Here is a 43,628-nt window from a genome sequence, read left to right as displayed (position 1 = left end):
GGTGCCGTTGCGTAGGCGACGAAGGAGCAAGCAACGGTGCCTGATCGTCGGGACGGCCGCCAACCGCCGCTTCGCGGCGTCCCCTCCTCGAGGTCGGGGAGGGGTGGGTGCGTTGAATGCAGAACACCCGATGTGGCTTGTGCCGCATCGGGTGTTTCTGTGTTTCGGGCCGTTTGTCAGCGGCGGAAGAGTTTGACCAGGACCAGGCCCGCTACGAGGGCACCCGCGCCGATCAGCGTGTATTTGACCTTGGGCTCGTTGAACTTGGCGACCACGATCGCCTTCGTGTCGTCGGCGATCCGCTGCGGATCGGCGCGCACCGCCAGTTCGTCGAGCGTGGTCGCCAACCGGGCGCGCGCGATCTCGATCTCGCGTTCGATCCGGTCGGTGTCGTCCTTGGCCACCGTCACCTCCAGGTATGTGTCTGTGCTCGCCCGAGTCTATCCATGCCGTCAGCGGACCCGGTCGGTTACCGTGCGGTGGTGACCGACAACCATCGCCTCTCCCCCGGAGACACCGCACCCGATTTCACGCTGCCCGACGCCGACGGCAAGGACGTGTCACTGTCGGACTACCGTGGCCGCAAGGTGATCGTCTACTTCTACCCGGCCGCCTCGACCCCGGGCTGCACCAAGCAGGCCTGCGATTTCCGCGACAATCTCGCCGAACTGAACGAGGCCGGGATCGCCGTCCTCGGTATCTCCCCGGACAAGCCGGCCAAACTGGCCAAGTTCCGCGACGCCGAGGGCCTCACCTTCCCGCTGCTGTCCGACCCCGAGCGCACCGTGCTGCAGCAGTGGGGCGCGTTCGGCGAGAAGAAGATGTACGGCAAGACCGTCACCGGCGTGATCCGCTCGACCTTCCTCGTCGACGAGCAGGGTGCGATCGAGGTGGCTCAGTACAACGTGCGCGCCACCGGCCACGTGGCGAAACTGCGCCGCGACCTGTCGGTGTAGCTACTCGGCGAAGGTGCGGATGAATACCTCGAAACCGTCGAGCATCCGCGCCAGCCCGAATTCGAAATCCGCTCTGGCCCAGTCGAAATGGACGTCGCTCTCGCCGTCGAACGCCGCACCCGACATGGCCGCCGTGACCGCCGGGAACCGCTGTGGGTCGAGCACGCGCGCCATCACCGACGCGAAATCGGCACCTTCGACGGTCTGCAGATCACGCAGCATGCGGCATTTGCCGATGACGTAGACCGACACGTTCATCACCAGCTCGAGCTTCGTCGGCTCCGGCACGCCGGTCCCGGCGAGCGCGCCGAGCGCCACCTCGAGCCAGGCCATATTGTTCGGGCCCATCGGCGGCCGGGCCAGCGGGATGTCGATCCACCACGGATGCCTGCCGATCCGGTCGAACTCGGCGAAAGCCCATTGTTCGAGACCTGCGCGCCAGGAGGTTCCGGCGGGGATGTCCGGTGGCGCGCCGACCACGCGATCCATCAGCAGGTCGAGCAGGGTGTCCTTGCTGTCGACGTAGCGGTACAGCGACATGGCGGTGAAGCCGAGCTGCTTGGCCACCCTGCTCATCGACAGCGCGGCGACGCCTTCCGCGTCGGCGACCTCGATCGCGGCATCGACGATCTGGTCGATGGTGAGCGCCCGTTTCGGTCCGCGACCGGCCGGCTGGGCCAGTCCCCACATCAGTTCCACCGCTCTGGGTAACGCCGCTTCGCCGGTCGTCATCGACTCGTCCGCCTCCTTCGCTCCGCCACGACTGTAACCGGCGGCCCCCTTGTGCCGGTCAACTGTTTAGCCTATAAACAATATAGGCCATAAACAGTGGCATCGATCGGAGAAACCATGGCACCCGAACCACCCGCACTCTCGGTGCGGCAGCTGCACAAGTCATTCGGCACCCACGTCGTCCTCGACGACCTCGACCTCGAAGTCCGCGCGGGCACCGTCTTCGCCCTGCTCGGCCCCAACGGCGCGGGCAAGACCACCCTGGTTCGCATCCTCGCCACCCTCACCCGGCCGGATCGCGGCGAACTGCGCGTCCTCGGCCACGACCCGGTCACCGAGGCCGACGACGTGCGCTCGCTGATCGGCGTCACCGGCCAGTTCGCGGCCGTCGACGGAGTGCTCACCGGCCACGAGAACCTGCGCCTCACCGGCAAGCTGCTGCACCTGGACAAGCCTGAAATCGCCCGCCGCAGTGCCGCATTGCTCGACCGGTTCGATCTCGTCGACGCCGCGGCCAAACCGGTCGACACCTACTCGGGCGGCATGCGACGCCGACTCGATCTGGCCATGAGCCTGATGGGCCGCCCCCGGCTGGTCTTCCTCGACGAGCCGACCACCGGCCTGGACCCACGCAGCCGCCGTGATCTGTGGACCGCCATCCGCGAACTCGCCGCCGAGGGCACCACCGTCTTCCTCACCACGCAATACTTGGAGGAGGCCGACCAGCTCGCCGACCGCATCGCCGTCCTCGACGGCGGGCGCATCGTCGCCGACGGCACCCCGGAGGAACTCAAGCGGCTGGTCCCCGGCGGGCACCTCCGGTTCCGATTCGCCGATCACACCCTGCTCACCGCGGCGGCGAAGGCGGTGCCGAGCGCACACGTCGACGCCGAACAACTGAGCATGCAGGTGTCCTCGACAGGTAGCGCCGTGGAGATCAAACTGCTGCTCGACCGGTTCGCCGAACTCGGCATCGCCATCGAGCAGCTCACCGTGCACACTCCCGACCTCGACGATGTGTTCTTCGCGTTGACCGGCCGGACGGCGGTGGCGGCATGAGCGCCCTGACCACCGTGCAGGATTCGGTCACCATGCTCGACCGCAATATCCGTCACACCCTGCGCAGCCCGGACACCATGATCATGACCATCGCCCTGCCGGTGATGATCCTGCTGATGTTCGTCTACGTCTTCGGCGGCGCGATGCGCGTCGACGGCGCCTACATCGACTACGTGGTGCCCGGAATCATCCTGCTGTGCGCGGGTTTCGGCGCCTCGACCACGGCGGTGGCGCTGTCGACGGATCTGGCCGAGGGCATTGTCGACCGGTTCCGGGCGATGGCGATCGCCCGCTCGGCGGTCCTCACCGGACATGTCGTGGAGAGCGTGTTGCGCAATCTGGTCACCTCGGCCGTCGTGATCGGCGTGGCCGTGGTGCTGGGCTTTCGGCCGACGACCGATCCGGTGCGCTGGCTCGGCGTGGCGGGCGTGCTCGCGATGTTCGTGTTCGCGTTGTCGTGGTTGTCGGCGGCTCTGGGAATGGTGGCGCGCAATCCGGAGGCGGCCAACGGGTTCACGTTCTTCTTCATGTTCCTGCCGTATGTGAGCAGCGCGTTCGTGCCGACCTCGACCATGCCGACCTGGCTGCACACTTTCGCCGAGAATCAGCCGGTGACGCCGGTGATCGAGACGATGCGCGGGCTGCTGATGGGCACGCCCATCGGTGACAGCGCCCTGCTCGCGGTGCTGTGGTGCGGCGGCATCGCGGTGGTCGGGTATCTGGCCGCGCGGTGGATGTTCCAGCGCCGCACCAATTCCTGAGCGGAAACGACACGGGCCGCGCGATCGTCTCGCGCGGCCCGTGTGCGGCTCAGTCGGCCGACTGTGACATCCCGCCCGGCGGTGTCATCGCCTGAGCGGGTTGCATGCTGAGCGGGATGCCGGTGCCCGGCACGGTCTGCACGGCGACCGGGATCTCCGGGACGACCGGCTGTACCGGTTCCAGCGGGAGCGGCTCGTCCTCGGCCCCGTCGCCGTAGAGCTGGGTCGGGTAGTCCAGCGGGAACACCGCGGGATTCACCAGTTGCGGGTTCGGTGACACCTTCTCGTAGGGCCAGATGTCGGTGGGCGGTGTCGGGTCGACCGCGAGGCCGCTACCCGAGCCGATCCCACCGGCGGAACCGGAATCGGCGGCGTCCTGTGCGTGCGGCGCCGGGGCCGGATGTGCCGGTGCCCGGCCGGGTTCGGAGGACACGGCGGTGTTGTCGACCGCGGGCGTGCCGCCGTCCATCAGCGCGTAGGAACCACCGACCACGAGTCCACCCGCCAGCACACTGGCCGCCGCGGCGGCCACCGCGGTGCCGCGACGGGATCGCGCGGGCCCGGTGAGCGGCACCACCTTCGTGTCACCGAGCGCGACGAGTGCGGCACCGGCGGCGGGCGCGTAACCGGCCAGCCGACACGGCAGCACCGGCACCCCGAAGCCCGCGGCGGCCTCGCGCACGGCGGGCGCGTCGGCCGACGAGCCGATGAGCACCACCGCGCCCGGGCGCACCGATGCCGCGTCCAGCTGGTCGCCTGCCGCCGCCACCCCGGCACGCAGCGCCTCGGGTGTGGACGGACCGGTCTGCGAGCACGCGGCGAGCACGCGGTGCCTGCCCGGATCGAGCAGGGTCATCGCCTGGTAGCCCGGCACCGCCTCGTAGACGAGCAGGGTGTCGAATTCGTCGAGCCAGGTCATCACGCCGCCGACGAACAGGTGCGCCGACTTGGCCGACACCAGCGACGCCGTACTCCACGACGTGGTCGCCAGATGGGTGACGATGGCGCGGCGATCGGCGGCATCGCGGTATCCGACTGCCGCACCGGCGATCTCGTGGTCGTCACCGAGTTCGGAGGCGAGGGCGTCGAGCGCGACGCGTACCGCCTCGGCCATCTCCGGTCTGCTGTCACCGGCGGTGCGGACGGTGCGCCGCAGCACCATCCGATCGGTGAGGGTGCTGCCCGTCTCGGCGAGCGCGACCGCGTGCACGGCTCCACGCTCGGTGCTCACGCCGAGGGTTACCACTGATACTGCTGCCACCAGTCTTGCCTTCCCCTGTAGCGAAACGATGCCCCTTGTGCGACGCGGTGCGGTACCAACCGCGAATCAGCGTGCGGATGCACGCACGCTCATCTGATGATTCGTCACCGGTCACGGGGCGGATGGGTGGGAATCACACCGGTTCCTGACACGCTTCGGGTATGCGGATGTCGTATAGGTCCCTCTAGCGCTAGCCTGGATGGGTGGAAGTACATGCGCAGGCCCGGTCCAAGCAGCACCGCCCGGACCCCGCGCTGGAATTGCAGGACGATCCACAGGAATTGATGCCGCGCAAGCGACCCACCCAGGAGCGCAGCAAACGCAAGTTCGACGCATTGCTGCAGGCCTCGCGAGAACTGCTGGTCGAGGTGGGTTTCGAATCGTTCACCTGTGAAGAGGTCGCCCAGCGCGCCGAGGTGCCGATCGGCACGCTCTATCAGTTCTTCGCCAACAAGTACGTGATCGTCTGTGAGCTGAATCGGCAAGACCTCGTCGCGGTTTCGCGTGAGCTCGCCGATTTCCACGGCGAGGTGCCGTCGCTGGACTGGTTGCGGCACATGAACCAGTTCGTGGATCACCTGGCGAATCTGTGGACCACCGATCCGTCGCGGCGCGAGGTGTGGCTGGCGATGCAGTCCACCCCGTCCACCCGGGCGACGGGCGCGTTGCACGAGAAGGAGTTCGCCGAGGTCGTGTCGCAGATGCTGCGACCGCTCACCCCGCGCACTCCCCGCGCCCGGCGCACGATGATGGCCGAGGTGCTGGTGCACGTCGTCTATTCGATGCTCAACTTCTCGGTGCAGGACGAGCAGTCCAACGCCGACGCCGTCGCCGAACTCAAGCGGCTGATGGTGGCGTATCTGCTCGTCGCCGAGAAGGAGTCCAGGCACGTGAAAGGACCCGGGTCGGAGGAGTGACCTCGACCCGGGTCCGGAACGGCTGCGGCGCTAGGAGTTTCCTACCCGTCCTTCGATGAGGTCGGCTAGTTCACCTGGATCTTCGAGCACCACCATGGCCGCGGCGGTGTCGCCGTCGTGGGTCAGCGACAGGTGCACGCGCACGCGCGGCAGGAACTCTGCGGCCAGGCCGTGCAGTTTGATGCTCGGCCTGCCCCACGCGTCGTTGACCACCTCGATCAGCGGATACGGGTTGTCCCCGATCTGCGGGCTGCGCGCGAAGCGCGACGATGCCCAGGCTTTGAGCACCGCTTCCTTCGCGGCCCAGCGGGCGGCGAAGCTGCGGGCCGGGTCGGTCTGCTTGCTCTGGCAGTAGCGGCGTTCACCGGCGGTGAACGTCTCCCTGAGCATGGCCGACCCGGGCCGCTGCAGCTGTTCGGCGAACTCGGAAATGGTGACCAGGTCCAAGCCGATACCGAGAATCGTCACGAAGCGGCAGCCTACGACGCTTCGCTGGTCTGCGGAGCGGAACCGAGCAGCCCGGTCTCGCAACCGATTCCGTTGGCCCGGTACAGCCCCTGGTCGAGGCGGGCCGTCGGCGAGAGCAGCATGTCGGCCTCGAGCTGCCGGACCTGCTCGGCCGGGGTGCCGTCGGCGCCGAGGCGACGATCGGCCGGCTTCTCGTACAGTGCCGCGCCGCCGCACATGGCCTCGGCGAAACGCTGCCTGCCCGCCAGCTGACGCGCCTGCGCCCGCTCCTGGTACTCCGCGCGCGCACCCGGTTCGATCGCGGCGAGGAACGCCTGCGGATGCACCACCGCGAGCAGGCCCGACACGTGCCCGAAGCCGAGCGAGGTCACCAGACCCGCCTTGAGCGCGAACTTCTCGCCGAAGCGCAGCGGTTCGCGGGCCCACACCAGGTGCGGGTAGGCCTGCATCTTCTCGTCGACACAGTCCAGGCTCCGGTTCGGCGGCACCACACCGTTTTCCAGCACCTGGCACAGGCCGATGAGCTGGAAGGCCGCCGCGCCGCCCTTGGCGTGACCGGTGAGGCTCTTCTGCGACACCACGAACAGCGGTGCGCCCTCACTGCGGCCCAGTGCGCCCGCGAGCCGCTCGTGCAGCTCCGACTCGTTGGGATCGTTGGCGGCGGTGGAGGTGTCGTGCTTGGAGATCACCGCGATGTCGTCCGGGGTGACACCGAGCTTGCGCAACTCGGCGGCCAGCCGCGAACCACTGCCGCCACGCCCCGCACCCAGCGCACCGAGACCCGGTGCCGGGATGGACGTGTGCACACCATCGGCGAAGGACTGCGCGAAGGCGAGTACACCCAGCACCGGCAGACCCATCTCCACGGCCACGTCACCGCGGGCCAGCAGCACGGTGCCGCCACCCTGCGATTCCACGAAGCCGCCGCGCCTGCGGTCGTTGGCGCGGGAGAAGTAGCGGTCGCTGATGCCCTTGGCGCGCATGGCCGCCGAGTCGGCGGTGGCCGACATGTCACCGAAGCCGACGATGCCCTCGATGCCGAGATCGTCATAACCACCGGCGACCACGACCTCGGCCTTGCCGAGCCGGATCTTGTCGACGCCTTCCTCCACCGAGACCGCCGCCGTGGCGCACGCCGCGACCGGGTGCACCATGGCGCCGTAGCTGCCGACGTAGGACTGCACCACGTGCGCGAGTGCGACGTTGGGCAGTGCCTCCTGCAGGATGTCGTTCGGGCGCGGTTCGCCGAGCAGGTTGTCGACGTAGAGCGAACGCATCGAGGACATGCCGCCCATGCCGGTGCCCTGGGTGTTGGCCACCAGGCTCGGGTGCACCCAGCTCATCAGCTCGTCGGGGCTGAAGCCCGCTGAGACGAACGCGTCGACGGTGCAGACGATGTTCCACAGCGCCACCCGGTCGATCGAGGCCGCCATGTCGGCGGAGATGCCCCAGATGGTCGGGTCCCAGCCGGTGGGGATCTGACCGCCGACCACACGCGACAGCTTCGCCTTGCGCGGCACCCGGATCTCGGTGCCCGCTTTGCGGGTGACGGTCCAGTCGCCGGAATCGGCGACCGGCGTGATCACCGTGTGCTCGGGATCGGCGGTGTGGAACGCGCGGGCCTCGGCCTCGCTCGCCACCGTGAACGACAGGTCCTGATCGAGGAACACCGAGGTGAGCAGCGGCGCGGCATTGTCGAGCATGGCGCCGTCGTCTTCGTAGCGGCGCACACCGCAGCGTTCGACGACGGTGTCGTGGTAGCGCTCGGCCACCTCTTCCTCGGGCACGAAGTCCCCGGATTCGGTGTCGTACCAGCCCGGCTTCGGCTCGTTCTCCCAGCGGATCAGACCGGTGGTCCAAGCCAACTCGAGCACGCCGGCGGCCGAGAGCTCGTCCTCGACCTCCATCTCGAAACGGGTGCGCGCGGAGCCGTACGGGCCGAGCTCGCCCGCGCCGACGATGACGACCATCTCGCTGAGATCAGCGGTCACCTCGCCCCATTCGGGCACCGGCAGCGCCGAGCTCATGGTGGGCGGTGCGGGCAACGCGGCGATGGTCGCGGCGGTGGCCGCTTCCTCCTCGGCCGCGGCCGCGGCTTCCTGTGCCTGCTTGGCCAGCGCGGGCAGGTCGAGCTTGGCGCGGGCCAGGCCACCGGTCAGGTCGATCTGCTGCGGGCCGGTGACCGTCACCTGACGGGCACGCGAGCTGCACCACTTCAGCAGTTCGTCGGCCATCTCGATCGTCGACCAGGTGTGCACGCCCGCCGCCTCGACGGCCTCGACCATCGGGTCGTTGTGGCCCATCAGCCCGGTGCCGCGCACCCAGCCGATCAGCGCGTGCACCAGGGTGACCCGTGCGGCCCAGGACTTCTCGGCCCGCCACTTGGTGACCACCGCGTCGAGCGCGGCCTTGGACTCGCCGTAGGCGCCGTCGCCACCGAAGAGGCCACGGTTGGGCGAACCCGGAAGCACCACATGCAGTTTCGCGTCGACGTCGTGGTCGGCGCCGAGGGCGGACAGACCACCGATCAGCCGCTCCACCGACCACAGCAGTACGCGCATCTCCATTTCGGCGCGCGCACCGGCGTCGGCGAGATCGCCCGCGACACGCGGCGCCGCGAACGGCAGCAGCAGCGTCGGGGTCATGGCGTCCTTGACCTTGATCTTGGCGCCACCGGCGTTGTCCACCTGCTCGGACCCGACCCACTCGATGAGCGCGTCCAGGTCCTGGTAGGAGGCCATGTTCGCGGGCACCACCCACAGCGCCGCGCCGTGGCGGGCGTTGTCGCGGTACAGCGAACGGTAGAACCGCAGCCGTTCGTCGTTCAGGCTCGAGGTGGTCACCACCACGGTGGCACCGCCGCCGAGCAGTTTGCCGGTGACGGCGGCGGCGATGGAACCCTTGCTGGCACCGGTGATCACGGCGACGTCGTCGGACCACAGCCCCGGTTCGCTGGTGTCGAGGGCGGCCTGCGCGATCTGCGCGTACACCCCGGCCAGCACCGAGCGGGCCTCGTGCATGGCCCGCTGACGCCACCAGTTCGCCTGTGCGGCAACCGCTTCCCCGGCACCGTAGTAGCCGTTGATCGACAGCTGGGCGGTCTCGGCGTCGTTGCCGAGCCACATCCTGGCGAGGTCCTCGCGGGCGGTGGCCCAGCGGTCGTCGATGAGGACGGCCTTGCGGGCGTCGAACGCGGGAGCCACCAGACGCGGCCAGTCCGAACCCAGTTCGGCCGACACGAGGTCGACGAGGGTGTCGGGGGTGGCTTCGGGCGCGCTCACCTGCTCGCTGAGGCCGAGCTGCTCGAGCACCACCCGGGCCGCCGTGGCGAGCACGCCGTCACGACCGGTGATCTGCTCGGTGAACTCACCCAGCGCGGCCGCGTCGACGGTGCCGCCGGACGCGCCACCGGCCGAGGGCAGCGAGACCGCGACCCCGCGCCGGGCGGCGACGGCCTGCACGGCCGCGTCGATGGCGGCATCGACGGAGGCGGCGTCGGTGAGGGCGCCACCGACGAGTCCGCCGAGGTCCCCGCCGCGCACGCTGGCACCTTCGCGGGTGCCGAGGGAGACCTCGGCGGTGACGTGGCTGGCCCAGCCGTCACCCAGTTCCCAGACCTTCTTGACCCGGTCGGTGATGGCGGCGGGCCGCTTGCCCGACGGTCCGAAGACCTTGCGCAGGTGGTCGCCGATGGCGTCGGTGAGCACGGTGCCGAAGGGCTTGTAGGTGCGGGCCAGGCGTTCGACGGTGGCCGCGAGCGCGCCCATGTCGGCGTCGGCGGCACCGTCGATGGCACCGAGCGAGAGCTCCGCGCCGAGGTCGACCAGCAACTGGTTGCGTCGCGAGGACACACCGTCGCAGAGGCCCTCGATGGTGTCGACCGGACCGATCTGGTCAAGCCGCAGCTTGGTCCACAGCGCGATGAGCACGCGGGTGGCGTCGGCGGCGGTGAAGGCGATGTCGTCGGGGCGCGGCCCACCGGTCGCCACCGGTGCGGCGGCCACGGGAGCGGCTGCGGCGGCCGGGGTTTCGGCGGCCGGGGTCTCCTCGATGTCGTCCTCGACCGGCGCGGGATCGGTGTCGGTGGAGTAGACGACCGCGGCGTCGCGCTCGACATTGACCACCTCGACCGTCGCCCCACCGAACGCGGGCAGCTTCAGCGTCTGGCTCGCCAGGTTCGCCACGGTCGGGGTGGCACCCAGACCGATCTCGACGAAACGCTCCACGCCGAGACCACCGTGGGCGGTGTCGGTGAACAGCAGGTCCTGGGTCTCGATCCAGCGGACCGGGCTGGCGAACTGCCAGGCCAGCAGCTCGATCAGCACCACGCGGCACAGTTCGGCGTCGCGCTCGGCCCAGCTGTCGAAGTCGGCGAGCACCGCCTGCAGCGGCTCCGACGGCACGAGTTCGGCGATCTCGGCGAGGAATTCCCGCTCCAGCGAGAACGGCCGCGGCACCAGGTTCGGGATGTAGCGCCCGACGAGCACCTCCGGGTGCACCTCGGTGGGCAGCAGCTGTTCGAGCTTGTGCCGGAACTCCGGCACGCCGTCGCGCAGTACCGAGGAGTGGAACGGCACGTCGATACCGGGAACCAGGATGAACGCTCGCTTGCCACCGAACTCGGCGCGGCGACGGTCGATCTCGGTCTCCAGGGCCTCGAGCCCGGCCACGGTGCCCGCGATGGCGTACTGCGAGCCGCGCAGGTTCAGGTTCACGACCTCGAGGAACTCACCGGTCGCTTCGCCGATGCCGTTGACGAAGTCGATGACCTCGTCGTCGGGCAGGCCGATCTGCGACGGGCGGATGGCGGCCATCCGGTAGTCGCTGCGGCCCTGGGCGTCACGCGGGACCAGCTCGTGCATGGCCGAACCACGCTGGAACACCACCTCGAGCACGGCTTCCAGCGGCAGCACACCGGCGACGGCGGCCAGCGCGTTGTACTCACCGACCGAGTGCCCGGCCAGCATGGCGCCTTCGACGAAGGCACCGGCCTCGCGCAACTCGGCGACCTGGGCGACACCGAGGGTGGCCATGGCGACCTGGGTGAACTGGGTCAGGTGCAACACGCCGTCGGGGTGACGGTGTTCGACACCGCGCGCCTTGAGGTAGGTGGGGTTGTCGCGCACCACCGCCAGGATCGAGAAACCGAGTGCTTCGCGGGTGTGCGCGTCGGCACGCTCCCACACCCGCTTGGCCGCCTTCGAGCGGGTCAGTGCGTCCAGGCCCATCCCCTTGCGCTGGATGCCCTGCCCGGGGAAGGCGTACACGGTCTTCGGGGCGGCGGTGCGCCCGGTCGCGGTCATGACCAGGTCACCCTCGACGCGGCAGGAGACCTCGACGATCTCGGCGCCGGCGTCCACCGCGATCCGCTCCACCCGCACGTCCACGGTCGCGCCGGGGCGCACCATGCCGAGGAACCGGGTGGTCCATGCCGTGAGAGTGCGTGCGGGAACGGAGCTTTCGGGATCCACCGCAACCACGGCGTGCTGGGCGGCGGCCGAGAGCCACATGCCGTGCACGATCGGGCTGCCCAGGCCGGCCAGCTTGGCGGCGGCCTCACTGGTGTGGATCGGGTTGTGGTCGCCCGAGACGGCGGCGAAGGCGTGCATGGCGCGCGGCGCGGCCATGCTCACATCGCGACGGCGGCGACGCGGGGTGTCGGTGGCCGCGCCGGACACGGACCCGGCGGCCCGTGGCGGGTCGGTGAGCTCACCGGCGCCGTTGCGGCCACGGATGGCGAACCGTTCGACCAACCGGGCCAGCGGGGTGGCGTCGAGGCCCTGATCGAGGATGACGCCGATACTCACGGCCACCTCGACCACGCGGCCCATATCGGTGTCGACCACTTCGCCACCGTCGGCGCGAACGACGAGAATCGCTGTCTCCGAGGGAAGTTCGGCGAGCAGTTCGATCTGGTGATCCAGGTGGACCAGGTCGAGCATGCCCTCGATCACCGAACCGCCCGCGGGCGTGCGCGCCGCACCGAGCACCGCGAAGACGGCGGGCCAGCAGGCGCCGACGAGCACGTCGGGCGCGGTGCGGCCGAGGGTGCTGAGTGTCTCGGGCAGACCCGATCCGGTGACGCCCGCGTGGTCGGCGATCAGATCCGGCTGCCAGGCCAGGTTCAGATGCGCCACACCGGATTTCACCTCGGGCAGCGAAGCACCGGCGGCCACGCCGAGCAGTGCGGACATGGCGGCTTCGGCATCGGCTTCGGTGATGACCGGCGCCCCACCGGAGTACACGCTCGTCGGGACGGTGATCCGGATCCGCACCGCGTCCTTGCCGAGCAACGGAACGACCAGCTCGACGTAGCTGAATTCGGCTTCCGGACCGGTCGTTTCGGTCAGGGTGGCACCGGTACCGGTGTGCACCGCGCTGCCCTGCTCGACCACCCACTCCGACACCGCGCCGAGGCGATGCACCGGGTTGACGGTGGTGCGCCCGGCCCACTGCACATCGGGGGCCGCCAGCACCGTGTCGATCGGACCCGCGACCACACCGGCCACCCGGCGCGCGTCCACCGGCGCCGGGGTGACACCCGAACGGACCAGGCTGAACGCGGCGTCCTGTTCGAAGCGGTCGAGCAATTCGCCCACCGGCTCGTCGACCCGGGTGATGCCCGCGACGGCGACGGTGCCGGGGATCGCGCACACCTGATCGGCCGAGTAACGCGGATCATGAGCCTGCCACAGCGAATCCGAGCGCCACCAGCGGCGCACATCGGCGTCGATGACGGGCACGAAGTTCACCGGCTTGCCCGGCGTCTTGCACAGCGACACGAAGAACGGCACGTCGGCCGGGTGCAGCACGGTCTCGGCGACCGCCGGGTACTGCTTCTTCAGCGCGCACAGCGCCTGCACGGGGTGCTCGAAGTCGGTGTCGTCGGCGAAGAGGGTTTCGATCTCGCCACGGTCGGCCGGGTGCAGCCGGGCCTCGGTGCGGCGCATCATCTCCGCGAACCGGTCGCGCCAGCTGATGTCGAGCCATTCCGAGCGAGTGGCGTCGCGGATCGCGTCGCCGATATCGCTGCCGCAGTCGAAGGAGATCGGGACGTCGCTGGAAACGGCGAGGGAGACATAGCGTTCCAGCCACTGCTGGTACGTCATGGTCGCCACGTCACCGAAGTACGGCTTGGCGGTGGCATCGAGCGCGGCGATGATCTCGTCGCGGCGCGCGGCCACGGCGTCGGCGTCACCGGCGACCTCGTCGAGCAGGCGGCCGGTGCGCGAGGCGGCGTTGTCGATCTCGTGGATGTCGGCGCCGAGCTGGCTGCGGCCCGAGGCCATGCCGCCGCTCGCGGTGCCCGCGCCCACCCAGTCGGGGGTGCCGGGGGTGTCGACGAGCAGCTGCTTCACCTCGGGTGCGGTGGTCGCCTCGAGGGTGGCCATCGCCGCAGTGCCGACGAGCACACCGTCGAGCGGCATCACCGGGTAGCCGTGGTTGGTGGCCCAGGTGCCCGTGAGGTAGTCGGTGGCGCGCTCGGGGGTGCCGATGCCGCCGCCGACGCAGACGACCACGTTGGCGCGGGCGCGCAGCTCGGCGTAGGTGGCCAGCAGCAGGTCGTCCAGGTCTTCCCAGGAGTGGTGGCCACCCGCTTTGCCACCTTCGATGTGCATGATCACCGGGTAGTCCGGCACCTCGTCGGCGATCCGCAGCACGGCCCGGATCTGGGCGACGGTGCCCGGTTTGAAGGCGACGTGGCTGATACCGACCTCGGTGAGCTCGGTGATCAGCGCGACGGCTTCGTCGAGTTCGGGGATACCCGCGGTGACGATCACGCCGTCCAGCGGTGCACCGGCCGCGCGTGCCTTCTGCACGAGCCGCTTGCCGCCGAGCTGCAGCTTCCACAGGTACGGGTCGAGGAACAGCGAGTTGAACTGCACCGCGCGGCCCGGCTGCAGCAGCTGGCGCAGCTCGGTCATCCGGTCGGCGAAGATCTGTTCGGTCACCTGTCCGCCACCGGCCAGCTCCGCCCAGTGCCCCGCATTGGCCGCCGCCGCAACGATTTTCGCGTCGACCGTGGTCGGCGTCATGCCGGCGAGCAGGATCGGCGAACGGCCGGTGAGGCGGGTGAACGCGGTCTCCACGACGATGCGGCCGTTGGGCAGGCGCACCGGCTTGGGCGCGAACGCCGACCACGGCACCGACGGTTCGGGCGCCGCACCCGGGGTGAGCAGGCTGCGCTGACCCGCGCGCGTGGCCGCCGCGACGACACCGACACCGGTGCCCTTGAGGGAACCGCTGGTCAGGCGCGAGAGCAGGTCGCCGGGGCCGAGGTCGAGGATCCACTGGGTGCCCGCCTCGACGGCGGAGTCGACGATGGCGACCCAGTCGATCGGGTCGACCAGGATCTGCTGGGCGAGGGAGGCGGCCAGGTCTACGTCGAGCTCACACTGACGGGCCCAGCCCGCGACCACGTCGACCGTCTCGGCCAGTGCCGGATGATGGAAGGCGACGTCGACGGTCACGTCCTCGAAGACAGGCGAGAACACCGCGCCACCACGGATTTTCGCCTCGCGCTCACGGTTCTGCTCCTCGTGCAGCTGCGCGCAGCGCGCCCGCACCCGGTCGAGCTGCGCGGGCGCGCCCGACAGCACGACCCGCCTGCGCCCGTTGCGGATCGACACCACCGCGGCCTGCGCCGGTTCGACCCCTTCGCTCACCTCGGCGACGATCGCGCGCAACTGCTCCGGATCGACATTCGACACCGCGACCATCGGCGAGCGCTCCCCCACCGGCATCAGCCCGCGCCTGCGCGCGATCAGACCGGCGGCCGCACCGACGAGCTGGGCAATCGCCAGCAGCTCCGCGTCGCGCGTGCCACCGGCCCGCACGGCCTCGGCGGCGAACAGTCCCTGGGAGTGCCCGATGACGGCGACCGGCGCGTGTTCGGCCGGGTCGAGACCCTGCAGCCGCAGTGCGCGAATCGCCGCGAGCTGGGTGAGCAGCACGCCGGGCATCGAAACGGCCGCCGAACGCAGTACCGCGTCGGCAGGCGCCGAGGACGGCTCTTCCGGCTCGTCGAGTTCGCTCTCGAGCACCCAACCCATGGGGTCGAACCCGCCGGGACGCACCATCAGCAACTGTGTGGCAACCGGATCGACCAGCGCCGCGGCCTCGCCGACCAGCGCCGTCAGCTCCGATTCCAGCGCGCTGTCACGCCCGATCTCCTCGAGCTCACGCAACCACTGCGCGCCCTGCCCGCCGAAGGCCAACGCGTACCCCGCGCCACCGCGCAACTGCTCGAGCAGCGACACGCGGACACCCGTTGCCCGGCCACGACCTTCGGCTTTCGCGGTCGACTCCGTGCCCATCTCGGTGCTCTCGTTGATCGTCAAGTCGCTCGACTTCCTTCTCCTGGCGCTCCGCCCACCGACGGCACGCACACGTATCCGGCAGCCCCTCGGGCCTGTTAGAAGCCACGATCGCACAAAATCATGAGGAAAGCCTCACGTTTGCCGCCCCCACGGCAGCTACCACCCAGTATTTCCGCACGCCCGTACCACTTTATTCTGAAACATGACCCCGCCTCATGTTTGAACGCGCAGGTGAGGCCCTACTGTCCGTTTGCAAAACATGAGTGCCCCTCATATTGAGCTTTATCGAATCGTTATAATCCCAGGTCGTGTTACCCACCAGTACGCCACGCCGCCCCAACGCTTGGGAGAGCCCGATTCGCCCGGTAGAGTTTGGACGGTCGTACACATCCAGCGCGAGTGGCGAAATTGGCAGACGCGCCAGATTTAGGTTCTGGTGTCCACGGACGTAGGGGTTCAAGTCCCCTCTCGCGCACTTCTCTTGTTCATCGGTGCCTCGGGTCCGCACCTCGACCGCTACCGGCAGCGTTCTTCCCCGACGCGGTCAGCCGGACAGGTGAACCACCTTGTCTGCCAGACGCTCGATCACGGTGTCCTGGTGGCTGATCACGATCAGTGCCAGCCCTGCGTTGCGTAGTTCATCGAGTAGATCGATCACCGTTCGGCGCGTGTGCGGATCGAGGGCGGAGGTGATCTCGTCGCAGATCAGGACGCGGGGTTCGGCGGCGAGTGCGCGGGCGATGGCGACCCGCTGGAGCTGGCCACCGGAGAGTTGGCTGGGGCGGCGGGTGGTGAGGTGGTGGTCCAGGCCTACGTCGTCGAGGAGTCGCCGGGTCCGCTCGGTGACGGCGAGGCCGTCGATGCCGTGGAGTAACCGCAGGGGTCGACCGACCTGGCCGCCGATGCGATAAGCGGGGTTCAGCGAGGTCGCGGGATTTTGCGCGATCAGTTGGATGGCGCGACGGTGGTCGAGCGACCGTCGATCGACGCGGGGATGCACGCGGCAGCCGTCCAGTTCGATTGTCCCGTGCACGGGTTGGTGTAGGCCGACCAGCGCGCGGGCCACGGTGGTCTTGCCCGCGCCCGACCGACCGGAAATGGCGACGCATTCGCCGGGGTGGAGCGCGAACGACACCCCTTCGACCACCGGTTCGGCGTTCCGCCGGTGCGTCACAGTGAGACCGTCCACCTGCAAGACGGGCTGGGTCGCGAATGGGAGGCGCGGCACACGGGTCACCGGGGAGGTGGCGGCGACGCGGTCGCGGTAGCGAGTCATCGAAACCACCCGGCCCCGATCCAGTTCCAGCACATGGTCGATCAGCGAGGACACCGCGGTGAGGTCATGGGTGATCACCAGCAGAGTGGTCGAGGTTTCGCGGCGAATTCGGTGCAGCGTCTCGAGTAGACGGTCGCGGGTGCGGGAGTCGAGGCCGGTGGTCGGCTCGTCGAGGACCAACAGCGCCGGATCGCCCAGCAGCGCCATCGCCAGCAGAACCCGCTGTTGCTGACCACCGGACAGTTCGTGGGGAAATCGTCGCGCGAACTCGCGATCGTCGGGAAGGTCTACTCGACGCAATGCTTCGGCGACGGTGGCACGAGTGGTGGATGTGCCGCGAGCCCTGGCGATTTCGGCGATGGCGGTGCCGATGCGCAAGGCGGGATTGAGTCCGGTGGCCGGGTCCTGGGGGACATAGCCCACCGTGCGGTGTCGGTCGCGACCGCCGATACCGACGGTGCCAGAGGCCGAGAGCCCGGGGGCAAGCGCCCCGAGTACGGCCAGCGCCAAGGTCGTCTTGCCCGCACCGGACGGGCCGATCACGGCTACGCTTTCCCCCGCGCCGATCGTGAACGAAATAGATTCCAGGACAGGAGTTTTGTTCGCATCGCGGACAGTGAGCCCAGCGACCGACAGTCCGGTACCGGTGCCGTCGAACCGCGGCGGTTCAGGTGCGGAGCGACGGTGCTCGGTGCCGAACGCGTGGTCGGTGACCATGTTGACCGAGACCACCAACACCATGATCAACAACGCGGGCGCGAGCACCGACCACGGTTGCAGCGCGAATCCGGGGCGGTTCTCGGTGATCATCAGCGCCCAGTCCGAGGAGGGCGGGCGCAGGCCGAGACCGAGGAATCCACTCACCGCGACCAGCGAGATCGTCGCCGACATCCGCACGCCCGCATCGGCGAACACCACCGACCGCAGATTGGGCAGCACCTCCACCACCCCGAGCCGCCACAGCGGTTCGCCTCGCGCACGCGCGGACTCCACATACCCGGTGGCGGCGAGTTCGAGGACACAGGTGCGCACGATCCGGATGATCCAGGGCACCGATGCCAGGGCCGCTGTCACCACGATGGCCGCCGGGCCCGGCCCCATGGCGGTGGCGATCACCGCCAGCAGCAAAAACCACGGGACCACGATGATCGCGTCGACCGGCGCGGTGATCCAGCGATCCCAGGACCGCCGCAGGCCCGCGAAGGCACCGAGCACCAGCCCGAGCGCGTACGCCACAACCAGGGCGAGCCCAGCGGTCGACAACAGCGCGATGCCGCCGTGTAGCACGCGCGAGAGCACATCCCGTCCGACCACATCGGTGCCAAGCAGATGCCGCGCCGACGGTGACTGGAACGGCGCGGCGGTCGGGACGGTCGGCGAATAGGGCGCGAGGACCGGTCCGAACACGACGAGGAACAGTACCGCCACGGCGACAGCGAGCCAGCCGGACCGTATTCGCCTGCGCCCCTTCCTCTCACGATCCGTCACGGCCCACCTCCCGCCGTGCTCTTGGACTCACCGCGAGGGTGAGCAGATCCGCGACGAGGTAGATGACGATCCCGACGGCCGCCAGTAATACTGCCGCCGACTGGACGAACGGGAAATCGCGAGCCTCGATGGCGCGCAACAACTCCTGCGACAGACCTGGATAGGAGAACAGCGTCTCCACCACCGCGACGCCCCCGATCAACCCGACCACCGTACCCGCGAGTGGATGAATCGAGGCGGACACGGCGTTGGGCGCGACGTGGCGCAGCATCAGCCGCACCCCGCCGACACCGTTGAGCCGAACCGACCGGATATAGGGACTGGCCATCACCTCGGCCGTCTGAGCGCGCACCATCCGCACCGGATGCGGGGACAGCCCGATGAGCAGACAGGTCACCGGCAACACCAGGATCTCCGGGCGGGTCAACGCACTGACCCCGGTCGGCAGCAGCGAAACGGCGGGCAGCAGCCCCAGCGACAGCGACACCGTCGCCACCAGCAGCACACCGAAGACGAACGAGGGCACCGACTCCGCCGCCAGGGCACCGACGCTGATCACGCGGTCGGTGCGCGACCCGGCCCGCGCACCGGCGACCAGCCCGAGCGTGAGCGCGGCCGGAACCAGCAGGACGGCGGTGACCACGGCGAGGGTGACACTGTTGACCGCGCGCCCGAGCAGCACATCGCGCACGGGTCGACCCGAAATCAGCGAGGTGCCGAAATCGCCCTGCGCGAACCCGATCAGCCATTCCGCGAAGCGCACCGGAGCCGGACGGTCGAGGCCGAGCTCGGCGCGCAACGCGGCGAGTTGCTCGGGAGTGGGGGCGCCACCGCCGGTGCGCGAGAGGATCACCGTCGCCGCGTCCGAGTCCAGTACCTCGAACAGCGTGAAAACCACCAGCGCGACAGCACAGAGCACACCGAGCCCGCCGACGACGCGCCGTGCGGTGTAGGCGATCACGACCGGCGGGTCATTGCTCGGCCAGCCAGGTGGTCGCGTAGTTCGCCCAGTCGTCGGTGCCGGGCACACCGTCGCGAACACCACCCACGAAGTTCTTCGCCGCGTCGGGCCGCTTGGCGAAGCTGAAGAGGATGTAGCCGCCTTCGTTCCAGAGTTGTTCTTGCAGTTCGCGATACAGTTCGGCGCGCCGAACCGGGTCCATCGCCGCACGCGCCTGCGCGAACTCGGCATCCCAGTCCGGGCGCCGCCAGCCGGTGCCGTTGCTCGGTGAGTCGCTGGTCATGGTCTGGCCGTAGAAGTAGTCGAGACTGTAGTTCCACCAGCCGACATGACTGAGCGGAGCCTTACCGCTGACCTGCGAGAAGTAGGTGTCGGCAGGTACCGACTCCAACTTGATCGTGATACCGGCGGCTTTGGCCTGCTCGGCGAACAGTGTCGCCGATTCGAGCATGCCCGGTGAGCCGTCGGCGGTCGGCAGCGTCACGGTCAGCTGCTCGTGCCCCGCCGCGCGCAAAAGCTCACGCGCACGCTGCGGATCGTAGGACCGTTGCGGCAGCGTGTCGTGATAGAACGGGGCGCCTTTGCCGTAGATGTCGTTGCCGACCTCGGCGTATCCGTAATACACCGACTCCACCATGGCCTCGCGGTCCACCGCCAACCGCATCGCCTGCCGTACTCGCGGATCGTCGAACGGCGCTGTGTCCACTCGCATTTGGAACGCACCCATCAATCCGGCCGGTGGCACGACCACCGTGACGTTCGGATCGTCGGCCAAGGTGCTCGCCTGCAGGTACGAGATCTCGTGTGCCACTTCGGCCTCCCCGGACAGGAAGGCGTTCACACGCGCTTCGGTCTCGGCGATCTGGATGATCTCCACCTCGTCGAGATACACCGGTCCGTCCCAGTAACGCTCGTTGCGGCGCAACAGGGTGCGGTCACCGGGCGACCACCGCACCAGCGCGAACGGCCCGGTGCCGACGGGCAGTTCCGAGCCGTCGATGGTGCCCGTGCCGTCCTTGACGATGTAGCAGTACCAGCCCGCCAGCACCGAACCGAAGTCGGCCAGCGGTGTTTTCATGGCGACCACCACGGCGAGGTCGCCGTCGGCGCGGGTGCGCGACATGTCGACCGCGGCGAGATCCCCCGACGAGCTCTTGGCCGGGTCGAGCATCCGCTCGAAGCTCCAGAGCACATCGCGCGAGGTCAGTGGGGTGCCGTCGCTGAAAACCACGCCGGGGCGCAGAGTGATCCGCCACTCGCTGCCGTCGGCGTTGGGTTCGAGCGACTGCGCGAGGCGGTAGCGCAGGGTGAGGTCGTTGTTGTAGGCGACGAGCTTGTCCCAGACGTTCTTCGACACCGCCCCGCCCGCCGAACTACCGGCCTGATGCGGGTCGAGCACGTCCGCGCTCGCCGAACGGCCCGCGATCACTGATCGCAGACGACCGCCAGGCCGCGGCGGACCCAGCGCAGCGCCCGATGGACTGCCCGGCGAACCGCAGCCGGTCGCGATCGCGCCGAGCGTGAGCGCGCCGGCGAGCAGGAAGGTGCGACGGCCGAAACCTGACCGTGCCGATGTGGAGTTGTCCATAGCCATCCTCGTGGGTGATCCCGATACGCGGGCGCAGGTATCCTGGCTCCCGGATCGACGCTCCCCACCGGCCTTCCAACCTGGGTAGGTCGTGGCCATGAATCGGCGGATCGCTCCTCGGTGACAGTTGCGGGACAGCCCCGGATTCGCACCGGTGTTCCCTACGCCCGGGTCAGACCTTACCGTGGCCTCCCGTCGCACCTCCCCGACATGCGGCGCACGGCGACTGCCGCGTTTGCCGATGACGTGCTTCACCATTGTCGGTGGAGTTCCTTGGCCTAAGATGGTCGGCGCAGCTGGTTCACGTTCACCGTGCGGAGTCGGAGCCCCGAACTCCGGTGATCGTGTCGAAACCGGACACCGGAATACCGGTGTCCGGCGAGAGGGAACCCGGTGGGAATCCGGGACTGTCCCGCAGCGGTGAGTGGGAACGACCGCCGTCAACGAGCACTGGGCATCCGCCTGGGAAGCGACGGCCACTAGGTCGGCCGAATCAGGCCGGTGCCCGCGAGTCCGAAGACCTGCCCGCTGTGCCGGACACGCCGTGTCCGGCGGCCTTCGCCTCGAGGATTGGGCGCACAGACCGACAAGCGACCCGCCGGACTCACCGGAACGGGCGCGTGAGCTCGCCTCGCACGCCCCCGCGCGGTCGGCGGTCGGTGCTACCCGTGACAGGCCAGGGCTATCCGCATCCGCACCGGAGACGATGACCATGTCCGTTTCATCCAGCTTCTTCACCGCAACCGTTCTCGGACTCCCCCGCGTCGGGCCGAACCGTGAACTCAAACGCGCCACCGAGGCCTACTGGGCAGGCACGGCCGACGCCGAGCACCTGCACACCGTCGCCCGCGAACTGCGCCGCAGCGACCTGACCGGCCTCTCCGCCGCAGGCCTCGACTCGATCCCCGTGGGCACGTTCTCCTACTACGACCAGGTGCTCGACACCGCCGTGCTGTTGGGCGCGCTGCCCGCTCGCGTCGCCGACATCGCCGACCCGCTCGACCGGTACTTCGCCGCCGCACGCGGCACCGACACGATCGCCCCGCTCGAGATGACCAAGTGGTTCGACACCAACTACCACTACCTCGTGCCCGAAATCGACTCGGCGACAGAGTTTTCCCTGAATCCGGACAAGTTGTTCGCCGAGCTCGCCGAAGCCGCGACTCTGGGGATTCCGGCCAGACCGGTCGTCATCGGACCGCTCACCTTCCTGAAGCTGGCCAAGCACGCCGCAGGCGCGCCGCTGGACCGCCTCGCCGAGCTCGTGCCGCTCTACCGTGACCTGCTCACTCGTCTGGCCGACGCCGGGGTGGAGTGGGTCCAGATCGACGAGCCGATCCTCGTCACCGATCTCGACGACGCCGAGCTGGCCGCCGTCCGCGCCACCTACACCGAGCTCGCCTCGTCCACCGCCCGGCCCGCGATCCTCGTCGCCACCTATTTCGGCCACGCCGGCGCCGCACTCGCCGAGATCGCAGCCACCCCGGTCGAAGCCGTCGCGCTCGACTTCACCACGGGAACCACCGTCGAAGCCGTCGCCTCGGTTCCGGCGCTGTCGCGCAAACTGCTGGTCGCCGGCGTCGTCGACGGGCGAAACATCTGGCGCACCGACCTCGACGGTGCGCTGAGCACGCTCGGCTCGCTACTCGGCAGCGCGGCCTCGGTCGCGGTGTCGAGCTCCTGCTCACTGCTACATGTCCCCTATTCGCTGGCCCCGGAAACCGGGTTCGACGACCGGCTGCGTTCGTGGCTGGCCTTCGGCACCGAGAAGGTCGACGAAATCCGTGTCCTGGCAACGGCCCTCACCCGCGGCACCGACACGGTCGCAACCGAGCTGCGCGCGGCGCGCGACGCCGTAGGATCTCGCCGCAGCGACCCGCGCCTGCACGACGACACTGTCCGCGCCCGCCTGGCGGCACTGACCCCGGCCGACACCGAGCGTGCCCCCGCCGACGAACGCCGGATCGAGCAGCGCGCACATCTGAATCTGCCGCTGCTGCCAACCACGACCATCGGCTCCTACCCGCAGACCTCCGCGATCCGGCTGGCTCGCGCCGCACTGCGCAAGGGAGAGATCGATCAGGCGGAATACGCCTCCCGCATGCGGGCCGAGATCGACGACGTGATCGCTCTGCAGGAACGTCTCGGCCTCGATGTGCTCGTGCACGGCGAGCCCGAACGCAACGACATGGTCCAGTATTTCGCCGAACTCCTGGACGGCTTCGCCACCACCGACAACGGCTGGGTCCAGTCCTACGGCACCCGGTGCGTGCGTCCACCGATCCTGTTCGGCGACGTCACCCGGCCCGCACCGATGACCACCGGCTGGATCCGCTACGCCCAGTCCCGCACCGACAAGCCCGTCAAAGGCATGCTCACCGGTCCCGTCACCATCCTGGCCTGGTCCTTCGTTCGCGACGACCAGCCCCTGGCCGACTCGGCCCGTCAGGTCGCCCTGGCCATCCGGGACGAGGTCACCGATCTCGAGCGCGACGGCGCGCGCATCATCCAGGTCGACGAACCCGCCCTGCGCGAACTGCTTCCACTGCGCGCCGCCGAACAACCCGCCTACCTGGCCTGGGCGGTGGACTCGTTCCGGCTGGCAACCGCCGGTGTCGCCGACACCACCCAGATCCACACCCACCTGTGCTACTCCGAGTTCGGTGAGGTCATCGGTGCGATCGCGGGCCTCGACGCCGACGTCACCTCCATCGAAGCGGCCCGCTCACACATGGAGGTCCTCGACGACCTCAACGCCGCCGGCTTCGATCTCGGTGTCGGACCGGGTGTCTACGACATCCACTCCCCCCGTGTGCCTTCGGTCGAGGAGATCATCACCTCGCTGCGGGCAGCATTGAAAGCTGTTCCCGCCGAACGACTGTGGGTCAATCCCGACTGCGGACTGAAGACCCGCGGACCGGTCGAGGTGGAAGCTTCCCTGCGCAATCTCGTCGCCGCGGCTGCGGCGCTGCGCTGAAACTTCCGGTGCGGCTGCGCTTTTCACCGCAGCCGCACCGGGAGTCCGGAGCCGGGGCAGTTACCTGCCGACCCCCCTTCTCAGGGCAGAACCTGCGGAACGACCTCCGGATTCACATGGCCCACAATGCCACCGATGATGGCACCGACGGCCGCATGGGGAAGTACACCGAGGAGGAGGCAGATCGGGTAGCCCACGCCCAATATGATCGCGGACGGGATGCAGTTGACCAGCGTGGTCAGCGCACCGAGACCGGCACCAGCGAGGGCACCGTTGACCACCGGGTCGGAGTTCTCGGCCTTCGGATTGGTCGCGACCTCATGCAACTGGGATTCGGTCACGTCCGATACCACGGGAGCGGTTGCCTCCGAAATCGCGGGAGCGGCCACTTCCGAGACCAAGTTTTCGTTCGAAAGCTCGGCGGCCTGCGGAATCGAAGGCTCGGCATCCTGGGAAATCGCTACGCCCGCCGGGACGGCGGATCCGAACGAATACTCGGCGATGGCAGTCGCATAGCTGTCGCCCTCGACGGCCACCACGGTGGCCGACTGAGCCTGCTGGTCAGCGAATGCGTCCGCCGACGCAACGCCACTACCAGCGAAGGCGACCGCCACAACCACAGGCAGTGCACCGAGGAGAATGTTGCGAGTTGAGCGCATGAACATTGACTACTCCCTCTCGACCTTTTGCCCCCCAAAGCCGGACCAAACGAATGTCGACCGGGCTATTAGTAATAGCCGAAAGATATTAAATCAATCTTTGTGATCTATTTCACATTTGCGCCGGTTGACCAATCCATTCTGTAGTTCGGATTCGCGATCGATATGCGAATCACCTTTCGCACACAGATTTGAGACACGCACGCTGCGTTCGGAATTCAGCGCGAGGGCCCGGCTCACGGTCGGCTGCGTGGTGACCTCGCCTGGATGAACGAGCCCATGGAGATGGCCGTCCGAAAGTCATCGCTGATTCTCGCCGGCCAAGGAGTTCGAACCGAGTTTCGCGCCGAGTAAAGCGCTGTCCGCCAGCCGGGTAAAGAACGAGATAGGTCAGCGCAGCAGTGCACGCAGATAACGGCGGCGATAGTGGCGCTGGGCGACGAGCAGAAGCGGAAAGATCGTCCGCCAGAATCCGGCCGGTGCGGGTCGAGTGAGTGACCTCAGCGTGAATTCCACTGTCCCGTCAGGTCGTCGATGCACCACGAACGCCTCCTCACCACACACCGGATGCCCCGGCAGAGTGCCATAGGCGAACCCACACCTGTCCTCGGTATCGACCACCGCCACCACCCGCACGGGTTCATGCACCGACAACGGCCCCCACCCCATACTCACCCGATACTCCGCGCCGACCGTGACGGGCTCCTCCGGCACGACCCGAAACCCGCTGCGCCGCTTGACACCCCAGCGCAACACCGCCTGTCTCGCCGCTTCCCACACCTGCTCACCGTCCCCGATCACCACGGAGGTCTCGAACCGCCGGAACCCGTCGAAACCTTCGGACCAGATGCGCTCGGCGGGGCAGGTCGCGCCTGCGGGGGCATAGGTCAGATCGTGCATGGCTCTGACGGTACTTTTCCTCGGCAACGGCTCGGCGGTCGGCTGCAGGGACATGGAACAGATCGTCGCTCGGCCGTTTAGCATCGACGTGTGGGTTTGGTGTTCGAGGGGCGCGGGTCCGATTCGCCGTGGGTTTCCACGGTGTGGACCTGTCGCAGCGAGCACGTGGCGGAGATGACCTCCGTGGCGACCGAGACGTGGGGCTTGGTCTTCTGGGACCAGGACGGTGTGCGCGGAGCCGCGGTGACGGGGCCGGAGAGCCGGGCGGGGACGGCGCCGGTACCCGAGGGCGCCAATTTCCTCGGTGTCCAGTTCGCTGTCGGCACCTCGTTGCGTACCGTCGCGACATCGTCGCTGTTAGATGGCGGAATCATGCTGCCGGACATCACCGAGCGCGGCTTCTGGCTCGACGGAACACGCTGGGAGACACCACATCCGGATGACGCCGAGGCCCTCGTCGAACGGCTGATCGCGGCGGAGGTGGTCGGTCGCGACCCGCTGGTCGTCGAGGCACTGCTCGGTGCACGGCCCGCGGTCGGTGAGCGGACACTCGAACGCCGGTTCCGCACCTCGACCGGTCTCACGCAGGGAGCGGTCCGCCAGATCGAACGCGTCCGCACCGCGGCTGGGCTGCTGAGTGCGGGTGAGACCGTGGCCGATGTCGTGGCCGAGCTCGACTACTACGACGAACCCCACCTCGCCCGCGCGCTGCGACGGTATGTCGGGCGCACAGCGCGGCAATTACGCGAAGGCGCGGGCGGAGCGATCGCGCTCGGTCAGCGCACCACGTCATAGACGAGTTTCGCCACACCGTTGCTGTAGGTATCCGAATCACGCAGCCGCAGTTGCTGTTTCGGTCGGTCCGAATGACTGAAGAGGTTCTTGCCCGCGCCGAGCAGAACCGGGAAGACCAACAGGTTGTAGCGGTCGATCAGGTCGGCGTCGCCGAGACTCCGTGCCAGTTCGGCACTGCCGTGGACGAAAATGGCCCCACCGTCGGACTGCTTCAGCTTCTCCACGTCCGCGACGGTACGCAGGATCGTGATGTCACCCCAGCCGTCGATCAGATCGCCCTCGGACAGAGTCGAGGACACCACATACTTGGGCAGATCCTTGTACGCGGCGTGATCTTCGGAATCCCGCCAGATCGGCGCGAACGCCGCATAGCTGCGACGTCCGAACATCAGCGCCGAGGTCTCCGCGAGCTCCTCCCCCTTGAGCGAATACGCCTCCGGCACGAACTCGGTCTGCATCACCCACCCACCACTGCGGTGCCCCTCAACGGTGCCACCGGGCGAGTCGACTACCCCGTCGAGCGACATGAATCCCGTGTAGACCAGCTCGCGTGCCATGCGATTCCTCCTGAAGATCGTGCGTCGGACTGCGCTCACCCTAAGTCGAGGCACCAACACCCGTCTTGGACGAAACCGACACGATCACCGCGCGGGCCACATCGACGCGGTGCCCCGCAGGGCATGGCGAATCCGGCCGGAAGCACCCTCCCGGCCGGATCACCGGCCGATCACACCAGTTCGGGTACGCGCAGGTGCGCGAAGCCGAGCCGGAACTCCGCTACATCGAGGACCTCGGCACTCAGGCTGCGCGAGGCCGCGGCCCTCATCCGGTCCGTGTGTTCACGGCTGCTGTCCAATTCCTCGACACTCGACCACACCGTGGAGCCGACCGCACGCCCGGTTTCCCGGTCGACGAACAAGCTGGCGCTGCGGAACCCTTCGAGCTCCTCGAACGCCGGCAACAGTCGGGTCTTGAAGGTGTCGATCAGCAGGTCCATCCCGGCCGGATCCATCTGCAACCAGGTGCATCGAGTGCACGCGCGCGGACCTGCCAGATGTTCGCGGTGCATGACGGCGACATCCCATTCATCGATCTTCTCGAGCCGCCCACCCATCGCCTGGGCCAGACCGTCACGCAACGGCTGGGCACGCGACTGACTCGACCGCAGCGCATCCTCCGAATCCCACGCGGTCGTGGCGATGCAACGTCCCGTCGCCCTGTTCACCATCAGCGACAGGCCGACCCATCCGTCGAACTCGGGCAACTGCGGCATCACCTTGTTACGCAGGTACGCGATCCCGCTGTCGATCGAAGACGGCTGAGCCGCGATAGTGCTCGAACGTGCGTACACAGGCAACCTCCCACTTCTCCGAAGAGTGGCGCCCCCGGTGGACACCACCGGACATACCCACTGTCCTCCGCGACGGCCGTCCGCACAATGCCGCACACCAATACCCCGCCCGACCTCGAAATTTCGGCGAAATAGTCGGGCAACAAGTATTGACAGCAGGAGAAATCGGAGCAGACTGGAGACATACCGGAGCACCGGAGAATGGCTACGCTACCGACAGAGACGTCCGTCGACAGCGGTGAGTTGTTTTTCAGGATCCGGCTAAGCCCCCGGCAAGCCAGTCGAATTCCGGAGCTGTCAGCGACGACTGATAACTCACGTTTCGATGGAGACTACCGGGGACTGTTCTGTATGGGGGTATCTCTCTCTGGTGGACGACCCACCACCTTGCTCCAGCGCGGCACCATAACGCTCGCCCGCCTACAGCTAGGCCATCCCGATCACGTGCGCCGCTGCCTCTGATCGAAAAGCGATCATGACGCGCGGTAGCCAGAGATGATCCATTCAGCGATCGTCCACGGGCTGCGCACTCCCATGTCAGCACTGGCGTCAGCTGAACGTCAGGTCCGTGTCAGCGAGCCCGGACAGAGTGTGTTCATCGAACAAAGCGGTCCTACTCCGAAGGAGCAGGGCCACAACGGATTACGAGGAGCACACCATGAACGCCACCATCACCCTGAGCGACCAGGACAAGGCCACCCTGCGGACCGCCGCCTATGGGGCCGTCTCGTTGATCGCTGCCGCGGGGGCTCCGCACAAGGCCGTCTCGCACGGGACCATCGCCCTCACTTCCGCGACGGGGCTCGTCGGTCATGTCCTGTCGGCGAAGTCCCGTGATATCCGCCTGCCCGGCAAGACTGTCGCCGAACTCGCCGACACCGTGCTGCCCAGCCTCACGGCCGCGATGACCGCGCTCGCCGCTCACCCCGCCGAGGCAGCCAACTTCCGCGATACCGTGCTGATCGCGATCGAGCCGGCTACTCACGCCGCGAAGGGTGCTCCGCTCCCGGCGGTGACCGCGATGGCCGCCAAGATCGCGGGCGCGCTCGAGGTCTAGCACCGACCGGTTCCGAGACGGCCGACACCATCGGCAGTCGCGGCCGGGGACATAATCAGAAACTGAATGCACTTGCGGCGCCCCTGATCTCACGATCTGGGGCGCCGCTGTGCTGCCTATGCACCCGACGACAAAGCCGAAGGTCGATCACGGTCGTCGGTGTTGTCGACCGGGCTTCATGTACAGCTCCCACATTCAGGCCTGGCCGATGAGGCGCACACGGCACACCCGCGTTACGGAACTCCCTGTTCACCGAGGTAGCCGCGGGCACCCTGCCAGCTGATCGAGATCGACGAGTCCGTTGTCACCGCCGTTTTCGGTGGCTGACGGGCGCATCCCCGTCAGCGGCTGTCGCGACCGTTTGCGCATTGATTCGATGTACGTCAATATCGATGCATGTCGAAGTCGGAGCTGAACCTGGTGGCCGATGCCGCGTGTTGCGCGGAACCGGTCGTTCGCGATCCCTTGACCCACACCGAGGCGGCCGAGCTCGCCGCGGTGTTCAAGGCGTTGTCGGATCCGGTGCGGCTTCGGTTGCTGTCGCTGGTCGCGAGTCGCGCCGGTGGTGAGGCGTGCGTGTGCGATATCTCCGACGGTGTCGAGGTGAGTCAGCCGACCGTCTCGCATCACCTCAAAGTGCTGCGCGAGGCGGGGCTGCTCACCAGTGAGCGGCGCGCCTCGTGGGTGTACTACCGCGTGGTGCCCGAAGCGTTCGCCCGCATTTCCAGCGCGCTGAGCACCGAGGATGTGCCCGCGTGAGCACGGCAACCACGGCCGAGCAGCCGCCCGTCGCCGGCAAGCTGTCGACCCTTGACCGGTTTCTTCCGTTGTGGATCGGTGCGGCGATGCTTGCCGGAATCCTGTTGGGGCGCACAGTGCCCGGCCTGGGTGACGCCCTCGGTGCGGTCGAGATCGACGGTATTTCGCTGCCGATCGCCATCGGTCTGCTGATCATGATGTACCCGGTGCTGGCCAAAGTGCGCTACGACCGGCTCGACACCGTCACCGGCGATCGCAAACTCCTCATCGGCTCCCTGGTGCTGAACTGGGTGCTCGGCCCCGCCCTCATGTTCGCCCTGGCCTGGATGTTTCTGCCAGACCTGCCCGAGTACCGCACCGGCCTGATCATCGTCGGCCTGGCTCGCTGCATCGCCATGGTCATCATCTGGAACGACCTGGCCTGCGGTGATCGCGAGGCCGCCGCCGTGCTGGTCGCCCTGAACTCGGTGTTCCAGGTGTTCATGTTCGCCGTGCTCGGCTGGTTCTACCTGTCGGTGCTGCCCGGCTGGCTCGGGCTGGAGCAAACCCACATCGACACCTCACCGTGGCAGATCGCGAAATCAGTGCTGATCTTTCTCGGCATCCCTTTGCTCGCGGGATACCTGAGCAGGCGCATCGGTGAACGAACCAAGGGCCGCGACTGGTACGAGTCGACATTCCTGCCCAAGATCGGGCCGTGGGCGTTGTACGGGCTGCTGTTCACGATCGTGATCCTGTTCGCGCTCCAGGGCAGTCAGATCACCTCCCACCCGTGGGACGTGGCACGGATCGCGCTGCCGCTGCTGGTGTACTTCGCCGTGATGTGGGGCGGCGGTTACGCACTCGGTGCCGTCATGGGCCTGGGCTACGCGCGTACCACCACCCTCGCGTTCACCGCCGCGGGCAACAACTTCGAGCTCGCCATCGCCGTGGCGATCGCCACCTACGGCGCCACCTCAGGTGAGGCTCTCGCCGGTGTCGTCGGGCCACTGATCGAGGTCCCGGTGCTGGTGGGCCTGGTGTATGTGTCGCTCGCGCTGCGCAAGCGGTTCACCGGCGTCACCCCGTCTGCCACCGCAGCTGTGAAATGAGCGGCAAGCCGTCGGTGTGCGAATCATCCTCTCGACACCGCTGAACCGTCCGAACCCGGGATCGGCGGTATCGACGCCGCTCCCTCATCATCGAAAGGCTCTGCCTCCCATGTCGTCCAAGCCGAGCGTGCTCTTCGTCTGCGTCCACAACGCCGGACGCTCCCAGATGGCACAGGGCTTCCTCACCCACCTCGCGGGCGATGCGATCGAGGTCCGTTCCGCGGGCAGTACACCCGGTGACACCCTGAATCCCGCCGCCGTCGAAGCCATGGCCGAACTCGGCATCGACATCACCGCCCAGTCCCCCAAAATCCTCACCCCCGAGGCAGTCGAAACGTCCACGGTCGTCATCACGATGGGTTGCGGCGACGCCTGCCCCTACTTCCCCGGCGTCGACTACCGGGACTGGAAGTTGGAGGATCCGGCTGGCAAGGGCGTGGAAGCGGTGCGCCCGATCCGCGACGAGATCAAAAAGCACATCGAGGAATTGATCGCCGAACTGCTGCCGAAAGGCTGACAACGCGACCCACCGCACAGCGACATCGACATCGTTGCATCGACGTGCCGAACTCAGCACCGGCAGCGGTGGCGGGAATCTGGCGGCGCCGAATTCACCGCAGACGAGTTCGTCCTCCGCGGATAAACCGCTTGATATCGGAACCGGCACTTCCATATTCTGCGGTCGACGGACCTGGTAGGTGCGATTTCAGCGAAGGATGGCGAATGCGCGTCGGCGTTGTCGGATTGCGGATGGGGTTGTATCTGGCGACGTGGTGTAGTCGGCTGGGGATCGAGGTGGTTGCCGCCTGTGATCCTGATCCGGAGCGGCGTGCCGAAGCGGCGGAGATTTTGCCGGGCGCAACGTTGTTCGAGGAGTGGACCGCGCTGCTCGACTACCCGATCGATGCCGTTGTCCTGGCCAACGACTTCGACGAGCACGCGGCGCCCGCCATCGCGTTCCTCGAGCGGGGTGTGCATGTCCTCTCGGAATCAGCCGCCTGCGTGGACGAACGGCAAGCAGCGGAGCTGCTCGCGGCCGAGCGGCGTTCGTCGGCGACCTATTCGTTCGCGGAGAACTACGTCTTCCATCCACATGTGAACCTCATCCGAAAAGCCCTGGCGGACGGGGAGATCGGTCGGCCGACACTGATCGAGGCCGACTATCTGCACGCGATGTCACCCGCCGACGTGACGGGCCTGATCGGCGATCCCGCCCACTGGCGTGGACGCATCGAACCGACGGCCTACTGCACGCATACGCTCTCGCCGATCCTCTCCCTCACCGGTCAGTTGCCGGTCGAGGTGTCGGCGTACCCGGTCGACATCGCCGATGCCAGAGCGGCGGTGGTCATGGTGGTACGCCTCAGTGGCGGCGGGCTGGCGATCAGCAGGCACGGGTTTTTGCAGGGCGAACCCGACAGCCACTGGAGCTGGGTTTCGGTGCGCGGAACCGAAGGGCTGGCGGAATCGGTAAGGGCGCCCGGCGATCGCGCCTGGTCGGTGCGGGTTCGCACCGAAGGGTGGGTGGCCGGCGCAGCTGTCGACGAGGAACGTGCGCCGACCCCTTCGCGGCTGGCCGACGGCACTCCGGTCGAGCCGAAAGCCGAGGGCACGATCCGCATCCTGGAGGGGTTCCGCGCCTGCGTCGAACGCGGCGCACCACCGCTCGTCCCCGTGCAACCGGCCGTCGCCGCCTCGCTGGTCGGCGTCGCGGGCGCGCGCTCGCTGCGCGAGGGGTCACGCCCCGTGGAGATGCCGAAACTGTTCGGCTGAAAGCGGTTTCATCGAAGCTGCGGTCGCGAACGATCAGAATTTGCCGGTGTGGTGTGCGATTCGGAGGCCAAGGCCGGTGGTCAGCTCGGCGACGAAGGCGTCGTCGAGGGGTGGCCAGTGCCAGAATTCGACAGCCAGTGCGCCGAGGGCGAAGTCGTCGGACCAGGCCCAAGCATTGATCGGTGTGGATGTCCGGCAGGTTCGGCAGGTGACGTTGGCGGCGCCGGTGGTGACCCATTCCTCGATCGCGGACGAAAAGGGTTGCCAGACAGCTGGATCGGCTTCCCATCGGTTCGGGTAATCGATGATGACGGTGCGGGTGGCGCAGTGGGGGCAGGTGGCGTACTCGGGTTCGGTTTCGCCTTGGCCGCCGTGGTGGGCGTGGCGGCCGACGACGACGGCGACCGGGCCGGGCACCCAATCGGCGCCCCAGTCGTCCGCGATACCCGCCCATTGTGGCCCGGGGACATAGCCCGCCTCGACCTTCGAGCTGTACATCGACTCGCTGGACATCTCTCGCGTCAGCAAGCCACGCGACACCATCCAGTCCACCACCCGGGCACCGAGCGCCTCCGCTTCGGCCGCACCCACCTCGACATCGACGATCCGCTCGAAATAGTCACCCACCCACGCATGGTGCCACGGCTCAGCCACGATGGCGGCTGCCGAAAGCACCCGCCAATCGCTCGCCCGCTGGCGAAGACCAGGGGCGCGGGTGAGATCGCAGCTCAGCGGGAGTAATCGCGGAAGGTCATGACGCCGCCGACCATGATGGCTACGACCATGAAGAGGTACACGACGACGCGCAGCCAGGTCGGGCCGTAGAACGTCACCGCCATGGTTGCTCCCAGCGCTACGAGAATCAGCACCACCCCGTAGAAGGGCGTGCGTTGTTCCCTGTCGACCATGGTTCCAGTGTCCGCCGAATACCGGCGCGGTGCCATGTACAACGATTCTGCCCGAAATCGGGCAGGGAACTTGGTGGAAACGGTCGGGCCGGGCAAGATTGCGGCGGTGAACGACGGATCCTCGGCGGAGCTGGTGCGGCATGTGGCCATGTCCACGGGGCTTCCGGAGCGGGTCGCGGCTCGGGTCGTCGCCGATATCGTCGGATACTTCGACGAGACGGCCGAGGAGTTCGTGCGCCGCAGGCACGGAGAGTTGCAGGCCCGGCAGGTGCGTAATGCCGAGATCTGGCGGTTGCTCGCGGGCGAACTCGCGCAGCGGCCGGTGGCGGCTCCCCGGTTCACCGAACGGCAGTTGCGGCGCATCGTCTACGGGTAAAGGAGCCGGCATGTGTGGAATCGTCGGGTACGTCGGGCATCGGCAAGCGGTTCCGGTGCTGCTGGAAGGATTGCATCGGCTCGAGTACCGGGGTTACGACTCGGCGGGTCTCGCGCTGCCTTACCGGGGCAAATTGCGGGTTCGCAAGACACAGGGCCGGGTCCAGGATCTGCGGGACAAGGGTGATACCGCCACGTTGCCCGGCAATGTCGGCATCGCGCACACCCGATGGGCCACCCACGGCGAGCCGAGTGACGCCAACGCCCACCCGCACACCGACACCAGCGGCCGAATCGCGGTGGTGCACAACGGCATCGTCGAGAACGCCGAACAGCTGCGGTCCGAGCTCACCGCGCTCGGTGTGCAGCTGGTCTCCGATACCGACACCGAGGCCATCGCGCATCTGATCGCGGCCGAGCTCGACGCCACCGACTCGCTCGAGGCCGCCGTGCGCGCCGCCCTGCACCGCGTGCAGGGCACCTACGGATTGCTGGTGCTCGACGCGCGGCGGCCCGACGAGCTGGTCGTTGCCCGCAACGGCAGCCCGATCGTGCTCGGTGTCGGCGACGGCGAGATGTTCATCGCCTCCGATGTCGCCGCTCTGGTGCACCACACCCAGCGGGTGGTCTTCCTCGACGACGGCGAGATCGCCACCCTGCGCGCCGACGGATTCCGCACCAGCACCCTCGGCGCCGAACCCGAGCAGACCGACAAGGTGCCGACCACCATCGATATGGCGGCCGAGGACTACGCGCTCGGCGGCTACCCCGACTTCATGCGCAAGGAGATCGCCGAGCAGAGCGAGGCCGTGCGCCGGGCCCTGCGCGGACGCCTCGACGACCGCTTCGCCACCGCGCACCTGGGCGGCCTGAACATGGACGCCCGTGAACTGCGCGGCATCAGCAAGGTGGTCTTCCTCGGCTGCGGGTCGGCCTATTACGCAGGTCAGCTCGGTGCGCAACTGGTGGAGGAGCTCGCCCGCATCCCCGCCACCGCGGAACCGGCCTCGGAGTTCCGCTACCGCAATCCGGTCGTCGACCCCGACGCGCTGTACGTGGCGATCAGCCAGTCCGGGGAAACCCTGGACACCCTGGCGGCGGTGCAGGAACTGCAGCGCAAGGGTGGCCGGGTGATCGGTGCGGTGAACGCGGTGGGCAGCGCGATCGCCCGCCAGTGCGGTGCCGGTGTGTTCCTGCACGCGGGCCCCGAGATCTCGGTCGCCTCGACCAAGGCGCTGACGAACATGACGGTGTCGTTCACCATGCTGGCCCTGCTGCTCGGGCGGGTGCGCGACCTCTCGGCCGCCGACGGGCAGCGCATCGTCGACGGGCTACGCGCCGTGCCCGACGCCATCGACCAGCTGATCGATGACGAATCCGCCATCGCCGAGATCGCCCAGCGCTACGCGAAGGCACGCAGCATGTTCTTCATCGGCCGGGTGCGTGCCTGGCCGGTGGCCCGCGAGGGCGCGCAGAAGCTGAAGGAAGTCAGCTATGTGCACGCCGAGGCGTATCAGGCTTCCGAGCTCAAGCACGGCCCGCTCGCCCTGATCGACCCGGAGATGCCGAGTGTGGTGATCGTCCCCGACGACGAACTGCTCGCCAAGAACATCAACACGATCGAGCAGATCAAGGCCCGCGGTGGCCCGGTCATCGCCGTCACCAACGCGGACCTGCCCGCGAGCATCGCCGACGACGTGATCCGGGTGCCGAAGGTCGCCCCGGAACTCGACCCGATGTTGCTCACCATCCCGCTGCAACTGCTGGCCTACCACTGCGCCCTCGCCCTCGGCCGCGACGTGGACAAGCCGCGCAACCTGGCCAAGAGCGTCACCGTCGAATAGGTCAGCGGCTCAGGTCGCGGAACCGCCGCACCGCGAGCGGGAAGAACACCGCGATCAACGCCACCGGCCACGCCACCGCCAGCAGTTCCGCGTGGTCGGCGGCCCAGGAGTCGCCCGCGGCGACCGGGTTGCCGAACAGGCCACGCACGGCGGTGGCCGTGGCCGACATCGGGTTCCATTCGATGACCGCGCCCAGCCAGGACGGCATCGACTCGGGCGAGGCGATGGCGTTGGACAGGAAACTCAGCGGCCAGATCAGCAGCTGCACGGTCTGCACCAGCTCCGGTTTGCCCGCGACCATCGCCAGGTAGATCCCGATCCACAGCATCGCGAAACGCAACAGCAGCAACAGCGCGACGCCGGCCAGGAACGCGGCGGGTCCGTCGTGCCAGCGCCAGCCGATGGCGTACCCGGCCGCGATCATCACGGCCAGGCCGAGCACCGACGACAGCATGTCGGCGACGCTGCGCCCGACCAGCACCGCCGCCGAGTTCATCGGCATCGAACGGAAGCGGTCGATCACGCCCTTGCCGAGGTCCTGGGTCACCGCGACCATGGTGGCGTCGAGGCCGAAAACCATTGTCATGGTGAGCATTCCGGGGACCAGGTAGTCGGTGAAGTCGCCGTCGATGCCGCGTCCGCCGCCGATCAGGTAGCCGAACATCAGCAGCATCATCACCGGGAACACCAGCCCGACGCCCACCTGGACGGGTTGGCGCGCCCAGTGCGCGAGTTCGCGCCGGGTCATGGTCCAGGAGTCGGTCAGCGCCGCGCTCAGTGTCGAGGCCGAGTGGGTGTGGGTGGCGCTCATGCCGCGTTCTCCTTGGTCAGATGCAGGAACACTTCGTCGAGGGTGGGACGGCGGATCGCGATGTCCTCGGCGTCGATGCCGTTGTCGCTCAATGCCCGGACGGTTTCGGTGAGGGCGACGATCCGGTCGCCGACGGTGGCGCTGACCATCCGGCGGTCCTCATCGATCACCGGATCGCCGGGGATGAGCGCGGCCGCGCGGGTCAGGTGGGCCGGGTCGCGCAGCACCACGTCGATGCGGTCGCCGCCGGTGCCTGCCTTCAGTTCGTCGGCCGTGCCGTCGGCGATGACCCTGCCGTGGTCGATCACCGAGATGTGGTCGGCCAGCTGATCGGCTTCCTCGAGGTACTGGGTGGTGAGCAGGACAGTGGTGCCGCCGTCGACCAGGGAGCGCACCGAGTTCCACACCTCGGTGCGCCCGCGCGGGTCGAGGCCGGTCGTCGGCTCGTCCAGGAACAGCACCCGCGGCGCGGAGATGAGCGAGGCGGCCAGGTCGAGCCGGCGTCGCATGCCGCCGCTGTACTGCTTGACCGCCTTCTTGCCGGTGTCGGCCAGCCCGAAACGGCCAAGCAGTTCCTGTGCGCGTGCGCTCGCACCGCGTGCGCCCAACCGATAGAGCCGACCGAACATCTCGAGGTTCTGGCGGCCGCTGAGTTCCTCGTCGACGGCGGCGTGCTGGCCGAGCAACCCGATGCGGGCGCGGACCTCGTCGGCCCGGGTGCGCACGTCGAGACCGGCCACCTCCACCCGACCCTCGTCGGGACGAAGCAGCGTGGCGAGGATGCGCACGGCGGTGGTCTTGCCCGCGCCGTTCGGGCCGAGTACGGCGTGCACGGTCCCGGTGCGCACAGCCAGGTCGAGTCCGTCGAGTGCCTGTTTCGCTCCGTACTTCTTGCGCAGGCCTTCGACGATTATCTCGTGGTCGCTCACTTCACCCTCCCATTAATCAAACTTGACTAGACCGGCCAACGTACGCGTGCGCACACGATTAGTCAAACTTGATTACTGGTCCGAGTAGTCAAACTTGATCCGCTGCTACCTTTGGTTGCCATCACGCGGAAGGGAGACGGCCATGTCAGCGATCCGGCTGCTGGTTCTCGGCGCGGTCCGTCAGCACGGGCGTGCACACGGCTACCAGGTGCGCAACGACCTGGAGTTCTGGGGCGCCCACGAATGGTCCAACGCCAAACCCGGGTCGATCTACCACGCGCTCAAGCAGTTGGCCAAGCAGGGACTCCTGCTCGCCCACGAAGTCGCGCCGAGCACCGTCGGCGGACCTCCACGCGTCGAGTACGAGCTGACCGAGGCGGGCACCGAGGAGTACTTCACGCTGCTGCGCGAGGCCCTCACCTCCTACGACCAGAAGATGGACATGCTCTCGGCGGGCATCGGATTCATGGTCGACCTCCCCCGCGACGAGGTGGTGGCACTGCTGAAACAGCGCATCGGCAAGCTCGAGCAGTGGCGCACCTCGGTCACCGGGTACTACACCCCCGAGCAGGGACCGGGGCAGCTCGGGCACATCGGCGAGATCATGCACATGTGGGTCGACTCGGCCGACAGCGAAGCGAGCTGGACGCGCGGCCTCATCGAGCGCATCGCCGACGGCGCGTATGTGTTCGCGGGTGAGGGCGAACCCTTCGTGGGCGTTCTCGCCGACGAAGAGCCCAATCCGTTCAGTACAGGACCCCACCCCTCGGACGCGCGCTAGCGGTTGTACACCCTCCGGCGGTGCGTCGGAACGGTCCAGCTGATCCGGTCGACAACGCGCAGGGAACGGTCGAGTTCGAAGACCTGGACGAGGGTTTCGGCGAGACCGAGATCGTCGTCGGCCAGTCCGTACAGGGACAGCAGGAAACACGGCTGCCCCGCGACCGGCTCGACCACGACGGGACAGCCCGAGAGCAGCATGAGGACGGTGGCCAGATCCTCGGCCTGGTCACCGCAGCCGCAACCGGCCGCGGCCGCCTCGACCAGGTCGCCCGGGCAGCGGACGGCATCGTCGAGGGTGATGCCGTCCCAGTGGTTTCGTGGACCGAACACGGCGCGATCGCTGTGGCTGATCCAGTGCTGCCTGGCGCGAGCGAGAAGCTGGGCGAGCCGCATCCCGCACCGGTCCCGGTCGAGAACCTCGACGAACAACCGGCACCGATGGCATTCGACGACGCCGACCCGCCCTGCCGCCGTCATGGCGCACCCCGCACGGCGACGCCACTCATCCCCAGCCGGGGACGGAGGCCGTGGGACACCGGGGTTCGCACGGTGGTGGTGTCGGGTGCCGGGCGCGGTGTGCGACGACGACACGCCGTGGCCAGCAGCCAGAGCCCGGTGACCAGGCACGCCGCCACCGCCGCGATCGCCACGACCAGTGAGGCCGTGACGGCGGTGCCGACCTGCGGCCCACCCGCCCGATACACCAGTACGGCCGCGCTGACCGGCCCCGCCATTCCGCCACCCGCGGCGAGCAACACCATCGCCCCGGTGACCAGTTCCGTCACCCGCAACGGCCGCCGCGCACGCACCCGAACCGCGCGATGGCTTCCTCTCAGCGAACCCTTCTCTGCCCCGACCACCATGTCGACAACCCCATTTCATCCTGAGCATCAGCGCATTAGAACCGGGACTTGCACGGTATAACGCCAGGTAACTTCCGGACGAAAATGAAATCGAACGGATGCCGACCCCGACACCGGCAACCGGTCAGCGACAGCCTGTGCCATCGATGCGCGCACACGCACGGAACTCCGTAGACCTCGAGCCGGTGTGGCACCCGTTTACTGGTCGCGATGCTCAGCGAGCACGGCGCGGCGAGTCGGTCCTGCCACGTGACCATTGGACGCGACGGCGACACAGGTCCGGCGCTACGCTCGGGGAATGCCAGGACACCAGCTGCCGCCGCCGCGCAACGGTGCGGGACTGCTCTCGTTGGTACTCGGCATCTTCGCGTGCGGATTCTCCGTGATCCCGTTCGCGAGTGAGTTTCTCGCGGTGCCCGCCGCCGTGATCGCGGTCGGCGCGGCGTTCGTCGGCTGGGACCGGATCGAACGCGGGATCGCGACCAATCGCGCCGACACCATCGCCGGCGGCATTCTGGGCGCGCTCGCGCTCGGCGTGGCCACGCTGGTCTACCTCGCGACGCACAGTTAATCCTGTTCGGCACCAACATCTTCCGGCGGCAGCCGGTCCGCACCCCAACTGCGCCGGATGTATCCGGTGACCCGATCCAGTTCCGCACGGTCCACGGCTGCCGATTCCCCGGGCTCGAGCGGGTCGAAATGGAAGATGTAGAGCCGCGACGCGAACTGCTCGAAGGGCAGTGACGCTTCGCCGAAGCGTTCGCCGTGCCCGGCGGTGCCGACGACCACTCCGTCGCCCCAATCCTGGCCGCTGTCGTTGTTGGGGTTGTAGAAGTAGACGCGCATCATGCCCTGCGGGTCGAGGCTCACGCGCAGGATGGTGATCGCGTGCCAGCCGACGAAGCGGGCGGCGCTGTCGGTGACCGCGATGCCGGCGGGCTGCGGGTGGATCACCGGCTGATTGCCGTTGTAGAAGGGGTGGTAGCCGGCGTAGAAGTGGCGCTGGAAATCGTCGAGGTCGACGAGGTTGCCGGTGGCGACATCGACATTGATGCGGAATCCCCGCCCGGACCACCACCCGTGGAATTCGGGGTTGATCCAGCGGTGCGGGTCGCCCTCACGGCCGGCGCACCGGCGGCCCATCTCGGCGTAGATGCGGTCCAGATGGGGCACGACCAGTAGCGATACCGGGTCGAGGTCGTGGTGCAGCAAGGCGTTCACCTGGTCGCCGTGCTCTCGTGAGGACAGCGGCTGACCTTCGAAGTGCATGACGATCTCGTCGTCGCGCGCGGCCCACACCACCGATTGCAGCAGGTAGTCCGGGTCGTTGTAGGCCCACATCGACAGTGCCCGCGCCGACTGGCAGGTGGGGTTGTCGCCCTGGCCGATGCCGAGCGGCTGACCGAGCACCGACAGCACCCCGGCGAGCAACCGCGCGCGCGGGTCGGGCACGGCACCGAACACCTGCGTCAACCGCTGCTGCGAATGCGGTGAGAGGCGCAGCGACAGCTGCCGCCACAGCGCGGGCGCCACCGGCGGTTGATAGAGGATGCCGCGTTCGAGCAGCAACGCCAAACCGTAGACACACTGCGCTGTTTCGACGAACACGGCTTGCTCGATCAGGGTGCGGACGAGTTCGTGGTAGCACAGCAGGCTGTCGCGACCGGTGCTCGACAAGCCCATCGCCTCGCCGAGCAGATAGTCACCCTTGCCGAGCAGGAAGCGAAGCAGCACAGCGTGATACGGCGACACCAGGCCGGTGTCGTGCATGGAACGCGCGAAACCTGTCGCCTCGTACTGCAGGGCGCTGTCGTCCATGGATTCGAGGCGGGTGCGGTAGATCTCGACGCCGGGATCCTCCCGGCACCCCTCGGTGGTGCCGTAGAGGCTGCTGATGAGCCGGTCGGCGCCGAGTCCACTCGCGCCGAGATCCACATCGGGATTGGCTCTGGCCACCGCGATCTGAGTGATCATCCGCTTCACCGCGTCCACCTGGATGGGCCGCTGTCGCAGAATGCGCCAGATCTCGTCCACGAGATTCTCGAGCACCTTCTCGTACCCGACCTCGGCGACCAGGTAGTGCAGCAGCTCGCGCGACACCTGCGCCATCCGACCCTGCTGCTCCCGCTCGGCTTCCGTTGGCGGCGAGAACAGCAGCGACAGATTCACCGCGAGCACCTGCGACAGGTGCTCGGTGGCCGCCGCGGCCGAGATCAGCGGATGCTCGTAATCACCCTTGGCGACGGCGAGCAACCGCAGATCGCTCACCGCCTCCACCACAACGGTGTCGGCATTGGCACTGCGCAGCGAACCGGTGCTCAGCGCCGGAATGAGAATCTGTGGCTGCGCCCAATCGGTGCCGAGGAACAGGCCTGCCGCCTCGAGGCGCTGCGCTCGCTCGCGCACCGCCGCACACCCGCCCGGCACCAGCAATACCCGGCGTAGCGCGTCGAGCACTCTCGGCAGTTTCACCTGCTTGCCGAATTCGCCGGTGTCGTGCAGGGCCCCGGTGGCGTGGTCGAGGGTGGCGAGACGCTTGTCTAGCGTCGCCTGGTCGCTTGGACTCAATCGCCGATCCGATCAGATGTAGAAGTCGAGCTCTTCTTGTCGCTTCAGCAGATCCCGCAGAGTGTACGGGTCGTCGCCGAAGAAATAGAGCAGGCCCCAATGGTTGCCGAAAGCCGTTCGCTTGGTGACTTTCTCGGCCAGCGGCTCGGTGAGTTCGTGGGACTCGAAGTAGTCGTGGTCCTCGGTTTCCGGCGGAATCGACAGCTGGCTGACCACCCGCCTGCGCGGATACACCCCGAAGCACCCGGCGTGCCCGGTGGCGTCGACGACTTCCTTCGGGAAGAAGGCGTCGATCTCCTCGTCGGTGGTCTTCGGGTCGAAGGCCAGCACCAGCGCGTGATAGGCGTTGAAACCGTAGGTGCGTTCGAGTAGTTCGAACACCTTGAAACCCGGTGGCCGGTAGGCGACCTCGCCGAAATACATCTCGCCGTCGCTGGTGACGAAGTACTCGGGATGGATGAAGCCGAACTCGATGTCGAACGTCTTGATGAGCTTTTCGACCTGACGGGTGATCTCCGGCCGATACTTCTCCAGTTCCGGTGTGGCCGGAACGAACACCGAATAGCCGAGGGTGACGTATTCGGAGATGTTGAGAAAGCAGATCCGCCCCTTGTGTACCCAGGCCTCCACCGCGAATTCCCAGCCGTCGAGGTGCGATTCCATCAGCATCGGGAACTCGTCGTCGGGGATGGTGTCGATCTCGTCGGGTGTGCGGATCACGCGGTGACCGAGGCAGCCCGCCTTGTCGAAGGCCTTGAGGTGGATCGGGTCGTTGGGGTCACCGTCGAGCTTGAGCAGGGTCTGATTGACCCGCTTGAGGAAACGGGCCACGTCGTCGCGGTCGTGCGCCTCCTCGAAAATGCCGACCCGGATGCCGCCGAGCTGGGCGCGCCGCTTCATCAGCGACTTGTCGCGCAGCAGCATGGCTTGCCCGAGCAGGCGAGGGTTGTCGAGCAACACGGAATTGATCGCGCCCGCCCATTCGACGGTTTCCTCGAAGATCGGGATGGCGACGTCGACGCCCAGATCCTTCAGTGTTTCCGCGATCTCCATCGAACGATCGTTGAGCCGTTCGAAATCCCATGGAATATAGGGAATGTTGTGTTCTGTGCAATAATCTTGCGCCCATGCGGGCGCTACCACGATGTAGCGCCGATCGAAACGATCGACAGCCGCCACGGCGTTCAAACTCCAGCCCAAGAGGGCGATATAGCCTTTGTTCGGATTTCGACTCTGGGATTCGTCAGCGGAAATCGACAAACCTTATCCCTTCTCGATCGACAGCCGACAGGCTGCCAACCGAGAAATACCCAGTTCGGGCGAGCGGAATCATGACGAAGCTGTGACCGGCCGCCCGAGCGGGCGGCCGGTCACCCGAAATCGCCTAGCCCAGGCGGGTTTCGATCGCTTCGATGATGCGCGGGCGCAGGTCGGCGACGCTGACGATCGCGTCGACCGAGCCGACCTCCACCGCGCGCTGGATGTTGTGCACGCGGTCGAATTCGGCGGCTACGTCGCCCAGCTTCTCCGCACGGACCGACGACCGCAGTTCGTCGAGTTCGGCGGCCAGGGTCGCCCGGTCGGTGCCCGAGGCGTTGGCCACGCGCGCCTCCAGTTCGCCGATGCGGGGATCGGCGGCGGTGCGGGCGTTGACCTCACCGGCGAACACCACGGCGGCGGCGGGCGCGCCACCGAGCACCGAGGCGAACGAGCCTTCCAGGGCGAGCACGGTCATGTTCGGGTTCAGCGCCTTCGAGAAGACGACGAACGCACCGCCGTGGTAGCGCGAGATCACGCAGAACACGATGGGACCGTCGAAATTGACGATGGCACGGCCGATTTCGGCACCGTACTCGAGCTGCAGCTTGCGCATCGACTCCGGCGAACCGTCGAAGCCCGACAGGTTCGCCAGCACGACGAGCGGACGGTTACCGCTGGCCGCGTTGATGGCGCGGGCGGCCTTCTTCGACGAGCGCGGGAACAGGGTGCCCGCGGTGTAGGTGTCGGGACCGTCGGTCGGCACCAGGCCGCGACGCGCCACATTGCGCGACTCGATACCCAGCAGGCAGACCGGGATTCCGCCGAGGTGCGCGTCCTGCACCACCGCGGTCTCGGCGTCGGCCATGCCCGCCCAGCGTTCCAGCACCGGGTGGTCCTGGTCGGCCAGCGCGCGCATCACCGTGCGAATGTCGAACGGCTTCTTGCGATCCGGGTTCGCGGCCGCCGAGAAGATCTCGCCGACGGTGGCGAAGGTGCTGTCGGCCAGCGTGTGCGGGAAGCTCGAGATGTCCCGGTCGACGGGGTCGGTGCTGGTGGCCCGGCGCGGTGCGGACTCGCCGGGGACGACGTAGGTGTGCTCGTAGTGCGACATCAGCACATCGCGCGCCGCACCGAGGTT

36 protein-coding genes, 1 tRNA gene and 2 riboswitches (1 of these 39 cut by a window edge) are annotated in these 43,628 nt (G+C 67.9%); of the genes, 16 read left to right on the top strand and 21 right to left on the bottom strand.

The annotated features are described in order from the left end of the window. Positions 1-176: 176 nt before the first annotated feature. The gene (locus AB0I35_RS29465) at positions 177-404 is read right to left on the bottom strand and encodes a DUF3618 domain-containing protein (protein ID WP_067984714.1); all 228 of its coding nucleotides are present in this window, start codon (positions 402-404) and stop codon (positions 177-179) included. A gap of 78 nt (positions 405-482) precedes the next feature. On the opposite strand from AB0I35_RS29465, the gene bcp reads away from it, so the two are divergent. Further along, entirely contained in the window at positions 483-956 is a 474-nt protein-coding gene (gene bcp, locus AB0I35_RS29460) for a thioredoxin-dependent thiol peroxidase (protein WP_067486928.1), read from the top strand. On the opposite strand, the gene AB0I35_RS29455 is transcribed toward bcp, so the two are convergent. Then, positions 957-1,688, bottom strand: coding sequence for a TetR/AcrR family transcriptional regulator (locus AB0I35_RS29455; RefSeq protein WP_357399586.1), 732 nt, complete (start codon positions 1,686-1,688; stop codon positions 957-959). A gap of 117 nt (positions 1,689-1,805) precedes the next feature. On the opposite strand from AB0I35_RS29455, the gene AB0I35_RS29450 reads away from it, so the two are divergent. Then, positions 1,806-2,747 (top strand): ATP-binding cassette domain-containing protein, encoded by a 942-nt coding sequence (locus AB0I35_RS29450; RefSeq protein WP_357399585.1) that lies wholly within the window; start codon positions 1,806-1,808, stop codon positions 2,745-2,747. Beyond that, complete coding sequence (locus AB0I35_RS29445; RefSeq protein ID WP_357399584.1) at positions 2,744-3,508, top strand: ABC transporter permease; 765 nt, start codon at positions 2,744-2,746, stop codon at positions 3,506-3,508. The genes AB0I35_RS29450 and AB0I35_RS29445 overlap by 4 nt, the downstream gene beginning before the upstream one ends. A gap of 49 nt (positions 3,509-3,557) precedes the next feature. Here the strand turns inward: AB0I35_RS29445 and AB0I35_RS29440 are convergent, their stop codons facing one another. After that, entirely contained in the window at positions 3,558-4,769 is a 1,212-nt protein-coding gene (locus tag AB0I35_RS29440) for a hypothetical protein (RefSeq protein WP_357399583.1), read from the bottom strand. Between the two features lie 284 nt (positions 4,770-5,053). On the opposite strand from AB0I35_RS29440, the gene AB0I35_RS29435 reads away from it, so the two are divergent. Further along, positions 5,054-5,686, top strand: a complete 633-nt coding sequence (locus AB0I35_RS29435; RefSeq protein ID WP_084458581.1) for a TetR/AcrR family transcriptional regulator — start codon at positions 5,054-5,056, stop codon at positions 5,684-5,686. A 30-nt stretch (positions 5,687-5,716) separates the two neighbouring features. On the opposite strand, the gene AB0I35_RS29430 is transcribed toward AB0I35_RS29435, so the two are convergent. Together AB0I35_RS29430 and AB0I35_RS29425 are read right to left on the bottom strand one after the other, a co-directional pair. Next, positions 5,717-6,154 carry a holo-ACP synthase gene (locus AB0I35_RS29430; RefSeq protein ID WP_067486057.1) on the bottom strand — a complete coding sequence of 146 codons (438 nt, stop codon included), beginning with the start codon at positions 6,152-6,154 and terminating at the stop codon, positions 5,717-5,719. Positions 6,155-6,165: 11 nt separating this feature from the next. Beyond that, the gene (locus AB0I35_RS29425) at positions 6,166-15,471 is read right to left on the bottom strand and encodes a fatty acid synthase subunit beta domain-containing protein (RefSeq protein WP_357399589.1); all 9,306 of its coding nucleotides are present in this window, start codon (positions 15,469-15,471) and stop codon (positions 6,166-6,168) included. A gap of 396 nt (positions 15,472-15,867) precedes the next feature. On the opposite strand from AB0I35_RS29425, the gene AB0I35_RS29420 reads away from it, so the two are divergent. Then, positions 15,868-15,949 (top strand) — tRNA-Leu (locus AB0I35_RS29420). Between the two features lie 69 nt (positions 15,950-16,018). Here the strand turns inward: AB0I35_RS29420 and AB0I35_RS29415 are convergent. From AB0I35_RS29415 to AB0I35_RS29405, 3 genes are read right to left on the bottom strand one after another with little or no spacing between them, the layout of a single operon-like run. Further along, on the bottom strand, positions 16,019-18,238 hold the full coding sequence (locus AB0I35_RS29415; protein WP_357399582.1) for an ATP-binding cassette domain-containing protein: 2,220 nt from the start codon (positions 18,236-18,238) through the stop codon (positions 16,019-16,021). Further along, positions 18,225-19,199: an ABC transporter permease gene (locus AB0I35_RS29410; protein ID WP_357399581.1), complete on the bottom strand. Its 975-nt coding sequence runs from the start codon at positions 19,197-19,199 to the stop codon at positions 18,225-18,227. Before AB0I35_RS29410 ends, AB0I35_RS29415 begins: the two co-directional genes overlap by 14 nt. A 10-nt stretch (positions 19,200-19,209) precedes the next feature. Next, positions 19,210-20,787 (bottom strand): ABC transporter substrate-binding protein, encoded by a 1,578-nt coding sequence (locus tag AB0I35_RS29405; RefSeq protein WP_357399580.1) that lies wholly within the window; start codon positions 20,785-20,787, stop codon positions 19,210-19,212. A 14-nt stretch (positions 20,788-20,801) separates the two neighbouring features. Beyond that, a riboswitch (cobalamin riboswitch) is annotated at positions 20,802-20,971 on the bottom strand. Between the two features lie 154 nt (positions 20,972-21,125). Further along, positions 21,126-21,331: riboswitch (cobalamin riboswitch) on the top strand. 162 nt (positions 21,332-21,493) lie between these two features. On the opposite strand from AB0I35_RS29405, the gene metE reads away from it, so the two are divergent. Beyond that, the gene (gene metE, locus AB0I35_RS29400) at positions 21,494-23,764 is read left to right on the top strand and encodes a 5-methyltetrahydropteroyltriglutamate--homocysteine S-methyltransferase (RefSeq protein ID WP_357399579.1); all 2,271 of its coding nucleotides are present in this window, start codon (positions 21,494-21,496) and stop codon (positions 23,762-23,764) included. 80 nt (positions 23,765-23,844) lie between these two features. Here metE and AB0I35_RS29395 read toward each other — a convergent pair whose 3' ends face one another. Then, positions 23,845-24,429, bottom strand: coding sequence for a hypothetical protein (locus tag AB0I35_RS29395; RefSeq protein WP_357399578.1), 585 nt, complete (start codon positions 24,427-24,429; stop codon positions 23,845-23,847). Positions 24,430-24,813: 384 nt separating this feature from the next. Continuing rightward, a complete protein-coding gene (locus tag AB0I35_RS29390) occupies positions 24,814-25,323 on the bottom strand; it encodes a DUF1990 domain-containing protein (RefSeq protein ID WP_357399577.1) in 510 nt (169 codons plus the stop codon). 90 nt (positions 25,324-25,413) lie between these two features. Here AB0I35_RS29390 and AB0I35_RS29385 point away from each other — a divergent pair, with 90 nt between their 5' ends. Beyond that, positions 25,414-26,118 carry a helix-turn-helix domain-containing protein gene (locus AB0I35_RS29385; protein WP_357399576.1) on the top strand — a complete coding sequence of 235 codons (705 nt, stop codon included), beginning with the start codon at positions 25,414-25,416 and terminating at the stop codon, positions 26,116-26,118. On the opposite strand, the gene AB0I35_RS29380 is transcribed toward AB0I35_RS29385, so the two are convergent. Then, positions 26,100-26,675, bottom strand: a complete 576-nt coding sequence (locus AB0I35_RS29380) for a dihydrofolate reductase family protein (RefSeq protein ID WP_357399575.1) — start codon at positions 26,673-26,675, stop codon at positions 26,100-26,102. The genes AB0I35_RS29385 and AB0I35_RS29380 overlap by 19 nt on opposite strands. Positions 26,676-26,845: 170 nt before the next feature. Beyond that, entirely contained in the window at positions 26,846-27,469 is a 624-nt protein-coding gene (locus tag AB0I35_RS29375) for a hypothetical protein (RefSeq protein WP_357399574.1), read from the bottom strand. A 658-nt stretch (positions 27,470-28,127) separates the two neighbouring features. Here AB0I35_RS29375 and AB0I35_RS29370 point away from each other — a divergent pair. The 5 genes from AB0I35_RS29370 (at position 28,128) to AB0I35_RS29350 (ending at position 32,149) form a co-directional block, all read left to right on the top strand. Beyond that, positions 28,128-28,526, top strand: a complete 399-nt coding sequence (locus tag AB0I35_RS29370; protein ID WP_357399573.1) for a hypothetical protein — start codon at positions 28,128-28,130, stop codon at positions 28,524-28,526. Positions 28,527-28,922: 396 nt separating this feature from the next. Then, on the top strand, positions 28,923-29,285 hold the full coding sequence (locus AB0I35_RS29365; RefSeq protein ID WP_357399572.1) for a metalloregulator ArsR/SmtB family transcription factor: 363 nt from the start codon (positions 28,923-28,925) through the stop codon (positions 29,283-29,285). Beyond that, the gene (arsB, locus tag AB0I35_RS29360; RefSeq protein ID WP_357399571.1) at positions 29,282-30,376 is read left to right on the top strand and encodes an ACR3 family arsenite efflux transporter; all 1,095 of its coding nucleotides are present in this window, start codon (positions 29,282-29,284) and stop codon (positions 30,374-30,376) included. Before AB0I35_RS29365 ends, arsB begins: the two co-directional genes overlap by 4 nt. 109 nt (positions 30,377-30,485) lie before the next feature. After that, positions 30,486-30,893 (top strand): arsenate reductase ArsC, encoded by a 408-nt coding sequence (locus AB0I35_RS29355; RefSeq protein WP_357399570.1) that lies wholly within the window; start codon positions 30,486-30,488, stop codon positions 30,891-30,893. A 206-nt stretch (positions 30,894-31,099) separates the two neighbouring features. Further along, on the top strand, positions 31,100-32,149 hold the full coding sequence (locus AB0I35_RS29350) for a Gfo/Idh/MocA family oxidoreductase (protein WP_357399569.1): 1,050 nt from the start codon (positions 31,100-31,102) through the stop codon (positions 32,147-32,149). 33 nt (positions 32,150-32,182) lie between these two features. Here AB0I35_RS29350 and AB0I35_RS29345 read toward each other — a convergent pair whose 3' ends face one another. Continuing rightward, on the bottom strand, positions 32,183-32,776 hold the full coding sequence (locus tag AB0I35_RS29345; protein WP_357399568.1) for a hypothetical protein: 594 nt from the start codon (positions 32,774-32,776) through the stop codon (positions 32,183-32,185). A gap of 101 nt (positions 32,777-32,877) precedes the next feature. Continuing rightward, on the bottom strand, positions 32,878-33,057 hold the full coding sequence (locus AB0I35_RS29340) for a hypothetical protein (protein ID WP_357399567.1): 180 nt from the start codon (positions 33,055-33,057) through the stop codon (positions 32,878-32,880). Positions 33,058-33,163: 106 nt separating this feature from the next. On the opposite strand from AB0I35_RS29340, the gene AB0I35_RS29335 reads away from it, so the two are divergent. Next, the gene (locus AB0I35_RS29335) at positions 33,164-33,433 is read left to right on the top strand and encodes a hypothetical protein (protein WP_225280923.1); all 270 of its coding nucleotides are present in this window, start codon (positions 33,164-33,166) and stop codon (positions 33,431-33,433) included. A gap of 10 nt (positions 33,434-33,443) precedes the next feature. Then, complete coding sequence (gene glmS, locus AB0I35_RS29330) at positions 33,444-35,276, top strand: glutamine--fructose-6-phosphate transaminase (isomerizing) (RefSeq protein ID WP_357399566.1); 1,833 nt, start codon at positions 33,444-33,446, stop codon at positions 35,274-35,276. 1 nt (position 35,277) lies between these two features. Here glmS and AB0I35_RS29325 read toward each other — a convergent pair whose 3' ends face one another. After that, positions 35,278-36,087: an ABC transporter permease gene (locus tag AB0I35_RS29325; protein ID WP_357399565.1), complete on the bottom strand. Its 810-nt coding sequence runs from the start codon at positions 36,085-36,087 to the stop codon at positions 35,278-35,280. Then, positions 36,084-37,016 carry an ATP-binding cassette domain-containing protein gene (locus AB0I35_RS29320; RefSeq protein ID WP_357399564.1) on the bottom strand — a complete coding sequence of 311 codons (933 nt, stop codon included), beginning with the start codon at positions 37,014-37,016 and terminating at the stop codon, positions 36,084-36,086. Before AB0I35_RS29320 ends, AB0I35_RS29325 begins: the two co-directional genes overlap by 4 nt. Before the next feature lie 142 nt (positions 37,017-37,158). On the opposite strand from AB0I35_RS29320, the gene AB0I35_RS29315 reads away from it, so the two are divergent. Beyond that, positions 37,159-37,797 (top strand): PadR family transcriptional regulator, encoded by a 639-nt coding sequence (locus tag AB0I35_RS29315; protein WP_357399563.1) that lies wholly within the window; start codon positions 37,159-37,161, stop codon positions 37,795-37,797. Here AB0I35_RS29315 and AB0I35_RS29310 read toward each other — a convergent pair. Both AB0I35_RS29310 and AB0I35_RS29305 read right to left on the bottom strand, forming a co-directional pair. Continuing rightward, positions 37,794-38,276, bottom strand: coding sequence for a hypothetical protein (locus AB0I35_RS29310; protein ID WP_357399562.1), 483 nt, complete (start codon positions 38,274-38,276; stop codon positions 37,794-37,796). The two genes, AB0I35_RS29315 and AB0I35_RS29310, sit on opposite strands and share 4 nt — an antisense overlap. Continuing rightward, positions 38,273-38,662, bottom strand: coding sequence for a hypothetical protein (locus AB0I35_RS29305; RefSeq protein WP_357399561.1), 390 nt, complete (start codon positions 38,660-38,662; stop codon positions 38,273-38,275). Before AB0I35_RS29305 ends, AB0I35_RS29310 begins: the two co-directional genes overlap by 4 nt. Before the next feature lie 298 nt (positions 38,663-38,960). On the opposite strand from AB0I35_RS29305, the gene AB0I35_RS29300 reads away from it, so the two are divergent. Continuing rightward, a complete protein-coding gene (locus AB0I35_RS29300; protein ID WP_357399560.1) occupies positions 38,961-39,233 on the top strand; it encodes a hypothetical protein in 273 nt (90 codons plus the stop codon). Here the strand turns inward: AB0I35_RS29300 and AB0I35_RS29295 are convergent. From AB0I35_RS29295 to AB0I35_RS29285, 3 genes are all read right to left on the bottom strand, one after another. Continuing rightward, positions 39,230-41,230 carry a hypothetical protein gene (locus AB0I35_RS29295; RefSeq protein ID WP_357399559.1) on the bottom strand — a complete coding sequence of 667 codons (2,001 nt, stop codon included), beginning with the start codon at positions 41,228-41,230 and terminating at the stop codon, positions 39,230-39,232. The two genes, AB0I35_RS29300 and AB0I35_RS29295, sit on opposite strands and share 4 nt — an antisense overlap. 12 nt (positions 41,231-41,242) lie before the next feature. Continuing rightward, positions 41,243-42,283, bottom strand: a complete 1,041-nt coding sequence (locus AB0I35_RS29290; RefSeq protein ID WP_225280910.1) for a carboxylate--amine ligase — start codon at positions 42,281-42,283, stop codon at positions 41,243-41,245. Between the two features lie 331 nt (positions 42,284-42,614). Beyond that, positions 42,615-43,628, bottom strand: the end of a protein-coding gene (locus tag AB0I35_RS29285) for a carboxyl transferase domain-containing protein (protein ID WP_357399558.1). It continues 4,443 nt past the right edge of the window; only the last 1,014 of its 5,457 coding nucleotides appear in the window; the start codon falls outside the window, past its right edge — the gene reads right to left on this strand; its stop codon occupies positions 42,615-42,617.

This window comes from Nocardia sp. NPDC050378 (genome assembly GCF_040655675.1).
Classification (GTDB): Bacteria; Actinomycetota; Actinomycetes; order Mycobacteriales; family Mycobacteriaceae; genus Nocardia; species Nocardia coubleae.
This window is presented reverse-complemented; position numbering and strand designations above follow the sequence as displayed.

What these genes read in the sequence shown, in the direction of transcription:
- AB0I35_RS29340 (WP_357399567.1), bottom strand. Translation starts at nt 33,057, where the DNA reads ATGGTCGACAGGGAACAACGCACGCCCTTCTACGGGGTGGTGCTGATT.
- AB0I35_RS29325 (WP_357399565.1), bottom strand. Translation starts at nt 36,087, where the DNA reads ATGAGCGCCACCCACACCCACTCGGCCTCGACACTGAGCGCGGCGCTG.
- AB0I35_RS29445 (WP_357399584.1), top strand. Translation starts at nt 2,744, where the DNA reads ATGAGCGCCCTGACCACCGTGCAGGATTCGGTCACCATGCTCGACCGC.
- AB0I35_RS29355 (WP_357399570.1), top strand. Translation starts at nt 30,486, where the DNA reads ATGTCGTCCAAGCCGAGCGTGCTCTTCGTCTGCGTCCACAACGCCGGA.
- metE (WP_357399579.1), top strand. Translation starts at nt 21,494, where the DNA reads ATGACCATGTCCGTTTCATCCAGCTTCTTCACCGCAACCGTTCTCGGA.
- glmS (WP_357399566.1), top strand. Translation starts at nt 33,444, where the DNA reads ATGTGTGGAATCGTCGGGTACGTCGGGCATCGGCAAGCGGTTCCGGTG.
- AB0I35_RS29315 (WP_357399563.1), top strand. Translation starts at nt 37,159, where the DNA reads ATGTCAGCGATCCGGCTGCTGGTTCTCGGCGCGGTCCGTCAGCACGGG.
- AB0I35_RS29370 (WP_357399573.1), top strand. Translation starts at nt 28,128, where the DNA reads ATGAACGCCACCATCACCCTGAGCGACCAGGACAAGGCCACCCTGCGG.
- AB0I35_RS29435 (WP_084458581.1), top strand. Translation starts at nt 5,054, where the DNA reads ATGCCGCGCAAGCGACCCACCCAGGAGCGCAGCAAACGCAAGTTCGAC.
- AB0I35_RS29305 (WP_357399561.1), bottom strand. Translation starts at nt 38,662, where the DNA reads ATGGTGGTCGGGGCAGAGAAGGGTTCGCTGAGAGGAAGCCATCGCGCG.
- AB0I35_RS29425 (WP_357399589.1), bottom strand. Translation starts at nt 15,471, where the DNA reads ATGGGCACGGAGTCGACCGCGAAAGCCGAAGGTCGTGGCCGGGCAACG.
- AB0I35_RS29405 (WP_357399580.1), bottom strand. Translation starts at nt 20,787, where the DNA reads ATGGACAACTCCACATCGGCACGGTCAGGTTTCGGCCGTCGCACCTTC.
- AB0I35_RS29380 (WP_357399575.1), bottom strand. Translation starts at nt 26,675, where the DNA reads ATGGCACGCGAGCTGGTCTACACGGGATTCATGTCGCTCGACGGGGTA.
- AB0I35_RS29365 (WP_357399572.1), top strand. Translation starts at nt 28,923, where the DNA reads ATGTCGAAGTCGGAGCTGAACCTGGTGGCCGATGCCGCGTGTTGCGCG.
- AB0I35_RS29390 (WP_357399577.1), bottom strand. Translation starts at nt 25,323, where the DNA reads ATGCACGATCTGACCTATGCCCCCGCAGGCGCGACCTGCCCCGCCGAG.
- AB0I35_RS29450 (WP_357399585.1), top strand. Translation starts at nt 1,806, where the DNA reads ATGGCACCCGAACCACCCGCACTCTCGGTGCGGCAGCTGCACAAGTCA.
- AB0I35_RS29455 (WP_357399586.1), bottom strand. Translation starts at nt 1,688, where the DNA reads ATGACGACCGGCGAAGCGGCGTTACCCAGAGCGGTGGAACTGATGTGG.
- AB0I35_RS29395 (WP_357399578.1), bottom strand. Translation starts at nt 24,429, where the DNA reads ATGTTCATGCGCTCAACTCGCAACATTCTCCTCGGTGCACTGCCTGTG.
- AB0I35_RS29290 (WP_225280910.1), bottom strand. Translation starts at nt 42,283, where the DNA reads ATGGAGATCGCGGAAACACTGAAGGATCTGGGCGTCGACGTCGCCATC.
- AB0I35_RS29300 (WP_357399560.1), top strand. Translation starts at nt 38,961, where the DNA reads ATGCCAGGACACCAGCTGCCGCCGCCGCGCAACGGTGCGGGACTGCTC.
- AB0I35_RS29310 (WP_357399562.1), bottom strand. Translation starts at nt 38,276, where the DNA reads ATGACGGCGGCAGGGCGGGTCGGCGTCGTCGAATGCCATCGGTGCCGG.
- AB0I35_RS29350 (WP_357399569.1), top strand. Translation starts at nt 31,100, where the DNA reads ATGCGCGTCGGCGTTGTCGGATTGCGGATGGGGTTGTATCTGGCGACG.